The sequence below is a fragment of the Arthrobacter sorbitolis genome (assembly GCF_054510995.1).
Map to the genome: position 1 here is coordinate 1 of NZ_JBTNDM010000015.1, position 52834 is coordinate 52834.

Genomic DNA, 52834 nt, shown 5'->3' on the forward strand with positions numbered 1-52834 from the left:
AAACCAGCCACCACACAACATGCGGCAACCAGCCAATTCAACCAATCAAAAAACAATCGGTATCAACAAACTTGGCACACTATTGAGTTCTCAAACAACAGGAGCTACCGGTACCAAACACGACCAAACCATCATGTCCTCGCTCCGAAGCAACTTCATAACCCTACCGCTGCCGGTTCCGTTCTCCAAATCGGCCGGTTCCCGCATCCCCGGTCCTCTTCTCCGGGCCATGAAGGCAGGAGAGGTATCTCGGTTCTGTGGTTGTCGGCCGACCAGATGACTTCATCAGCGCGGATATAAACGATAGCACCGTGTCGGGGTGGATGCAAAGCGGCGGCGGGCCCTGCTGTCGAGGGTCCGCCGCCGCCCTGCCGGCCGCGTCAGGAAGTCGCGGGCTTGAGGTAGAGCACCCCGAGCGGAGGCACGCGGACGTCGCCGTACGCCGGCTGACCGTTGTGGGCGCCCTCGCGGGCCGTGATGGGGCCCGCGTTACCGACTCCCGAACCGCCGAACTCGGCGGAGTCGGTGTTGAGGACCTCGGTCCACTCCCCCGCCCAGGGCAGGCCGACGCGGAAGCCCTCGTGCGGGCCCCCCGCGAAGTTGGCGATGCACACGATCGGGTTGCCCTGGTGGTCCCACCGGATGAAGGACAGCGTGTTGTGTGCGCCGTCGTTCTCGTCGATCCACTGGAACCCGGCGGGTTCGTTGTCCCGCGCATAGAGCGCCGGGGTCTCCCGGTACACGGCGTTGAGCGCACGGACGAGGTGCTGGACACCCTGGTGCGACGGCGTCTCGGTCAACCACCAGTCGAGACTGTGGTGCTCGGCCCACTCGGCCTCCTGCGCGAACTCCGTGCCCATGAAGATGAGCTGCTTGCCCGGGTGCGCCCACTGGAAGGCGAGATAGGCACGGACGTTCGCCAGCTGCTGCCAGCGGTCGCCGGGCATCTTGCGCAGGAGCGAGCCCTTGCCGTGCACCACCTCGTCATGGCTGATGGGGAGCATGAAGTTCTCGGTGTAGGCGTAGACCATCGAGAAGGTGGCCTTGCCGTGGTGGTGCACCCGGTTGACCGGGTCCTCCGAGATGTACTCGAGGGTGTCGTGCATCCAGCCCATGTTCCACTTGATGCCGAAGCCCAGGCCGCCGGCGCTGGTGGGCCGGGTGACGCCGTCGAAGGCCGTCGACTCCTCGGCCACCATGACGATGCCGGGTGCTCGCTTGTAGGCGGTGGCGTTGACCTCCTGCAGGAAGGAGATGGCCTCGAGGTTCTCCTGGCCGCCGAACTTGTTCGGACGCCACTGGCCCTCCTCCCGGGAGTAGTTCAGGTACAGCATCGACGCGACGGCGTCGACGCGCAGACCGTCGATGTGGAACTCCTCGAGCCAGTACAGGGCGTTCGCGACCAGGAAGTTGCGGACCTCCCGGCGACCGAAGTCGAAGATGAGGGTCCCCCAGTCACGGTGTTCGCCCAGGAACGGGTCCCCGTGCTCGTACAGCGTGCCGCCGTCGAAGTTCGCCAGCGCCCAGGCGTCCTTCGGGAAGTGGGCGGGCACCCAGTCCATGATGACGCCGATGCCGGCCTGGTGGAGCCGGTCGACGAGGTACCTGAAGTCGTCCGGCGAGCCGAAGCGCGAGGTCGGCGCGAAGTAGGACGTGACCTGGTAGCCCCACGAGCCGCCGAACGGGTGCTCGGCGACCGGCATGAGTTCCACGTGGGTGAAGCCCTGCCAGGAGACGTACTCCACCAGCTGCTCGGCGAGTTCCCGGTAGCTCAGTCCCTGGCGCCAGGAACCGAGGTGTACCTCGTAGACGCTCATGGGTCCGTTGTGGGGATCGCCGGCCGCGCGGGCCTGCATCCACTCGTCGTCCTGGAAGGCGTAGGTGGACTCGACGACCTTCGAGCCGGTGAGCGGCGGGATCTCGGTGCCGCGCGCCATGGGGTCGGCCTTCTCGCGCCATTGCCCGTCACTGCCGAGGATGTGGAACTTGTAGCAGGTGCCGGCGCCGGCGCCGGGGATGAAGATCTCCCAGATGCCCGAGCTGCCGAGGGCCCGCATGGCGTTGACGCTTCCGTCCCAGCCGTTGAAGTCGCCCATGACCTGGACGGCCCGCGCGTTGGGCGCCCATACCGCGAAGGACACGCCCTCGATGTCGCCGAGGACGGAGGAGTAGTGGCGGACGTGGGCGCCGAGCGCCGTCCAGAGGGTCTCGTGCCGGCCTTCACCGATGAGGTGCATGTCGATCTCGCCGAGCGTCGGCAGGAACCGGTAGGGGTCGTCGACGAGGATCGGATCGCCCTCGTACGCGACCTCGAGCCGGTAATCGGGGACGTGGCCCGGGTTCTCGGCCGCGAGGACGCCGACCCAGATGCCGTTGTGCTCGTGCCGCAGCTCCGTGCGGCCGGAGGCGGTCAGGACCACGACGGAGCGCGCGAGGCGGCGCAGCGTCCGGATGGTGACGACGTCGTCGTCGCTGAGGTGCGCCCCCAGCACGGCGTGGGGCTGGTGGTACGAGCCCTCCGACACCTGCTGCAGCACGGACTGCTCGACGGCGGCGGGCGTGAGGTCGGCCGCGGAGGCCGGGGTCGGGGCCTTCGTCTCCGAGGCCACCTCCTTCGCCTTGTCGGCGATGCCCGCCGTCGTGCTCTTGGCCTTGTCGGCGACCGCCTTCGCGGTCCCGGTGACGGCCTTCGCCGCCTTGCCCGCGAGGGTTTCCTTGCCTGCGCCCTTGGCGGGGCCTGCCTTCTTGGGGGGATTCATGTCAGCTGCTTTCGTTGCGTCCGTGCCGGACCGTGCGCCGAGCGCGCGGCGCACGTCCCGGGCGGGCATCTCGACCCAGTCGGGCCTGTTGCGGATCTCGTAGACGACTTCGTACAGGGCCTTGTCGAGCCAGAGGGCCCGGAACAGCGGGCCCGCGGTGTCCACGGGGGCACCGGCTTCCGCCGCGTACCCCTCGAGGAAGGCTTCCCGGGCAGCGTCGGACCACTGCTCGGTCTCGGCGGCTTCGGGCGAACCGATCGGCGCGGCTCCGCGGGACGCGGCTGCGTACTCGAGCGAGCGGACCATGCCGACGACGTCGCGCACCGGCACGTCCGGGACGCTCCGCTCCGCGGTGGGTCGGAGCGGCTCGCCTTCGAAGTCGATGACGAGCCAGGTCCCGTCCGGCGCCTGGAGCACCTGGCCGAGGTGGAGGTCGGCGTGGATGCGCTGCAGGAGAGGAATGTCCTCCAGAGCTTCGATCTCGCGGATGATGCGGTCCACCTCGGCACCCAGCGGACCGACGACGTCGCCCGCCTCGTCCCACGCCCAGCGGATGCGCTGCGCGAGGGCCTCCTTGAACTCCTTCTCCTCGGCATCGGTGGCCGTGCGGCTCCCGAAGGCCCCGTCGAGCTGGTGGTGGATGCGCGCCACGGCGCGGCCCAGGCTGCGGGCCTCGGCCGTGAAGTCGGCGGCGGTCGAGGCTGCGACCGATGCCGTGCGCCAGGCGTCGGTGCTCCCCTCGACGAAGTCCCGCAGCACGCTGACGTGACCCGTCACGTGGTGGCCGGGCTCGCCGTCCGCTTCCTGCCACGTCCCCGTCACCCAGCCGAAGGTGTCGGGGGTGTCCGTGGAACCGCCGGCGGTGAGCTCGGCGCTGATCTGGACGTCGGGGCTCTCCCCGGCGGCGAGCACCCGGAAGAACTTCACGATCATCGACCCGCTGCCCGAGCCGTAGACCACCGACGTGTTGGACTGCTCACCCTGCAGCACCTTGACGGGCTGGGCCGTGCCCGGCTCCTGGTGGGCGGGCGCCTTGACGACGACACCGGTCAGGCGTCCGTCCGTCGTCGTGGCGCGGGTCAGGATGAAGTCGACCCAGAGCCGCACGAAGTCGGCGTCGTGGGTCGCGTCGTACGCCCACCGCGCACCGAGCTCCGGGTGGTCCACCCGGCCGATGAGGCCGGCCGCCGCGTCGTCGAGCGGTGCCGAGCGGTAACTGATCGGCACGCTGACGACGTTGGTGTCGCGCCCCGACCCGACGGCCAGGAAGTGCACCTCGAAGCCGGCGGCGCCGGCCGGGTCCTCGAGGACCGTCCCGCCGACGACCTTCAGGTCGACCGGCTCCCCTTTCATGGGGAACCAGCGCTGCGACGGGAGCCATCCGGCGAGGATCTCGGGGACGAAGGGGGCCGCCGTCATCGGACCGCCTCGGGGATGGCGATGACGGGCATCGCCTCGGTGTGCGGGGAGGCCGTGTTGGAGCTCGCCGAACGGATGCGCAGCCAGAAGAAGTCGTGGCTGCCCAGCGTCAGCGTGATGCCGCCGTCCTCCTCGAAGGCGGGGAAGATCGCTCCGCCGAACAGGTCCCGGAGGCCGCGGCCCGCGAACTCGGGGAGGCGCATCCTCGCTGCGACCGGGTGCTGCGAGAGGTTGAAGATGCAGAGCACCGACTCGGCGGGCTCGCCCTCGGCGTTGCCCTCGCCGATCTCGCGGAGGAACGCCAGGACGTGCTCCGACTCGACCGGGACGTTGCGGTAGGCGCCGAGGCCGAAGGCCGGGTGGGCCTTGCGCACGGCGAGCATCTGGCGGACCCAGTGCAGCAGCGAGCTGGACGTCGCCATCTGCGCCTCGACGTTCACGTGGTTGTAGTGGTAGACGAGCGACTGCACGACCGGCAGGTAGAGCTTGCCGGGGTCCACCGGGGAGAAGCCGGCATTGCGGTCCGGGTTCCACTGCATCGGGGTCCGCGACGCGTCGCGGTCCTCGAGCCAGATGTTGTCGCCCATGCCGATCTCGTCACCGTAGTAGAGGAACGGGCTGCCGGGCAGGGAGAGCAGGAGGGCGTGGATCAGCTCGACCTCCGCCCGGGAGTTGTCGAGCAGCGGGGACAGCCGACGGCGGATGCCGACGTTGGCGCGCATGCGGGGATCCGGCGCGTACCACCCGAGCATCGCCTCCCGCTCCTCGTTGGTGACCATCTCGAGCGTCAGCTCGTCGTGGTTGCGGAGGAAGGTGCCCCACTGGGCGCCCTTGGGGATGTCCGGTGTCTCCTCCATCGTCTCGATGATGGGAGCGGCCTTCTGGTCCCTCAGGGCGTAGAAGAGCCGCGGCATGATCGGGAAGTGGAAGGACATGTGGCACTCGGGGTCGTCCTCGTCGCCGAAGTACTCCACGACCTCGTCCGGCATCTGGTTCGCCTCGGCGATGATGACCCGGCCCGGGTAGTTCTCGTCCACCATCGCGCGGAGCCGCCTGAGGAACTCGTGCGTCTTCGGCAGGTTCTCGCAGTTGGTGCCCTCCTCCTCGAAGAGGTAGGGGATGGCGTCCGCCCGGAAACCGTCGATGCCCTGGTCCAGCCAGAACCTCACGACGTCGAAGATGGCCTCCTGCACCTTGGGGTTCTCGAAGTTGAGATCCGGCTGGTGGCCGAAGAAGCGGTGCCAGAAGAACTGCCGGCGCACGGGGTCGAACGTCCAGTTCGACTCCTCCGTGTCCACGAAGATGATGCGCGCGTCCTCGTACTTCTCGTCGGTGTCGCTCCAGACGTAGAAGTCGCCGTAGGGGCCCTCGGGGTCCCGACGCGACTCCTGGAACCAGTGGTGCTGGTCCGAGGTGTGGTTCATCGGCAGGTCGATGATGACCCGGACGCCGCGGGCGTGGGCTTCAGCGACGAGCCGCTTGAAGTCCCCCAGGGAGCCGAACTCGTCGAGGACGTCGTAGTAGTCCGAGATGTCGTACCCGCCGTCGCGCAGCGGGGACTTGAAGAACGGTGGCAGCCACAGGCAGTCGACGCCGAGCCACTGGAGGTAGTCCATCTTCTCGATGAGCCCCGAGAGGTCACCGGAGCCGTCCCCGTTCGCGTCGGCGAACCCTCGGACCAGCGCCTCGTAGAAGACCGCCTTGCGGTACCAGTGGGGGTCGTGGGCCAGTCCAGGCGCGTTGAGCTGGAAGGGGTTGGGCACTAGTGCTGCCTCCTGATTGAGAGAATGTGGGCGGGTTCCACGTGGGGATCGAGCCGGACGTAGTTGTGCTCGCCCCAGGTGAAGGTCTGGCCCGTGACGAGGTCGTCCACGAGGAATGTACCGTTCTCGTCGAGGTCGGCGGCGCCGACCCCGAGCCGGGCCAGATCCAGCGACACGGTGCTCTCGCGGGTACTATGCGGGTCGACGTTGACGACGACGATGATGGTGTCCTTGCCCTCGGCCGTCTGCTTGTGCTTGGCGAAGACGACCGTGGACGAGTCGGTGCTGCCGTGGATGCTGAGGTTCTCGAGGTCACCGAGCGCGGGGTGGGTCCGTCGGATCCCGTTGAGCCTGGTGATGAAGGGCGCGAGCGAGCGCCCCTCCGCCTCGGCGGCGGCGTAGTCGCGGGGCCGGTACTGGAACTTCTCGTTGTCGATGTACTCCTCGGCACCGGGGCGGGCGACGTGCTCGAACAGCTCGTAGCCCGAGTACACGCCCCACAGCGGGCTGGCCATGGAGGCGAGCACGGCGCGGATCTTGAAGGCCGCCGGGCCGCCGTACTGCAGGTACTCGGTGAGGATGTCCGGGGTGTTCACGAAGAAGTTGGGCCGGAAGTACGCCGGGGAGACCGAACTGATCTCGGTGAAGTACTCCTCGAGTTCGGTCTTCGTGTTGCGCCACGTGAAATAGGAGTAGGACTGCTGGAACCCGGCACGGCCGAGGGCGTGCATCATCGGCGGGCGCGTGAACGCCTCCGCGAGGAAGACGACGTCGGGGTGCTTCCTGTTCACCCGTGCGATCAGCCACTCCCAGAACTGCACCGGCTTGGTGTGCGGGTTGTCCACGCGGAAGATCTTCACGCCGTGCTGGACCCACATGAGGACGATCCGCAGGATCTCCTTCGCCAGACCCGCGGGATCGTTGTCGAAGTTGATCGGGTAGATGTCCTGGTACTTCTTCGGCGGGTTCTCCGCGTAGGCGATGGATCCGTCCACGCGCGTGGTGAACCACTCGGGGTGCGTCTTCACCCAGGGGTGGTCCGGTGCGGCCTGCAGTGCGAGGTCGAGGGCGACCTCGAGGCCGAGCTCCCGGGCCCGCGCCACGAACGCGTCGAAGTCCTCGAACGTGCCGAGGTCCGGGTGGATGGCGTCGTGGCCCCCGTCGGCGGAGCCGATGGCCCAGGGCGAGCCGGGATCCGCGGGGCCGGCCGTCAGGGTGTTGTTCGGCCCCTTGCGGTGGGTGTGGCCGATCGGATGGATGGGCGGCAGGTACACGACGTCGAAGTTCATGGCCGCGACGGCGTCGAGCCGCTTCGTGGCCTCGCGGAACGTGCCTGAGGTCCATTCCGCCGTCTCGGGGTCGTACGAGGCGCCCTCGGACCGGGGGAAGAACTCGTACCAGGCGGCCCGGCCGGCCAGTTCGCGCTCGACGTCGATGGGGTAGGCCCGGGAGGCGGTCACGAGGGAGCGGATGGGCCGGCGGGCGATGGCTTCGTGGATCTCGGGCGACAGCCCCGCGGCCAGGCGCGTCTCGACGTTCTGGGTCGTGTCGGCCAGCACGGCCGCGGCACGGCGGAACAGTGCGGCGTCCTTGGCGGCCCGCTCACCGGCGGCGCGGGTGAAGAGCGCGGCACCCTCGGCGAGCATCAGCTCGACGTCGACCCCGGCGGCGATCTTGATGGTCGCGTCATGCTCCCAGGTCCCGAAGACGTCGGACCATCCTTCGATGGTGAACGTGTGCAGGCCCTTGGCGCGGGGCGTCAGGGTGCCGGCCCAGCGGTCGAGACCGGATCCGACCGGCGTCATGCGGACGCGCTGCACCTCCTTGCCGCGGGGGTCGTAGAGGACGGCCGAGACGCCGAGCTGGTCGTGGCCCTCCCTGAAGACGGTCGCCCCGATGGCGATGTCCGAGCCGGGGATCCCCTTGGCAGGAAAACGGCCGTCCTCGACGACGGGGCTGACCGCCGTGATCGGGATGCGGCCGAAGCGCAGTCCTTCGGGATACGGGGCATTTCGGTTCTGCTCGGTAGGAGTGGTCACCCGTACGACGTTAGCGAGTAATGGCCCGAATTGCTAAGGCGGCTTGGCGTAACGTCAAGGCCTTTCCTGTAATACGCAAGCGTTTACGCAGCCGCCTCCCTCCGGCGCGGACAAGTGCGCTACCGTTTCCGGGGTGAAGGCCATCCGTAGATTTACCGTCCGAACCGTCCTCCCCGAGAACATCGCCCCGCTGGGCAAGCTCGCGAGCAATCTGCGCTGGTCGTGGCACCTGCCGACCTCGCGCCTGTTCGAGGAGATCGATCGCGCAGCGTGGGAGGAGAGCGGGCACGATCCGGTGTCCTTCCTGGGCTCCGTGACGCGCGAGAAGCTGCAGCAGCTCGCCGCCGACGAGAAGCTGGTGCAGCGCATCCAGGAGCTCGGTGCGGACCTCGAGAGCTACCTGTCGGAACCACGCTGGTACCAGGGCCTCGGCGAGGACGCTCCCCGGAGCATCGCCTACTTCTCCCCCGAGTACGGCATCAGCGCCGTCCTCCCCCAGTACTCCGGCGGCCTGGGCATCCTGGCCGGCGACCACCTGAAATCCGCGTCGGACCTCGGCGTCCCCCTCATCGGCGTCGGCCTGCTCTACCAGGCCGGCTACTTCAAGCAGTCCCTCTCCCGCGACGCCTGGCAGCAGGAGACCTACCCCGTCCTCGACCCCGACGGCCTGCCGCTGACCCTCCTCCGTGAGGACGACGGCTCCGCCGCGAAGGTGGTGCTGCCCCTGCCCAACGGCCGGCAGCTGTCGGCGCACATCTGGCGCGCCGACGTCGGCCGCGTCCCCCTCCTGCTCCTGGACTCGAACGTCGCGGAGAACGACGACGCGGCACGCAACGTCACCGACCGCCTCTACGGCGGCGGCGGCGACCAGCGCCTCCAGCAGGAGCTGCTCCTGGGCATGGGCGGCGTCAAGGCCCTGCGCATCTTCCAGCGCCTCACCGGCACGCCCGCCCCCGAGGTCTTCCACACCAACGAGGGCCACGCGGGCTTCCTCGGCATCGAGCGCATCCGCGAACTCATGGATCCGTCCAACGAGTCGCCGATGAGCTGGGAGGAGGCGCTCACCGCCGGGCGCGCGTCCACGGTGTTCACCACCCACACCCCCGTGCCGGCCGGCATCGACCGTTTCGAGCGCTTCCAGATCGAGCACTTCTTCCACGCAGGCCTCGCCCCGGCCGTCCCCACGGACCGCGTCCTCGCCCTCGGGGCGGAGAACTACGCGGACGGCGACCCGACGAAGTTCAACATGGCGGTCATGGGACTGCGCCTCGCCCAGCGTGCCAACGGCGTCGCGAAGCTGCACGGCGAGGTCTCCCGTGGCATGTTCTCGGGGCTCTGGCCGGGATTCGACACCCGCGAGGTGCCCATCACGTCGGTGACCAACGGCGTGCACGTCCCGAGCTGGGTGGACCCGCAGATCGCGGACTTCGCCCTCCGCCACTTCGGCGCCGAGTCCGTCCTCGACCCCCAGTGGGCGAAGGTCTACGACGTCCCGGACACCGACATCTGGGCGCTGCGCCGCAGCCTCCGCTCGAACCTGGTCGACGACGTCCGCCAGCGCCTGCGCTCCTCCTGGAAGAAGCGCGGGGCCGCCGACGCCGAGCTCGCGTGGACCGACTCCGTGCTGGACCCGGACGTCCTGACCATCGGCTTCGCGCGCCGTGTGCCGACGTACAAGCGCCTCACGCTCATGCTGCGCAACCCCGCCCGCCTGAAGGCGCTGCTGCTGCACCCGGAGCACCCCATCCAGCTCGTGATCGCCGGCAAGTCCCACCCCGCCGACGAGCAGGGCAAGCGCATGATCCAGGACCTGGTCCGGTTCACGGACGATCCCGAGGTCCGCCACCGCATCGTCTTCCTGCCCAACTACGACATCGCGATGGCCCGCACGCTCTTCCCGGGCTGCGACGTCTGGCTGAACAACCCGCTCCGCCCGCTCGAGGCCTGCGGGACGTCCGGCATGAAGGCTGCCATCAACGGCGGCCTGAACCTGTCCGTCCTCGACGGCTGGTGGGACGAGATGTACGACGGCGACAACGGCTGGGCGATCCCGACCGCGAACAACGGCGCCTCGGCCGACGAGCGCGACGACATCGAGGCCGCGGCCCTGTACGACCTCCTCGAGACCCAGGTGGGGCCCCGCTTCTACTCGCTGGTACCCGCCGAGGGTGCGGGAGCGGCAGGGCCGTCCGAGCCCTCGCGCGACGGCGTGCCGCACCAGTGGATCGCGATGATCAAGCACACGATGGCGACCCTCGGGCCCGCCGTGTCCGCGGAGCGCATGCTGCAGGACTACGTCGAGAAGCTCTACCGTCCCGCCTGGCGCGCCGGGCAGGAGGCCGCCGCGGACTCCTTCGCCCTCGCGAAGCGGACCGCCGCCTGGCGCTCCCGCGTCCAGGGCAGCTGGCCGGCCGTCCAGGTGGAACACGTGGACTCGACGGGCGTCTCCGAGGACCCGCAGATCGGCGACTCGCTGACGGTCAACGCGTACGTGTCGCTCGGCGGCCTGGATCCCGACGACGTCGCCGTCGAGGTGGCCTACGGGCGCGCCCTCGAGAGCGACGAGCTGAGCGAGGTCACCGTCGAGGACCTCGACGTCGCCGAGAACCTCGGCAGCGGGCGCTACCTGTTCACGGGCGGCATCCGGATCGACCACTCGGGGTCCTTCGGCTACACCGTGCGGGTGCTCCCGAAGCACGCCACCTTGGCCACGAAGGCCGAGCTGGGGCTCATCGTCAACGCGTAGGCATCCGCCCCGGTCCGACCGGGTACGACGAAGCCCGGGACCGCGAGGTCCCGGGCTTCGTCGTTCCCGGCTCGTCGTCGTTCCCGGTTTCGACCGGCCTCAGGGCGCGTCGCCGCAGGACACGCCGCGGATGGGGGACATCGGCCGGAGCACGCGGGAACGACGGCGACCCGGGCCGGTGCCCGCGGCCCGCGGGCAGGGACGGCGCCGAGTCAGCAGCGGTAGATGCGCACCGAGTCGGCGGCCACCGTGTCGGCGTCGCCGGAGCGCAGGCGCGTCGCCTCGAGCGGGCCGCGGACGGCGGAGTCGAACGTGGGACTGAACCAGCGCGGCTGCTCCCCCTGGACCCCCTCGCCCTGCAGGATCCATGCGGAGGGCAGGTGGATGCGGGTGTCCCCGAGCGAGCCGTTGATCACGACGAGCCCGTTGATGGTGCCGCCCGTCGACCCGAGGAGCAGCTGCACGGCCCGGGTGTGCGGATCGTGCCACTCCTGCACCGTCATGGGCAGTCCCGCGGCGTTGAACCACAGCAGCGTCGACTGGTCGCCGCGGGAGGGGAACGTGGAGGGCTGCCGGGCGAGGAAGTCCCTGCGGATGGACAGCAGCGTGCGCGTCGCCCCGAGCATGCGGCGCGATGCGGCGTCGTCGGGCCAGTGCACCCAGGTGAGCTCGTTGTCCTGGCAGTAGGCGTTGTTGTTGCCGTTCTGCGTCCGGCCGAGTTCGTCCCCGGCCAGGATCATCGGGACGCCCAGCGAGATGACCAGCGACGCCATGATGTTGCGGGCGCTGCGTTCCCGGCGGACGAGGATGCCCTCGTCCTCGGTGCGTCCCTCGGCACCGTGGTTGTAGCTGCGGTTGTCGTTGTGACCGTCGCGGTTGCCCTCGCCGTTGGCCTCGTTGTGCTTGCGCTCGTACGCGGTGAGGTCCGCGAGCGTGAAGCCGTCATGGGCGGTCACGAGGTTGATCGAGGCCAGCGCGCTGCGGCCGGACGCCGCGAAGGTCCCCGCGGAACCGGCGAGGCATCCGGCGAGACGTGCCGGCGACGAGCCCGTCCCGCCGCGCTCGATCGCCGCGACGTCGTGCAGCCAGAAGTCCCGGACGGTGTCGCGGAAGCCGTCGTTCCAGTCGGCCCAGCCGGCAGGGAACTGCCCGGTCCGCCAGCCGTCCGGGCCCAGGTCCCACGGCTCGGCGATGAGCTTGGTCCCGTGGAGGACCTCCGACTCCTCGACGGCCACGAGGAAGGGGTGCTCGGGCGTGAAGGTGTTGTGGCCGTCGCGGGCCAGGCTGACCGCGAGGTCGAAGCGGAAGCCGTCGATCCGGCATTCCTCCACCCAGTACCGCAGCGAGTCGAGCGCGAACCCGACGACGCGCGGCTGGGAGAAGTCGAGGGTGTTGCCGCACCCGGTCGTGTCGTCGTACCGCCCGGCGTCGTCGTGCCGGTAGTGGTCGGGGTCGCCCAGTCCGCGCCAGCACAGTGCGGGGCGGTGCTGCTCGCCCTCCGCGGTGTGGTTGTAGACGACGTCGAGGATCACCTCGAGGCCGGCCTCGTGCAGGGCCCGGACCATGCCCTTGAATTCGTCGAGCACGGCGGAGGGTCCTGCTGCCCGGGCTTCGGCGGTGGCGTAGTCCGTGTGGGCCGCGAAGAACCCCAGCGTGTTGTAGCCCCAGTAGTTGCTGAGGCCCAGGGGCTCGAGGTGCGGCTCGTCGATGTGGAAGTGCACCGGGAGGAGTTCGACGGCGGTGATCCCGAGGTCCCGCAGGTGGGCGATCATCGCAGGGTGCGCGAGGCCCGCGTACGTGCCCCGGAGCTGCTCGGGTACGTCGGGGTGCAGCTTGGTGAGGCCCTTCACATGGGCCTCGTAGACGACGGTATCGCGCCACGGCGTGAGGGGCCGCTCGCTCGCACCCCAGTCGAAGGCATGCTCGAGGAACACCGAGTAGTAGGCGCGGGACGGCGCCTCGTCCGAACCGGGCTCGACGGGGATCGTCTCGATCGCCCGCGCGTACGGATCCAGGAGCAGCTGCGCCTCCCCGGCGGCGCCGGGGAGGTCGCGGCCCGTGGGCCAGAACGCGTAGAGTGCGCCGGGCGCCACCGGGCCCACCACGCCGTGGTGGACACCGTCGTCGAGCCCGACGAGCGTCTCCGAGGACCACCCGCCGTCCGGCCGGCGCCAGTGCATGTCCAGGGAGGCGATCCCCGGCGCCCAGACCGCGGCCCTGGCGTGGTCGTCCCGGCCCCACGCCCCCCTGATGGAGTGGAGTCCCAGCGGGATCTCGCGGGACGCGTCCGGGAGGGGTGCGGGGTTCGTCATGCGCCGGCTCAGGCGGAGCGCTGGCGGGACACCTCGTAGAGCGTGATTCCCACCGCCATCGAGGCATTCAGCGACTCCATGGCGGAATCGATGGGGATGGACACGATCTGGTCGCAGTTCTCGCGGACGAGCCGGGAGAGGCCCTTGCCCTCCGACCCGACGACGATGCAGATGGGGTCGCGCCCGAGGGTCAGTTCCGGCAGCGAGACGTCGCCGTCGCCGTCGAGCCCGAGGACGAAGATGCCCTTGTCCTTGAAGGACTTGAGCGCGGAATTGAGGTTGCCGACCCGTGCCACCGGCACGCGCACGGCGGCGCCCGCGCTGGTCTTCCAGGCGGAGGCCGTCACGCCGACGGCGCGGCGCTCGGGCACGATGACGCCGTGGCTGCTGAAGGCGGACGCGGAGCGGATGATGGCACCGAGGTTGCGGGGGTCCGTGATGCCGTCGAGCGCCACGAACAGCGGCGCGTTGCCGATGTGCCCGCGCCGGAAGCGCTCGATGGTCTCGTCGACGAGGTCGAGCGCGTCGGCGTACTCGTAGGGCGGGATCTGCAGCATGAGCCCCTGGTGCACCGCACCGTCCGTCATGCGGTCGAGTTCCGGCTTGCCGGTCTCCATCACGGGGATCCCGCGGTCGGCGGCCATCTTGAGGGACTCGCGGACGCGGTCGTCCATCTCGACACGGATCGCGACGTGGAGGGCCTTCGCCGGGATGCCGGCGCGCAGCGCCTCCACCACCGAGTTGCGGCCGGTGACGACCTCCTCGGCGGCCTTGCCCCGGGTGCGGCCGGTGCCGGCGCCCCGGCCCTCACGCTTGGCCGCGGAGCGCTCCGCCAGTTCCTTGCCCTTGTGCGCCTTGTGGTAGGGGCGGTCCTCCGCCTTCGGCGTGGGCCCCTTGCCCTCGAGCGACTTGCGCCCATGTCCGCCGGTGCCGACGGTGGGGCCCTTTTTCGTTTTGCGAACCGCGCCTGGACGTCCGTGACTGGCCATGGAAGTACACCTTTAGATATAGAAGAAGAATCGCCTCCAGTTTACGCGGAGGCGGGCGGGTGGACCGGCACGTGCCGACGGCGGGGTCGGTCAGTCCCCGGAGAGCGACCAGCGGGCGCCGTCCGCCGCATCCTCGAGGACGATCCCGGCGGCCGCCAGCGCGTCGCGGATGGCATCGGCGCGCGCCCAGTCGCGGGCGGTCCGGGCCTGGGTGCGTTCGGCGATCCGGTCGCCGACCAGCGCATCGAGCGCCCGCGACGCGGCCGCATCAGGCGCGGCACCCCCGACGCCGTTCCCGGCGTCGTCGAGCCCGAGGACGCCGGTCATGGCGGCGACGGCGGCGAGGGTCGTCGCCGTGGTGGCGTCGTCGCCCGCCGCCAGCGCCGTGTTGCCGCTGCGCACGGTGGTGTGGAGCACCGCGAGGGCCTGCGGGACGTTGAGGTCGTCGTCCATCGCGTCCGCGAAGGCCGCCGGCAGGTCGACGGCACGCACGGGACCGCGGGCGGGGGCGCCGACGCGTGCCGAGGCCTTGGCGAGGAAGCCGTCGATGCGCGCCACGGCGGCGGCCGCCTCCTGCAGGGACGTCTCGCGGTAGTCGAGCACGGAGCGGTAGTGGGCCTGGCCGAGGTAGTAGCGCACCACGCGGGGGCCCGCGGCGTCGATCATCTCCTGGGGGCCGACGGTGTTGCCGATCGACTTCGACATCTTCTCGCCGCCGTACGTGACCATGCCGTTGTGCATCCAGAAGCGGGCGAACGCGTGCCCGGCGGCCTGGGACTGCGCCATCTCGTTCTCGTGGTGCGGGAAGCGCAGATCGAGGCCTCCGCCGTGGATGTCGAACTCCGTGCCGAGGTACTTCGTGACCATGCTCGAGCACTCGAGGTGCCAGCCGGGGCGGCCCGTACCCCACGGGCTGGACCAGGACGCACTCGCGGGATCGGTGTCCTTCGCGCCCTTCCACAGGGCGAAGTCCCGCGGATCCCGTTTGCCGCGCGGGTCCGCATCGGGTGCGGCCTGCATGTCGTCGATGTCCTGGCGCGTGAGGCTGCCGTAGGCGGGCCAGGACCTGACGTCGAAATAGACGTCACCGGAGCCGTCCGGCGCCGGGTAGGCGTGTCCGCGGTCCATGAGCAGCTGGATGAGGGCGTGCATCTCGGGGATGTGCCCGGTGGCGCGCGGCTCGTAGGTGGGCGGGCGGACCCCGAGGGCGGTATAGGCGCGGTCGAACTCGCGTTCGAAGCGGTAGGCGAGGGCCCACCACTGCTCCTCGGGCACTCCGGCCGGGTCCTCCGGGCCGCCGTCGCGGAACGAGTCCTGCGACTTGGCGAGGATCTTGTCGTCGATGTCCGTCACGTTCCGCACCACCGTGACACGGAGGTCCCGTGCCTCCAGCCAGCGCGTGAGCTGATCGAACGCGATCGCCGAGCGGACGTGGCCGACATGCGGCATGCCCTGCACCGTGGCGCCGCAGTAGTAGAGGCTCGCCCTGCCCGGCTCGAGGGGTTCGAAGGGGCGCACTTCGGCACGGGCTGTGTCATAGAATCGCAGGCTCACCGGTCCAGATTACCCGGCGCGTCGGATCCGCCCTCCGATCAGGCCGGCGTCCCCTGCCGGTGGGAGCGCACGACGACGGCCGTCGCGATGGCGGCGACGCCCTCTCCCCTGCCGGTCAGGCCGAGCCCGTCCGTGGTAGTGGCCGAGATGCTCACGGGCGCCTGGGCGGCGTCGGAGAGGACGGCCTCCGCCTCCGCGCGGCGGGGCCCGAACCTGGGCCGGTTGCCGATGAGCTGGACGGCGATGTTCCCGAGGTCGAACCCTGCCTCCCTGACGATCGCGGCGGCCGCGGCGAGCAGCGTGGCGCCGGAGGCACCGGCGTACTCGGGACGGTCGGTGCCGAAGTGGGTGCCGAGGTCTCCGACACCGGCGGCGGAGAACAGGGCATCGGCCGCGGCGTGCGCGACGGCGTCCCCGTCGGAATGCCCGGACAGTCCCCGCTCGCCCTCCCAGTGCAGGCCCGCGAGCCACAGCGGCGCCGGGGCGTCGGCGGGGGCGTAGGCGTGGACGTCCACGCCGATGCCCGTGCGGGGAAGGTGGGTGTGTTCGCTCAGGTACACGGCTGCTCCTGGTGCTGGTCGGGGTCGGGGGTCGGGTCAGCCGGCGGCGGAGGGGAGGCCGGCGGACTCCCGCGCGAGCACCGCCTCGGCGATCACGAGGTCCAGGGGCGTCGTGACCTTGAAGGCCAGGGCGTCGCCGTCGACGACGCGCACCGTGGCCCCTCGTGCCTCCATCAGCATCGCGTCGTCCGTCGCCGACGGATCCGCGGGACGGATCCCCGCGTGCGCCAGGCGCAGGGCTGACGCGTCGAAGCCCTGGGGCGTCTGCACGGCGCGCAGCGCCCCGCGGTCCGGCGTCGCCGTGACGACGTCGCCGTCCACCACCTTGACGGTGTCCACGACCGGCAGCACCGGGATGACCGCCGGGGCCCCTGCCGCGACGGCGGCCGCGACCCGCCGGAACACCTCGGGCGGGGTGAGGGCCCGGGCGGCGTCGTGCACGAGGACGACGGCGGCCGACGGCGGCAGGGCGTCGAGGCCGGCGCGGACGGAGGCCGTCCGGGTCGCCCCGCCGCTCACCGGGACGATGGTCGGGCTGCCGGCACGTCCGGCGGCGCGGGCGACCACGGCGGTCAGGACGTCGTCGCCCTCCGGGAGGACGACGACGACGGAGGTCGCGACCCCGGACGCGAGGACGGCGTCGAGCGAGCGTTCGAGGAGGGTGCGTCCGCCACAGAGGACACGGGCCTTGGGGATCCCCTGCCCCAGGCGCTGCCCGGACCCGGCGGCCACCACCACGACGCCGACGGGGAGGACCTGCTTCTTCTCGGACACCCCGTCACCCTATGCCAGCACCACGAGAAAGAGGGACCCGAAGGTCCCTCTTCCGCGCCGTTCCCGTCTCCTAGGAGGCGAGGACGTCGTCGAGAACGCTTGCCGCCTTCTCCTCGTCGGTCTTCTCCGCGAGTGCCAGCTCGGAGATGAGGATCTGGCGCGCTTTCGCGAGCATCCTCTTCTCCCCTGCCGACAGGCCGCGGTCGTGGTCGCGGCGCCACAGGTCCCGGACAACTTCGGCGACCTTGATGACGTCGCCGGAGGCGAGCTTCTCGAGGTTCGCCTTGTAGCGACGCGACCAGTTGGTCGGCTCTTCCGTGAATTCGGCCCGTAGGACGTCGAACACGTGCTCGAGGCCCTCCTTGCCCACCACGTCGCGAACCCCTACGAGGTCAACGTTCTCTGCTGGTACTTCTATCGTCAGATCACCCTGTGCCACCTTGAGCTTGAGATACATCTTCTCTTCGCCCTTGACGACGCGCATCTTGATCTCTTCGATCTTCGCTGCGCCGTGGTGAGGGTAAACAACTGTTTCGCCGACCTCAAAAACCATGTGGACTTTCCCCTTTCCCGGGAATCAGTTTATCACGGTAACGACACGCCGACGCCGCGTTTTCGCAGGTCAGGCCGCCGAAACAAGCTGAAAGAACTATGATTCGGCCCTTGACTGCAGGAGGATTCAGTGATCCGGGCCACTCGCGTCCCGTGAAACCGACACCACGATTCGACGGTGTTGCCGATAGTCTGTGGAGTAGGTCCGCACCGGATTACCCACCCGTCCCACCTGTTGAACCCCAGGAGTTTGTGCTGTGAATAGTGCACCGAAGAACCGAGTGCAGCAGACCGTTGCTGCCGGCGCCGTGCTGCTGATGCTGGGTGTCTCCGGCTGCAGCTTCACCGCTGAACAGTCCACGACGACGCAGTACGCCGCCTCGGACGGCATCGTGAAGGACCTCGGGCCGGTGCTCCTGCGCAACCTCCTCATCGTCGGCAGGGACGACGAGACGGCCGGACGCCTCGTGGGCACCGTGTTCAACACGAGCGACGAGCCGATGGAGCTCTCCATCAGCGCCGGCGGCGCCCCCACCAGCGTGACGATCGACGGCCAGGGTGAGTTCAGGTTCGAGGAGGAGTCCTCGGACGACGGCACCCTCGAGGGCCTCGAGGACATCCCGGGCTCCCTCATCGACGTCGAGTTCGAGGTCGAGGGCGAGCAGGCCGTCTTCGAGGTCCCCGTGCTCGACGGGACGCTCGAGGAGTACCGCGAGTACGTCCCGGGCGGCTACACCCCGCGCCCGAGCGAGCCCGCCGCGACCGAGGAAGCCGCCGAGGGCGAGTAACACCCTCGAACCACGACTGCCCGCCTCCGGGACTCGGAGGCGGGCAGTCGCATGTCCGGGGGACGGCGCGGGTCAGGGTTCGTACTTGTACCCGAGGCCGCGGACCGTGATGAGGTAGCGCGGGTTCGAGGGATCGGGCTCCACCTTGCCGCGGAGGCGCTTCACGTGCACGTCGAGGGTCTTGGTGTCCCCCACGTAGTCCGATCCCCAGACGCGGTCGATCAGCTGCCCGCGCGTGAGGACCCTGCCGGAGTTGCGGAGCAGCATCTCGAGCAGCTCGAACTCCTTGAGCGGCAGCGCCACCTGTTCGCCGTCGACGCTCACCACGTGGCGCTCGATGTCCATGCGCACCGGACCTGCCTGGATGGTGTTCGAGATCAGCTCCTCGGGTTCGCCCTGGCGCCGGAGCACCGCGCGGATGCGGGCCACGAGCTCACGGGACGAGTACGGCTTGGTCACGTAGTCGTCGGCACCGAGCTCGAGGCCCACCACCTTGTCGATCTCCGCGTCCTTCGCGGTCAGCATGATGACCGGCACGCTGGAGCGCTGGCGCAGCTGACGGCACACCTCGGTGCCGGAGAGTCCCGGCAGCTGGAGGTCCAGCAGCACGAGGTCCGCGCCCGAACGGTCGAACTCGGTGATGGCGTCGAGGCCGTTGTCCACGACGGACACCTCGAAGCCCTCCTTGCCGAGGAGGTAGGACAGCGGGTCGCTGAACGACTCCTCGTCCTCGACGATCATGATTCGGCTCAAGCCTTGACTCCCTGCTCGTGGACAGCGGTGCTGCCCTTCTTCGCTGATCTCCTGTCGGCGCCCTGCGTCGCCGTGCCCTCCGGGAGGGCGGGGGCGTCGTCCGACGCCACCTCCATCTCGGGCAGGCGGACCGTGAACGTGCTGCCCTGGCCGGCCTGCGACCACACGGTGACCTCGCCGCCGTGGTTCGAGACCACGTGCTTGACGATGCTGAGGCCCAGGCCCGTACCACCGGTCTGGCGGGACCGGGCGGCGTCGATCCGGTAGAACCGCTCGAAGATGCGCTCCTGCTCCTCCGGCGTGATGCCCGAGCCCTGGTCGGTGACCGAGACCTGCACGAGGCCGTCCCGCGACCGGACGCCGACGCCCACCCGCGTGCCCTCGGGCGAGTAGCGGATGGCGTTGTCGATGAGGTTGCGGAACGCCGTCATGAGGAGGTCCCGGTCACCGTACACGGGCGTGGGTGCCGAACCGCCGACGACGATGTCGATCTGCTTGCTCTCGGCCGGCAGCTTGTTGCGGTCCACGGCCTCGGAGATGACGGAGTTCAGGTCCACGGCCTTGCCGCGGCGCACCACGTCGGCGCCCTGGAGGCGGGAGAGCTCGATGATGTCCTGGACGAGGGCGGAGAGGCGGCCGGACTCCTTGTGCATGCGCTGCGCGAAGCGGCGGACGGCGACCTCGTCCTCGGCGGCGTCGTCGATGGCCTCCGCCAGGAGCGAGATCGCGCCCACCGGGGTCTTGAGCTCGTGGGAGACGTTCGCGACGAAGTCGTTGCGGATCTCCTCGCTGCGGGTGATCTCGGTGCGGTCGTCCGCCAGGATCAGGATGTACTCCGCGCCGAGGGCCGCCACGCGGACCTGGACCACGATCGTGCCCTGGCCGAGGGGACCGCGCGGGAGCTCGAGCTGCTGCTGCTCGATCACGCCGTCGCGCCGCACGCGGGCGGTGAGGTCCAGCAGTTCGGAGTGGACCACGGTGTGGCCGCGCACGAGGCCGAAGGCGTAGGCCGCGGGGCTGGCGCGCACGACGCCGTCGATCGCATCCACGATGACGTAGGCCCGGCCGATGATGGACAGCACCTCGGCGGCGCCGTCGGGCAGCGAGGGCTCGTCCTCGTAGAGGAGCCGGAGCCGCTGCGCCTCGCTCGCGCGGAACGCCGCCATGCCACTCACGCCGAGGGCCAGGCCGACCAGCCCGGCCACGAGCGTCAGGAGAAGGGGGTCCACGGGCCTAGCTTATGCGCTGGGGCCTCCGGCCCCCTCCGATCCGGTGGCAATAGCCCAGTGGTTCAACTAACGTTCACACAAAACGGAGCAACCGTTCACCGCCGGCTGGAAGGCTCGACGGGGGTACCCGTTGGACGATACAGAGTGGGAAGGACGCCTACGTGCGTAAGGTTTTTCAGGCCGAGCTACATCAGATCGGCGAGGAGCTGATCGAGATCTCGCAGCTCGTGTCCGAGGCGATCCGGAAGGCCAACAGCGCCTTCCAGGGAGCCGACACCGAGCTCGCGCAGGAGGTCATCGCCGCCGACGCGCGCATCGACTTCCTCCAGAACTCCCTCGACGAGCGGGCGATCGACATCCTCGCCCTGCAGGGTCCCGTGGCGTCGGACCTCCGCATGATCGTCGGGGCGCTGCGGATGAGCGCGTCCCTCGAGCGCATGGGAGACCTGGCCCGCCACGTGGCGCAGCTCGCCCGCCTGCGCTTCCCGGCGAACGTCATCCCCGAGGGCATCCGGGCCACCTTCGACGAGCTCGCCGCACTCGACGTGCAGATCGCGGGGAAGGTCACGGAGCTCCTCGAGACGCGCAACCTCGACCTGACCAACGAGATCAACGCCGCCAATGCGCGGGTCAACGAACTGCACGCCGGCGTCTTCAAGGCCGTCGCCTCGGAGGACTGGAACGAGAGCGCGCCGACGACGGTGGACGTCACCCTCGCCAGCCGCTACTACGAGCGCTTCGCCGACCACGGCGTCTCGGTGGCCCGCAAGGTCACCTACCTCGTCACCGGCGAATGGCACCCCAGCGCACCGCTGAACTGAGATCTTCCTGACCCGATCCCCGCAGGGACGGAACGACGGCGGCCCCTCGGGGACCGCCGTCGTTCCTTTTCGCGGAAGGGTCAGTGCTTGCCCTGGTTCGCGACCGCTTCGATCGCCGCGGCCGCCGCGTCGGCGTCGAGGTAGGTGCCACCGGCCTTGACGGGCCTGAGGTCGTCGTCCAGCTCGTACACGAGGGGGATGCCCGTGGGGATGTTCAGCGAGGCGATGTCCCTGTCACTGATGCCGTCGAGGTGCTTCACGAGGGCGCGCAGCGAGTTGCCGTGGGCCGCGATCAGGACCGTCCTGCCCGCCCTGATGTCCACCGTGATGTCGGACTCCCAGTACGGCAGAAAGCGCTCGAGGACGTCCTTCAGGCATTCGGTGCGCGGGACGTCGTCGCCGAGGTCCGCGTAGCGGGGATCGCCGGCTTGGGAGTACTCGCTGGCGTCGTCGAGCGGCGGCGGCGGGGTGTCGTAGGACCGGCGCCATTCCATGAACTGCTCCTCGCCGAACTCCGCGAGGGTCTGGGCCTTGTCCTTGCCCTGCAGTGCGCCGTAGTGGCGCTCGTTGAGGCGCCAGTCGCGCTTGACGTCGATCCAGCTGCGGTCGGCGGCCTCGAGCGCGAGGTTCGCCGTGATGATGGCGCGCTTCTGCCGGGACGTGTAGACGATGTCGGGGAGGATACCGGCCTCCGTCAGCAGGTGTCCGCCGCGGGTGGCCTCCTCGCGGCCCTTCTCCGTGAGGGGGACGTCCACCCAGCCGGTGAAGAGGTTCTTCTCGTTCCAATCGCTCTGCCCGTGGCGCAGCAGGATCAATGTGTAGGTCATGGTTCCAGTCTGCCGTATCGCACTGCCGGCGGTCATGCCACGGCGTCGTATGACAGCCGTCGTCGCCGGGGCCGGCCGAACCCCGCCGGACCCGCCGGCCGCCCGTCCTCCGCAGACCCGTGGCGGCGGCGCGGACCCGGGCGGGCGCCCCCGCGGGTACGGGCACCCGGCGCGGCGGCCCGGTGGCGGTGCCCTACCCTTGATGAGTGCCTCCGCGTCCCCGTCCCCCGAAGCCCCTGGGGACCATCACCCGCGGAACCACCAATCCCAACCGCCTCCGCCGCATGGACCGCTGGCTGGCCGGACCCCAGGGGCACCGCCTCCGCCGCGCCGCCGACCCGCTCGTCGTCGACCTCGGCTACGGCGCGGCCCCGGTCACCGCCGTCGAGCTGTTCACCCGCCTGCGCTCCGTGCGCGACGACGTCGAGGTGGTCGGGATCGAGATCGACCCCGCACGCGTGGCCGCCGCCGCGCCGCTCGCCCGCCCGGGGCTGGGCTTCCGGCAGGGCGGCTTCGAGTTGCCCCTCGACGGCCGCCGACCCGTCGTCGTCCGTGCGTTCAACGTGCTGCGGCAGTACGACGAGGGCGAGTACGCGGCCTACTGGGACGAGGTGCGGGGGCGCCTGGCACCGGGCGGCGTGTTCATCGACGGGACCTGCGACGAGATCGGGCGCCGCGCCACGTGGGCGACCGTCGATCCGCGGGGTCCGGTGTCGCTGAGCGTCTCGCTGCGCTTCGGCGCCTTCGCGCTGCCCTCCGACGTGGCGGAGCGGCTGCCGAAGGCCCTCATCCACCGGAACGTCCCCGGGGAACGCGTCCACGGCTATCTGAGGGCCCTGGACAGGGCCTGGCTCGACGCCGCTGCACTCGCCTCCTTCGGGAACTGCCAGCGCTGGATGGCGGCGTGCGCCGCGCTGAAGGCGGACGGCTGGCCGCTGCTGGACGGTCCGTCCCGGTGGCGGCTCGGCGAGGTCACCGTGGCGTGGGACGCCGTGCGCCCCGGCCCGTGACTGCTACCAGGGACCCGTGGCTGCTACCAGGGACCGTAGGGCCCGGCGTTGCCGCCGCGACCTGAGGTCTGGCTGACGGCCGGCTTCACGTCGGCGAGGTACACGCAGGCCGCGATGATGGCGACGAGCTGGAAGAGGTTGAAGCCGCCCCGGCTGCTCAGGGTGGACAGCAGGCCGACGACGACGGCGCCGCCCGTGAGGGCGAGCCAGAAGCCCTTGGTCCGCTTGAAGGCGGCTTCGAAGGCCGTGCCGGGACGCCGCACGCAGTCGATGAGGGCCCACACCTCGATACCGAGCGCGATCAGACCGAGCGCGAGGTAGAGGTAGTACTGGGTTGCGTATACGAGAGCCACGGGCTCAGCTTAGCTGGCCCGCCTCCCTGGGCGCACGAGCGCGCGCGTCGCCCGCGTCGGCCGCATCGCCCGCAGCGGCCCGGCGGAGCGCCTGGTCCAGATCCGCCCAGAGGTCCCCGGGGTTCTCGATGCCGACCGACAGGCGCACGAGCGCCTCGGGCACGGTGAGCGGTTCGGCGGGCTGGCGGCGTCGCCGCTCGATGAGCGACTCGACGCCCCCGAGGGACGTGGCCGGGAGCCACAGGCGCACGGCGGCGACGAGCGCGTCCGCCGTGGCGACGTCGTCGAGCTCGACGCTGACGATGCCGCCGAACCCTTCGAACTGCGCGGCGGCGCGCTCGTGGCCGGGATCCGACGGGAGGCCCGGGTACCGCACGCGGCGGACCGCAGGATGTTCCGCGAGGCGGTGCGCGAGGGCCAGGGCGGTGCCCTGGCTCCGCTCCATGCGGAGGGCGAGCGTGCGCAGGCCGCGCAGGGCGAGCCAGACCTCGAAGGGTCCGGCGATCGCCCCGTGCAGCGTCCGGTGCGCCAGGAGGCGCTCGCGCCGCGTGGGGTCGGAGGTCACGAGTGCGCCCAGGACGACGTCGGAATGGCCCGCCAGCCACTTGGTGACGGAGTGCAGGACGACGTCGACGCCGGCGTCCAGGGGCCGGTGCACGAGAGGCGTGTTGAAGGTGTTGTCGGCGACGACGACGGCACCGATCGCGTGGGCGGCGTCGGTCAGGACGGAGAGCTCGGCGACCTCGAGCATGGGGTTCGTGGGGCTCTCGAGCCACAGCATCACCTGACCGGCGTCGAACCGGTCGGCGAGCGCCCGGAGTTCCGCGAGGACGGCCCCGGTGTCCGCGACGTCGACGACGCGCAGCTCGAAGCGGCCCTGCGCAGCGAGATCGGCGGCCAGACCGAGCGACCCGGCGTAGGCATGGCGCGGCAGGACGACGGCTCCGCCGGTGGGTACGAGCGACAGCGCCGCCGCAGCGGCCCCGAGACCCGAGGCGAAGACGAGCGCCGGCAGGTCCGCGCCCTCCAGGGCTCCGAGCGCCTCCTCGAACGGGTCCCAGGTGGGATTGGATCCGCGGGCGTACACGCGGTCTCCCGGTGCGGGGGCGCGGGTCTCGTGGTACGTCGTCGTGAGGACGATCGGCGCGTTGACGGGGGCGTCGTGCTCGCGGGGAGGACGCCCCGCCGCGACGGTGAGGGTATCGGGGGCGAGGTCGGAGCGCACGGATGCCATCCCCCGAGCCTAGTCCCGTCACCGATCCCGCCCGCTCGTGTTACCCGGGGCGAAGGTCGCCCCCACTCGGTAGGCTGGGCCCGTGACCTCTCCCCTCCTGCACGGACTCCCCGGGCTCTTCCTCGCGCTCGAGGGCGGCGACGGCGCGGGCAAGTCCACTCAGGCGGCGCTGCTCTGCCGGGCCCTCGAGGAGGGCGGCCGCACCGTGGTCCGCACGCGGGAACCGGGCGGCACCCCGATCGGGGAGACGCTGCGCTCCCTCGTGCTCGAGCACGGGCACGGCGAGATCGATGCGCGGACCGAGGCCCTGATGTTCGCCGCCTCGCGTGCGGCGCACGTGCACCAGGTGATCCTGCCCGCGCTGCGGCGCGGCGACGTCGTGGTGTGCGACCGCTACATCGATTCCTCGGTCGCCTACCAGGGCGCCGGCCGCGGCCTCGGGGCACGGGCCGTCCTCGACGTGAACCTCTGGGCCACCGAGGGGCTCCGCCCCGACCTCACCGTGCTGCTCGACGTCGACCCCGCGGAGGGGCGCAGCCGGCGCACCGCGGGTGCCGCCCCCGAGGACCGCCTCGAATCGGAGCCCGACGGCTTCCACGCGAGCATCCGGGCCGCCTTCCTGGACCTCGCGCGCCTCGCGCCGGAACGTTACCTCGTGCTCGGCGCAGCCGGCACGCCGGAGGAGCTGCACGCCGCGATCATGGGTGCGCTGCCCCGGGTGTCCGCATGAGCGCCGTCGCGCAGGGCCTGCCGGCCACCGGCGTCTGGTCGGAACTGCGCGGCCAGGAGCAGGTGGTGGAGCAGTTGCGCCGCGCCGCGGAGTCCGGCGCGCCCACGCACGCCTGGCTCTTCACCGGACCGCCCGGCTCGGGCCGCTCGAACGCGGCCCGGGCCTTCGCCGCGGCCCTGCTCTGCGAGCGGGAGGCGCTGGGCGAGCGTGGCTGCGGCACGTGCAAGGCCTGCCGCACCGTGCTCTCCGGGACCCATGCCGACCTCACCAACGTCACCACCGAGAAGGTGACCATCAGCATCGACGAGGCCCGGGAGCTCGTCCGCAAGGCGCAGGACAAACCGTCCACGGGCCGGTGGCGCATCATCATCGTGGAGGACGCCGACCGCATGCAGGAACGCAGCACCAACGTGCTGCTCAAGGCCATCGAGGAACCGCCACCGCGCACCATCTGGCTGCTCTGCGCGCCCAGCCCGGGCGACGTCCTCGTCACCATCCGCTCCCGCTGCCGGTCCGTGGGCCTCCGGCTGCCGCCCGTGCAGGACGTCGCCGACCTGCTCGTGGCCCGGGACGGCATCGATCCCGCCACCGCGGAGGCTGCCGCGCGGGCCGCGCAGAGCCATATCGGCGTGGCGAAGCGCCTCGCGACCGACGACGGCGCCCGGGAGCGGCGCAACCAGATCGTCCGGCTCCCGCTGACGCTGCGCTCCGTGTCCGGGGCCATGCGGGCCGCCGCGGACCTCGTGAAACTCGCGGAGGCGGAGGCACAGAGCTCCTTCGAGCAGCGCGACGCCGAGGAGCGGGCGGCCCTGCTGGCCACGCTCGGCGCCCCGGAGACGGGCACCCTGCCGCCGTCCCTGCGGGCGCAGATCAAGCGCCTCGAGGAGGACCAGACGCGCCGGGCCAAGCGTTCCAAAAACGACTACTTCGACCGTGCGCTGACGGACCTCATCTCGTTCTACCGCGACGTCCTCATGCTGCAGGTCGCCACGGGGCAGGCGCTCGTGAACGAACCGCTGCGGCCCGAGCTCGAGGAGTTCGCGCGCCGCGAGAGCGCCGAGGACACCCTGCTGCGGCTCGAGGCGATCAACGAGGTCCGCACGCGGCTCGTCAGCACCAACGTGTCACCCCTCCTCGCGATCGAAGCGATGACCGTCAGCCTGCTGTCCCGGAAGGACCTCGACCGATGACCCCTGGACCGCTCTCCCCCGGCCGGGTGCCGCGCCGCCGTCCCCTGACCGCGCTCGCCGCGGTCGCCGTCGTGCTCGGCCTGTCCGGGTGCACGCTGTTCTCCCCGGACGACGCCGACGCCCCGGCCACCGGCGTGGAGACCGCAGATCCCGCGGCCGTCGGCGAGGTGGACGCGGACCTCCGTGGCTTCTACACGCAGGAGGTGCTGTGGGAGGACTGCGAGGGCTCGTTCTCCTGCGCGACGATCGAGGTGCCGCTGGACTACAGCGACCCAGGCCGCAGCAGCATCGACATCGCCGCCATCCGCTCCGACGCCACGGGAGAGGCGCAGGGCACCATCCTCGTGAACCCGGGCGGGCCGGGCGGCTCCGGCGTCAACATCGTGAAGGACTCCCTCGACTACGTCACGAGCGAGCGGCTGCGCGAGGACTACGACATCCTCGGCTTCGACCCCCGCGGCGTCAACCGGTCGAGCGCGGTGGAGTGCTACACGGACGCCGAGCAGGACGAGGCACGGCAGGAGGCCTACCCCGCCGACGCCCCCGAGGACGAGCTCCTGGCGCTCATGATCGCCGACGCCCAGGAGTACGCGGACCTGTGCGCCGAGCGCAGCGGCGAGCTGCTCGGGTTCGTGGACACCGAGTCGGCGGCGCGCGACATGGACATCCTGCGCGCGCTCGTGAGTGACGAGAAGCTGAACTACCTCGGTTTCTCCTACGGGACACAGCTCGGCGCCACCTACGCGGACCTCTTCCCCGAGCGGGTGGGGCGTCTCGTGCTCGACGGCGCGATCGACCCGTCGCTGAGCAACGAGAACATCACGCTCGGGCAGGCGGGCGGGTTCGAGCGGGCGGTCCGCGCCTACGTGGCGGCCTGCCAGCAGGGCTCCGAGTGCCCGTACACGGGGAGCGTGGACGACGGCGTGCGCCAGATCCAGGACCTGTTCGCCGCCGTCGAGCGGGAACCCCTGACGGCCGAGGACGGCCGACTCGTGCCGGTCTCCACGTTCGTGCAGGGCTTCATCCTGCCGCTCTACGACAACGGCAACTGGCCCACGCTCACGCAGGCGGTCACCGCGGCCCTGGCCGGCGACCCGAACAGCATCCTCTACCTCGCGGATCTCTCCGCCGAACGCCGGCCGGACGGCACCTACGCCACGAACGCGACGGCGGCCTTCCTCGCCGTGAACTGCCTCGACTACCCCACGACGAGCGACCCGGCGCAGATGCGCGCCGACGAGCAGGAACTCGTCGCGGCGTCGCCCACCTTCGGGCGGTTCCTCGCGTACGGCGGCATCACGTGCGCGCCGTGGAAGTACCCGCCGGTCCTCGGCCCTGCTCCCCTCCGCGCCGCGGGAGCGGACCCGATCGTCGTGATCGGCACCACGGGGGACCCGGCGACGCCCTACGAGTGGTCCACGGCCCTGGCGGAACAGCTCGAGTCCGGCGTGCACGTGACCTGGCAGGGCGAAGGACACACGGCGTACGGACGGTCCAACGACTGCATCCTGGACCTGGTCGACTCCTACTTCATCGACGGGACGGTCCCGGCGGACGACACGCGCTGCTGAGCGCCGCCCGTCCCTGCGGACAGCCACCGGGGCAGGTGGCACATGGAGGGCAGGACGGCGTCGGCCCCGGCGAGCCGCAGATCGGCCTCCGAGTGCGCGCCCGTCAGGACGCCGACGACCGCCCCGGCTCCCGCCCGTTGCCCCGCGACGACGTCCGACGTCGTGTCGCCGGCCACCAGGACCGAGCGCACGTCCTCGATGTCGAGGGCGAGGACAGCGGTCAGGATGATGTCCGGGTAGGGGCGGCCGCGGCCCGCGTCGGAGGGGCAGAGGCTGAGGTCCGCGAGGCCCATCCACCCGAGGGACTCCAGGATCATGTTCTGGGTGTGGCGGCCGAAGCCGGTGGCGAGGCAGATCTTCAGCCCGAGCTCGCGCAGCGCCAGGATCGCCTCCTCGGCGCCCGGGATCGGCTGCACCCCGTGCCGGGCGAGCAGGTTGTCGTACGCCGTCTCGAAGGTGCGGTTCACGTCCACGGCGGTGGCGACGTCGTCGAAGAGGCGCCGGAAGACGAGCTCCTTGGAGGTGCCCATCGTCCGGCGCGCGTAGGCGGTCATGGCGTCAAAGGCGTGGGTGCCCTCGTGGACGTCGTGCGAGGCGAGCGCCCGTCCGAAGGCCTCCTCCTGCAGGGCGCCCTCGTCGACGGTGGTCCCCGCCATGTCGATCACGGCGAGCGAGAATGTGCGGTCGTGCGCCACGCGGCGTCCCCCTTCGAAGCCGGACCCGCTCCGATGCGGGTTCCGGGTGCCCTCAGGGTTCCGCATCCTCCTGACAGGTCCGCGTCCACGAGGCGGCAGGCGGGTGAACCGGACACGAATTCCCGCCCGATCCCGCCATTTTGACCGCGGGCCGGACACTCCTATAAAGTTGTCGCTTGTGGATCGGCCCCGGGTACAGCCCGGAACCGGGAAGCATTGCCTCCTTAGCTCAGTCGGTAGAGCGTCTCACTCGTAATGAGAAGGTCGCCAGTTCGACTCTGGCAGGAGGCTCCACGTAAGCCCCGGACGGTCCGCCTCCGGGGCTTTTCCGTGCGCCCGACCCGCGTCGCCGATGAGGATCAGGAGGCCAACTGCCGATCCCCGGGCACGGCTGCCGAGTCGGTGCCGCCGTCGGGCCGGTTGATCTCGGCCCACACGTCGTCCAGGGAGAGACCGACGACGACGGCGATCGCCGCGATGGTCGGAAAGGCCGGGGTCGCGACGCGGCCCGACTCGATCTTCCGGAGGGTCTCCGGCGAGACACCCGCATCCAGCGCGGTCTCGAGCATCGGCCGCCGTCCCCTGGCTCGACGCAGGAGGAGCCCGAGGCGCTGTCCGCGCTCGACCTCGGCGGGAGTGAGGGGCAATCTGACCATGAGCCAGAGTCTAGTCCCCGGGATACTATTACCGGGATAGTTATTGGACCCCACGAGAGCAGGCACCGCATGATCGAGATCCTGAGCCCCGCCGAAGTGGGCCGAGCGCGAGACACGGGCGCCCTCGTCGCCGACATCCTGCACACGCTCAAGAGCCGCACGTCCGTGGGCACCAACCTGCTGGACATCGACCGGTGGGCCCGGGCGATGATCCTCGAGGCCGGCGCCCAGTCCTGCTACGTCGACTATGCCCCGTCCTTCGGTCGCGGTCCGTTCGGGCACTACATCTGCACCTCCGTCAACGACGCCGTGCTCCACGGCCTGCCGTTCGACTACGCCCTCGCGGACGGTGACCTGCTGTCCCTCGACCTCGCTATCTCGCTCGGCGGGGTGGTCACGGATTCGGCGGTCAGCTTCATCGTGGGGGGCTCCGCGGACCCGGCGAGCGTCGCGATGATCGCCGCGACGGAACGCGCGCTGGCCGCAGGCATCGCCGCCGCCCGCCCTGGTGCCCGCATCGGCGACCTCTCCGCCGCGATCGGCACGGTCCTCAGCGGGGCGGGATACCCGATCAACACGGACTTCGGCGGCCACGGCGTCGGGTCGACCATGCACCAGGACCCCCACATCCCGAACACCCGACGGGCAGGCCGCGGATACGAGCTGCGCCCCGGACTGCTGCTGGCGCTGGAGCCGTGGGTCATGGCGGACACCGCCCGGCTGGTCACCGATGCCGACGGCTGGACGCTCCGCAGTGCCACGGGCTGCCGGACGGCGCACAGCGAGCACACCATCGCGATCACCGGCGACGGAGCCGAGATCCTCACGCTGCCCAGCAGCTGAGGGAACCGTGTCCGGGCAGGCGGAGGAGCCCGACCACGGTTCCGCCGTTGGGCCCGGAGTGCGCCGGCCCACGCCGCCTGCGGGCACGCCCACGACGGGAAGAGCCGCCCGGCGCACTGCCGGGCGGCTCTTCCGTGTCGATTCCTGCGCGGCCACGGCGGGTCACACCGTCGCGCACCGGCCCCGCCTGCTCCTCCGGGGAGAGGCGGCGGCCGGGCGGGGATCAGGCGAAGTCGGCCGTGGCGGGATCGGCGCCGATACGGCCGGCCGCTCCCTTGTCGAGGCCGTTGATGGCTTCGATGTCCTCGTCCTCGAGCTTCACGTCGAGCGACTCCCAGTTCTCGATGATGCGCGACTCGGTGACGGACTTGGGGATGACCACGTTGCCGAGCGCGAGGTGCCACGCGAGGACCACCTGGGCTGGCGTCGCGTTCCGCTTCTGCGCGATGTCCTGCAGCACGGCGTCGTCGAGCAGTCCCTTGCCGGAGCCGATGGGCGACCACGACTCGTGCAGGATGCCCTTCTCCGCCTCGAAGGCGCGCAGTTCGGCCTGGTTCAGGTACGGGTGGGTCTCCACCTGGTTGATGACCGGGACCACGCCGGTCGCGTCGATGATCTCGTCGAGCGCCTCGATGGTGAAGTTCGAGACGCCGATGCTCTTCACGCGCCCCTGCTTCTGCAGTTCGATGAGGGCCTTCCACGTGTCGACGTACTTGCCCTGCTTGGGCTGCAGCCAGTGGATCAGGTACAGGTCGAGCGTCTCGAGGCCGAGGCGCGCCATGGACTCGTCGAACGCCTTCAGGGTGCTCTCGTAGCCCTGGTCCGCGTTCCACAGCTTCGTGGTGATGAACATCTCGTCGTGGCTCAGGCCCGACGACGCGATCGCCCGGCCGACGCCCGCCTCGTTCCCGTAGATCTTCGCGGTGTCGATGTGGCGGTAGCCGGCCTTGAAGGCCTTGCCCACGACATCCTCGGCGACATTGTCCTCGACCTGCCACACGCCGTACCCGAGCTGGGGGATCGTGAGGCCGTCATTGAACGTAAGGTTTGGTGATGTAGTCATATAGGCGGGAACGAACGGACCTGTCCATTTATTTCTGTTTCCACCGACAACTATCAGCCTGCGAGGTATTTGCTCCCGGAGCGGACCACGCGGACCTGCCTGCGATGACGGAGGTGCGGGATGGGTGCTGCCGACGATCCGATGCGGATCACTCTCCACGACGATGCCTACCGCTATGCCTTCCGCCGCTCGCGGTCCGCGCGACTCGCCGCGGAAGCGGCGCTCGAGGCCGTCGAGGCCGTCGAGGGCTCGGAATCCGGGCGTGCGGAAGGTGCCTCGACGACGGATGCCCGCGGGAGACCGGACGACGGCGAGCCGACGCGCCTCCTCCTGGTCGCCGCGGCGCGGGCGGTCCTCGAACGGTACCTTCCGCCGTCCCTGCCCCCGCGGGTCCGGACCGGCAGCGACCTGCACGCCGCCCTCTCCGCTCTCGCCCCCGGTGAGCGCGAGTTCCTCCTCCTGCACCACTGGGACGGCCTCGTGGTGGGAGCCGCCGCACGTGCGTCGGGCCAGGACCCCGGCGGGCTGCCCGCCATCGAAGCCGCCTGCGCCCGTCGGGTGGCCGCGCCGGGGTCCGCGATCGATCTCGCCGCCGTCCTCGCGGCCGCCGACCCCGCCCGTGCCGTGTCCGAGGAGGACCTCGGACGCAGCCGTGATGCGCTCTCGCCCGGGGCGCCGTCCGACGCCGCCCTGCCGGCGGAGACACCCTCCCCCGCGCCTGACGCGCCACGGGAGGAGGAGCCCCTCGACCTGTCCGTCGACGGGACCGGATCCCGGCGCCGGAGGATCCGGACGACGGTCGGCGCAGCCTGCCTGCTGCTGATCGTGGTGGCTCTCGTCTCGGCACTCGTCCCCCGCCGGGCGGCCGGACCCGCGGAGGAGACGGCACGCCTCTACGACCTCGCGGAGGTCGTGGCGATCGTGGCCGCCTCCAGTGTGCGGCCGACCGTGATCGACGGCGAGGTGCGGATGCTGAGGGGGGCCCGGGTGGTGCAGTTCCTGAAGGGCGAGGAGACGGGCCGCGTCATCACGGTCGACGTCACCGGCCGGAGCACGCTCGAGCGCACGTACGGCCGCAGCTTCTTCCCACCGAACCAGCTCATGTTCCTCGTCCGGGGCGAGCACGGCATCCTCGCCCCGCTGGCGGGCGAGGATTCGGTGCTGACCCTCGTGAACCGCCGGGTGCCGGAGGTCGCGACGGTCACCGGGGATCCCGCTCCCCTGCCGGACGGGCTCCGCGAAGCCATCCGTGCCATGCCCGCAGGGGAGATCCCGCTCGAGACGAGCGGTGAACCGCCCGGTGCGCTGGACCCCGCGGCCGTCGTCGGCGTCCGCCCGCCGGAGGGCCGGGACCCACAGGACATGCCGGGCACCCTGCTCGGCACGTTCCGGGTGCACGCCGAGGACGGGCGGGCGTGCGTGCTCTTCTCGTTCAACGGTCGCGCGATCCTGCTGCGCTGGCCGGGGGGCTTCACCGCCCATGAGCGGAGGCAGCCGGGCTCCTCCACGGACGGCGATCCCGCCACCGGGCGCCGCATCCTCACGGTCCTGAACGAACGCGGCTACCCCTATGTGGACGACAACCGCTCGACGCCGTTCATCCGGGGCGTGCCCACGGGTCAGCGCGGCGAGTGCCGCGGGCAGGAGCTCGAGGTCTGGGACATCGCCGTGGAGCCGGGGAGCACACTCCTCATCTACTGAGGCACCTGGTGAGGATCCACCGAGGCACCTGGTGCGGCATCTACCGGGGCGGCTGCCCGGCGTCCGGCATGGCCCGTTCGGCCTCCTCGACGTCCTCCGTCACCAGCTGGGCACGGCGCCGCACGTTGTCGAGGCCCGACGACGCGACCCCCCACCGTTCGCCGTCGAGCCTGGTCATCGCGGCGGCCTCCGCCGTCGTCGCGAGTGTGTTGCCCGCGCGGGACAGCGCCCGGTGCACCTGCAGGAGCGCCCCGGGGATGTCGAGTCCGGTGCTCGGTGAGGAGGCCTGGGCCCGCACGCAGACCGCCCGGACCCGCGGGAGCATCGCGCTGAGCTCGTTGGCGATGCCCACGAGCTCGTTGTAGACGTCGTCGTCCTCGATGCCCTCGAGGATCTGGTGGTAGCGGTCGAGTCCGCGACGGAAACGGTCGTGCGCGCGCCGCCACACCCCCGTGCCCAGCTCGGCGTCGTCCTTCCGCCCCTGCCGCGCCGCGGCGAAGAAGGCCACGGATCCCCTACAGGTACTGGCCGGGACCGTGGGTGTCCGCAGGGGACGCCTGGGCACGCCGTGCGGGCGGAGTGCGCCTGGGCTCGCCGTCCTCGCCGACCACCACCCCCGGTGCGATCACCGTGCCCGGCGGCAGTTCACGGAGCTGGAGCCGTGCCGCGAGCTGCTGGTTCGCCATCTGCTGCGCGGCGAGTGCTGTCTGGATGCCGTGGAAGAGGCCCTCGAGCCAGCCCACGAGCTGCGCCTGCGCCACGCGCAGCTCGGCGTCGGTGGGCACGGAGTCGCGGTCGAACGGCAGGTTGATGCGGTGCAGCTCCTCGACCAGCTCCGGCGCGAGTCCGTCCTCGAGCTCCTGGACCGAACGCTCGTGGATGGAGGCGAGGCGGGTGCGCCCGGCGTCGTCGAGCGGAGCGGAGCGCACCTCCTCCAGCAGCTGCTTGAGCATGGTCCCGATCCGCATGACCTTCGCCGGCTCGTCCACGAGATCCGCGAGGGTCGCAGGACTGCCGGCCTGCGCGGCAGGCACGTCGGTCCCACCTGCCTGCGTGGTGTCCGGGACGGCGGGAGCAGGAACCACGGGACCGGCCGGCTGCTGTTCAGTCATGACGCAATGCTCCCACAACCGCCGGAGGCCGGGCGCGTCAGATCCAGCCCTGCTCCCAGGCCCTGGCGGCTGCCTCGTGGCGCGACGGCGCATCGAGCTTCGCCATCGCGGAGGACACGTAGTTCCGCACCGTCCCCGGCGCGAGGTGCAGTTCGCGGGCGATCGCCTGCACGCTCGCTCCCTGGCGACCGTGGCGCAGGACGTCGAGCTCCCGCGCGGTCAGCGGACACGACTCGCCGGTCAGGGCGCTCGCGGCGATGTCCGGATCCACGTACCGCCGGCCCGCCGCGACGTCGCGGATGACGTTCGCGAGCTTGTCCGCGGGAGTCGACTTCGGGACGAATCCGGACACCCTGCTGGCGAGGGCGCGCCGCAGCACGCCGGGCCGGGCATGCCGCGTGACGATCACGACGCGCGTCGCGACCGTCCTGAGGATCTCCTCCGCGGCGTAGATGCCGTCGGTCGGCGGCATCTCGAGGTCCAGCACGCACACGTCCGGCGCGTGTTCCTGCGCGAGCCGCACCGCGTCCGTCCCGTTGTCGGTACTCGCCACGACGTCGAGGTCGGGTTCGAGTCCCAGCAGCGCCACCAGGGCACCGCGGATCAGGTGCTCGTCATCGGCGAGGACGACGCGGATCATCGCTGGTCCAGCCGTGCGCCGGCCGCGGGGGCAGGAGCATCGACGGGCCGGTCACCGACGGCGGCCGCAGCGCCGGCAATGCCCGCTCCGGCTGCCGCGGCGGTCGACACCGTCGCGGTGGCGGTCAGCACGAAGCGCCCGTCCTCGAGTCCTGCATCGACCGATCCTCCGACGGCCTCGAACCGCTGCCGCAGGCCGTCGATCCCTGAGCCCTCCGCCCGCGGTCCGGCACCGCCTCCGCCGTCCGTCACGCCCTCCGTCACCCCGTCTCCCGTGGCGGCGCCGTTCATCACGCCGTCGTTCGTCACGGAGAGGACCGCCCCCGGTCCGGACCGCGCGAGGCGGAACGCCACGCAGGTGGCCTCGCTGTGGCGCAGGATGTTCGTGGTCGCCTCGCGGATGACGAGCCCGAACAGGGTGCGTTCCTCCGGCGGCAGGCCGCCGGCGTCCACCTCCACGGAGGCCTCGATACCCGCGGCCCGGAGTACCTCCGCCGCATTGGCGGCCTCGGCGGCGAGGGACACCGTCCGGTAGCCGTGCACGAGGGCGCGGGTCTCCTCCAGCGCCGTGCGCGCGAGCTGCTGGGCCTCGCGGATCTGGGCGCGGGCCGCCTCCGGATCGGCGTCGAGCAGGCGGCCCGCGAGTTCCGTCTTGAGGGCGATCACCTGGAGGTGGTGTCCCTGGATGTCGTGCAGGTCCGCGGCGAAGCGCAGCCGCTCCCTGGCGACGGCGAGTTCGCCCGAGGTGCGGCGGCTGTCGTCGAGGCGCAGCACGATCTCCCACCACCAGATGCTGCCGACGAACAGCAGGGGCGTCATCAGCGCCCACACACCGACGGAGACGAGGCCGCCCTCATCGACGGCGGTGCCGCCGACCTCGGTGCCGAGGAGCAGCCCGAGCAGTCCGTGGAGCACGAGGGCGGCGAGCGCCACGGCGAGTACCCACCAGCGTGCCCGGCGTGCGACGACGACGGCGATGGCGTTGGCCGCGAACCAGAGCGGCATGGCGGCGACCCAGAGGGTGTGGGGCTGGAGGAGCCCGAGGAACCACAGGCCGGCGGCCGGCAGGAGGAGCCACACCGTGTACTTCCGCGCCGGCAGTCCGCCGCCGAGTCCGCGGCGGAAGAACCAGCAGTACCGGACGAGGGCCGCGACCGCCACGGCGGCGAGGACGATGATGGTGACGTCGAGGAGCTGCAGCCCGTAGTCGCCGCCGGAGAGCAGGAACAGCGTGTCCACGGCGCCGATGAAGACGATGTAGAAGACGATCGACCCGATGGTGTACCGCCAGGTGGCACGGACGCCGCGGCCCGTCTCGGACGGACCTGCCGCGGCAGGGGCCGGGTGGTGCGGAGTCGCGGCATCCGGGTCGGTGCTGCGTCGAGCGGGGAAGAGCGCCATGCCGTCCATCGTAGGACCATGACATTTGTCATGGTCCCGGTGTGCGGACGGGCAGGGCAGGAGGTGACGTGCGGGCACTGACGCCGCACGGGACGGCTCGGAAGGATGGGCCCATGACCACCTCACCCAGCACCCCGCCGCTCTCCGTTCCGGACCGTCGAGCGCCTGCAGGACCCGCGGACACCGTGGCCGTGTCCGCCGAAGGCCTGCGCTGCTCCTACGGTTCCTACGAGGCCGTCCGCGGCATCGACCTGTCCATCCGCAACGGCGAGTTCTTCGCCCTGCTCGGCACCAACGGGGCCGGCAAGACCACCACCATGGAGGCCCTGGAAGGCCACCGCGCCGCCACCTCCGGCACCCTGACCGTCCTCGGCGGGAACCCCTATCGCGACAAGGCCTCGATCCGGCCGCGACTCGGCATCATGCTGCAGGAGGCGGGCTTCGCCGACGACCTCACCGTGGCGGAGACCTGCCGGCTCTGGCTGCGGCTGTCGACGGCCGACGCACGCGACAGGACGCGCGAGGAGATCATCGCGACCGGCCTCGACGTTTTGGACCTCACGGCGAAGGCCTCGACGCGCGTCAAGATGCTCTCCGGTGGGCAGCGCAGGCGCCTCGATCTCCTGCTCGCCACCGCGAACGAGCCGGACCTCCTGTTCCTCGACGAACCGACCACCGGCCTCGATCCGGAATCGCGGGAGCGGACGTGGGAGCTCGTCCGCGGCCTGAACGACGCCGGCACCACGGTGGTCCTGACCACCCACTACCTCGAGGAGGCGGAGAGCTACGCGGACCGGCTCGCGATCATGCACGACGGCGAGATCGCCGTCGAGGGCACCCTCGCGGAAGTCCTGCGGCGCGAACCGTCGACCATCTCCTTCGAGGTGGAGGCGTCCGTCGACGTCCTCCACCTCCAGGGCCTCGGGCTGTCCCCCGACTTCGTGCCCACCCCGTCCAGGACGGAGGTGAGGATACCGTCGCTCGACCTGCAGCGGGACCTCTGGAAGGTCCTGTCCTGGGCCGATGCGCACCGTGTCCCGCTGGACCGGCTGTCCGCCTCGGAGGCGTCCCTCGCCGCCGTCTTCCGCCGGGTCAGCGTCAGCGATGCAGCCTAGCCCCGAGCCCCGATCAGGAGAAGAACCATGACCACCCTCACGCGCACCCCGCCCCCCTCCGCCGCCAGCCGCATCAGCGCCATCGCGCTCATGGAACTGCGCATCATCTTCCGCAACAAGACGGTGCTGACCGGCGCCGTCCTCATGCCCGTCGCCATGGCCGCCTACATGTTCTACATCGGCGCCGACCAGATGGACGGCCCGTCCGGCACGGCCGTGCTGGCCGGGCTGACCCTCATGATCGTGGCCCTCCTGGGGGTCTACCTGACCGCGACGACGACGCTCGCGACACGGCGGCAGGAGCTGTTCCTCAAGCGCCTGCGCAGCGGTGAGTCCTCCGACACCGTCATCTGGCTCGGCATGCTCACGCCCATCGTCGCGCTCGTCGCGGCGCAGCTCGTCGTCATCACCGGAGGACTCGGGCTGGCCGGCGTGGACGTCCCGACGCGGCCGCTGCTCGTGGTCGGCGCGTCGCTCGGCTTCCTGGCCCTGTGCGCCACCACCGGCATGCTCACCAGCATCTACACGCCCTCCGCCGCCGCCGCGCAGATCACCACGCTCCCGTTCCTCGTCGCCGTGATCGGCTCGTTCTTCTGGACCGCGTTCGACGACGGCTTCGAGCTGGTCTCCCGGCTCACGCCGGGCGGCGCGCTGCAGGACCTCCTCATGGCGGGCTGGGGGGTCGAGGCCGCCGACGCGTCGGTGGCGGGCGCCGCCGTCGTGCTCCTCGCCTGGATCGTGCTGCCCTACCTCGTCGCCGCGAAACGCTTCCGGTGGGAGAAGCGCTGACATCCCGGGACGACGAAGCCGGCACCCCCCTCTCGGGGAGTGCCGGCTTCATGGGACGCAGCTCAGCAGCAGCGGCCCTCCGGGTTGGCGTCCTGGCGGTCGGTCTTGTCCCGCCAGAACTCACGCTCCGTCATCGGGAGTCCGCCGGCGTGGGTGCGCTCGTGGTGGTCGAGGTACGCCTGGTAGGCGTTCTCGCCCATGACCCCCTTGAAGAGCCATGCCAGTTCACGGGCGGTGTCCCGCGCGCGGGAGAACACCTGCGGCACGGTCATCAGTGACCCGTCCGCGCCGGCCGCTTGCCCGGCTCCAGGGCCGCCCACTGCGTCTCCAGCTCCTTCTCCGCCGGGGACGCGATGAGGCCGGCGGGTGCGAAGATGCGTGAGGCCACCGGGGCGTCCTCGTTCTCCTTGCCGCCGCCGTGCCGGTAGGCGCGGATCGTCGCGAGGATCGCCGTCGCGATGACGATGATCGACAGCACCACGAAGATGATCGACAGCGTGCCCTGGATGAAGGTGTTGCGCACCACCGCTTCCATGGCGGCGACGGTCTTGGCCGTGCCGAAGCTCTCCTCGCCGGCCGCCAGCGCATTCCTGAACGCGGTGTGCTGCGCCCAGTAACCGATGGCCGGGACGGGCGAGAAGATCTTCAGGAACGACGCCGTGATCGTGACGACGGACGCGAAGGCGAGCGGGACCGCCGGGATCCACAGGAACCGGAAGAGGCCCTTCTTGGCGCAGATCGCCATGCACACCGCGAGCGCGATGGCCGCGAGCAGCTGGTTGGCGATACCGAACAGCGGGAAGAGGGTGTTGATGCCGCCGAGGGGATCGGTGACACCCATGATGAGGATCGCCCCCCAGCCGGCGACCATGATGGCGGTGCAGATCCACGCCCCGGCGCGCCAGGAGGTGTCGCGGAAGCGGGGCACGAAGTTCCCGATGCTGTCCTGCAGCATGAACCGGGCGACCCGCGTGCCGGCGTCGACGGCGGTGAGGATGAACAGCGCCTCGAACATGATGGCGAAGTGGTACCAGAAGGCCATCATGCCCGCGCCGCCGAAGACACCCTGCATGATCTGGGCGATACCGACGGCGAGGGTCGGAGCACCACCGGTCCGGGAGACGATCGATTCCTCGCCGACGTTCGAGGCCATCGTGCTCAGCGCCTCCTGCGTGAGGTTCACACCGGTGAGGCCGAGGCCGTTGACGAAGGTCACCGCGCCCTCGATGGTGCCGCCGGTCGCCGCCGCGGAGGAGTTCATCGCGAAGTAGATCCCGCGGTCGATCGAGAGCGCTGCGACGAGCGCCATGATGGCCACGAAGGACTCCATGAGCATGCCGCCGTAGCCGATGAAGCGGGTCTGGCGTTCCTTCTCGATCATCTTCGGCGTGGTGCCCGAGGAGATCAGGGCGTGGAACCCGGAGAGGGCACCGCAGGCGATGGTGACGAAGAGGAACGGGAACAGCGTGCCGGCGACGACGGGGCCGGTGCCGGAGGTCGCGTAGGGCGTGATGGCGGGGACGCTGATCTCCGGGCGGGTGATGACGATCGCGACGGCGAGCATGATGATCGTGCCGATCTTCATGAACGTGGACAGGTAGTCGCGGGGTGCCAGCAGGAGCCAGACGGGCAGCACGGCGGCGATGAAGCCGTAGATGATGATGCCCCAGGCGATCGTGATGCGGTCGAGGGTGAAGATCTCGACGCCCCACGCGGTCTCGGAGATCCAGCCGCCGCCGACGATGGCGAGGAGCAGCAGCGCGAAGCCGATGAGGGACACCTCGGTGACCTTGCCGGGCCGCAGGTAGCGCAGGTAGACGCCCATGAAGAGTGCGATCGGGATGGTCATGGAGACGGAGAAGACGCCCCAGGGGCTCTCGCCGAGCGCGTTGACGACCACGAGCGCGAGGATGGCCACGATGATGATCATGATGGCCAGGGTGGCGATGAGGGCCGCGGTCCCGCCGATGACACCGAGCTCCTCGCGCGCCATCTGGCCGAGGGAACGGCCGCCACGGCGCATCGAGAAGAACATGACGAGGTAGTCCTGGACGGCGCCCGCGAAGATGACGCCGATGATGATCCAGAGCGTGCCGGGGAGGTAGCCCATCTGTGCTGCGAGGACGGGGCCCACGAGGGGACCGGCGCCGGCGATGGCGGCGAAGTGGTGGCCGTAGAGGACGCGGCGGTCGGTGGCGGCGTAGTCCTTGCCGTCGGCCTTGTACTCGGCGGGGGTCGCGCGCCGGTCGTCGGGCTTAAGCAGGTTGCGCTCGATGAACTTCGAGTAGAACCGGTAGGCGATGAGGTAGGTGCAGACGGCCGCGAAGACGAACCAGATGGCGTTGACGGTCTCGCCGCGGACGATGGCGAGCATGACCCAGGCGATCCCGCCCAGGAGTGCGATGCCCACCCAGAGGGCGATCTTCGCCGGGGTCCACCGGCGGTCTTCTGCTTCGGCCTGCTGCGGGTCGACGGCGACCGGCGGCAGGTCCGGATCCGTCGCCAGCACGTCGGCGTGCCGGTGGGATCCGTTCTGCTTCTTACTCATGATGCTCCTCGGGTGCGGAAGTGTGATGCACACGAAGGTAGCAACCTAGTGAGGCCGGCGTCACACCACAAGCAGCCCGAGGGTGCCGTTGCGCCGAACGCACCCGCGGGTGCGGCGAGCGGCCCTGCGCGGTGCCGGGACGGGAGTAGGGTTGATCGGTGGCATTCCGCCATCCGATGCCAGCGGCGCCGTCGATCCCTCCGACCGGAAGCCGGCAGTCCGTGCCCCTCCTCCGCGACCTCGTGCACATGGCCCCCTCGGCCGCCGACCATCACCCTGCCCTCCGCTGCGCCCTCGGCGTGGGTGTCCCCCTGTTCGTCGTCCTGCTGCTCGGCCGGCTGGACCTCGCCGTGTTCGCGACCTTCGGCGCCTTCGCCGGCATCTACGGGCGGAACGAACCTCACCGTCCGCGCCTCGCCACGCAGCTGCGCGGCGGAGGGCTCATGCTCGCGGTCATCCTCGCCGCGGCGCTGACCGCGCGCGCCGACGTCGGCCCCTGGGGACTGATCCTGCTGACCAGCGCCGTCGCCGGGCTCGGCACCTTCCTGGCGGGCCTGTTCCGCCTCCGGCCGGGTGGATCCCTGTTCCACATCTTCGCCTTCGCCGCGATCGCCTCCGTGCCGGGCCAGCCACCGCTGGGGCAGGCACTCATGACGGCGGTCGCCACGGTGGCCTTCGCCCTGCTCCTCGGGCAGGCGGGCGCCCTCTGGCCCGGCCACCGCACGCCCTGGCGCCGGACACGCGCCGACCTGCCGACCGCCCGGCACGTCGCGGCCCTGGGGCGTGAGGCCGCCCTGTACGTGGTGGCGGCCCTGCTCGCGGGGAGCGCGGCCACGCTGCTCGGGATCGGCCACACCTACTGGGCGATGGTCGCGGCGACCGTCCCGCTGGTCGGCCAGACGGCGCGCGCCCGCGTGACCCGGGGCTTCCAGCGCCTCCTCGGCACGTCCGCGGGACTCGTCCTGACCGCGCTGATCCTGCTTCCTGGACTGCCGGCCTGGCAGCTCGTCCTCGTGATCGCCGTCGCCCAGTTCGCCGCCGAGATGTTCATCCTCCGCCAGTACGCGCTCGCGCAGGCCTTCGTCACGCCCCTCGCCCTCGTCTCCACCGAACTGGCGCATCCCACCGCCCCGGCGGGCCTCCTGGTGGACCGGGCCGTCGAGACCGGCATCGGCGCGACGGTGGGGATCGCGCTGGTCCTGGCACTGCACCTGTGGCAGCGCACGGCGCAGGCGGGGACCCGCGCCGCCTAGCCCGTCACCAGCAGGATCTTGCCGGTGTGCTCGCCGGAGTCGAAATAGGCATGGGCCGCCGCCACCTCGGCGAGCGGGAAGGTCCGGCCGACGAAGGGCCTCACGGCCCCCGTGGCGACGAGCGGCCAGACGTTGTCGCGGACCGCCGCCAGGATGGCCGCCTTCTCCGCGACGGGCCGTGACCTCAGCGTGGTCCCGGCCACGCTCGCCCGCTTGCCCATCAGCATCCCGAGGTCGAGTTCCGCCGTCGCGCCCCCCTGCAGTCCGATGACGACGAGCCGCCCGCCGATGGCGAGGGATTCGACGTTCCGTGCGAGATACTTCGCCCCGACGACGTCGAGGATGACGTCCGCGCCCCGGCCGCCCGTGGCTGCCCGGACCTCCTCGACGAAATCCTGCTGGCGGTAGTCGATGAGGGTGCGGACGCCGAGGGAGCGTGCGACGTCGAGCTTCGCGGCCGATCCAGCGGTCACGAGGGGCACCGCGCCCAGGGCGAGGCCCACCTGCACGGCCATCACACCGATACCCCCGGACGCCCCGTGGATCAGGACGTGCTCCCCCTCCGCCAGTCCCGCCTGCAGCACGAGGTTCGACCACACGGTCGCGGCCGTCTCGGGGAGGCCAGCGGCGTCGACGAGGTCGACCCCATCGGGCGCTGCGACCACCTGCCCGGCAGGTACTGCCACCCTCTCCGCGTAACCGCCGCCCGCCAGCAGGGCGACGACGGCGTCCCCCACCGCGAAGGAGGAGTCCCCCGCGTCGGCGATGCGGCCCGAGACCTCGAGGCCGGGCAGCGGGGACGCACCCCGGGGAGGCGGATAGAGTCCTCGGCGCTGCTGCACGTCGGCGCGGTTCAGACCGGCGGCGACGACGTCAATGAGCACCTCGCCCGGGCCGGGCACCGGATCGGGGACGTCCTGCACGGAGAGCACGTCCGGCCCGCCGGCACCCTCGATCACCACTGCGCGCATGCCGTCCTCCAGTCCCCGGGTATTTGGGCGCCGTCCGCCCTTCGTGAAAGACTAGCCGCGGGAAGGTTGTCCGAGCGGCCGATGGAGCTGGTCTTGAAAACCAGTGGGCGGTCACCCCGTCTCAAGGGTTCGAATCCCTTACCTTCCGCTCCCAGGGGAGGCCCCGCGACGCGGGGCCTCCCCTTCCCGCATCCGCCCGTGCCTGCCCGCCGCGGCGAGTGCGGTACTGTCCCGAGGAGCAACAGCCGCGCCGCGCTCGCCGCGGCCGACGACGGGGTCTCAATGGGTACTGGACAACACACGAGGGCTGGGCGGCGCCGCATGACCGCGGCGACGGCCGTGATCGGCCTGCTCGCGCTCCTCCCCGGCTGCGGCGTCCTCGGTCCGCCCGCCCCGGAGCGCGACGCCGACGGCGCCGTGACCGCCGAGGCCCGGACGGACGCCTTCTCCCTCCAGGTGGGCGACTGCATCGATGACCCCGGCATGGGGAGCGTCTCCGACATCACCGTCCTGCCGTGCGACGGGCTGCACGTCTTCGAGACCTTCGCCCGGACGGAGATGCCCGACGGCGACTACCCCGGGGTGCCCGCCGCCAACACCGCGGCGAGCGAGTTCTGCGCGCGGGAGTTCACCACCTACATCGGGCTCGAGTACGACGCCTCCGTCCTGGAACTGCTCTACTTCTACCCGGTCGAGGAGAGCTGGAACACGGCGGACGACCGCGAGATCGTGTGCTTCGTCGCGGAGAAGGATGAGGAACCGGTGACCGGAACGCTCAGAAACGCCCGCAGATAGAGCAGGACGTCCACGGATCACGACCAGAGGCCCCGGATCTTCCGGGGCCTCTGGTGTTTTGGTAACCCACTGTTAACGATGTTCTGGTTGGCTACTCCCGGGGATGGAATGTCACCGATGTCACATACGGTGCTCATGCCAACGCGCCCACCCATCGACGGGTCGGCGGGCTTCACTCGCGGCTGCTTCGCAGCCATCGTCAAGGAGAATTCGAACGAATGATTAATTCGTCATGGAGGGGAGCGCTCGGTGCGGCGCTGTCGGTAGGGCTGATCGCCTCACCGATGATCGCACTGCCAGCCGTCGCGGTGGAGACACCACCGGCGACGGCGTCCGTCGCAGGAGACGGCATCATCATCAACGAGGCGTTCATCTCGGGCGGCTCGGCAGGAACGCCGTTCACCAACAAGTACGTGGAGCTCTACAACCCGAGCGATGCGCCGGTCAGCCTGGACGGCTGGTCCCTGCAGTACCGCGCACCGGGATCCACCGCCGCGCCGGGTGCGACAGCGCTCCGCGGCACCATCCCGGCCAAGGGCTACTTCCTCATCCAGGGTGGCACCAATGGCACCGCGGGGTCCGCGCTGCCCGCCCCTGACCTCACGACGGGCTTCAACCCCGGCGCCCCCGGCGGCGTCCTCGTGCTCGCCAACCAGGCCACGAGCGTCGGCGCACTGCCGGCGGGCAGTATCGTCGGCACGCCCGGCGTCGTCGACGCCCTGGGCTACGGTACGGCCACCGCCTTCGAGGGCACCGTCGCCACGACACCCGGTGCGGGGAGCACGAGGTCCACCAACCGCACGGGCTTCAGCGACACCGACGTCAACGGCGCCGACTTCACCCTGCAGGACACGACGCCGATGAACAGCGCGGCGACCCCCGGCGGCTCCACCCCGACCCCCACCCCCACGCCCACGCCGGTCCCCCCGACGCCGGGCACCGTCACGGCCATCCGCGACATCCAGGGCACGGGGACCGCCACCCCGCTCTCCGGCCAGACCGTGACGACGCGCGGCAAGGTCACCGCCGCCTACCCCTCGGGCGGGTTCGCCGGCTTCTACCTGCAGACCCCGGGCAGCTCGGCAGCCGCCGATCAGGCCGCCTCGGACGCGATCTTCGTCTACTCCCCCGCGACCGTCGGCTCGGTCGCCGTGGGCGACCACGTCGAGGTGACCGGTACCGCCGGTGAGTTCTTCAACCTGACGCAGCTCACCGTCGCTGCCGGTGGCACCACCAGGATCACCGAGGCGGCCGAGGAACCCAAGGCATCGGCCATCGCGCTTCCGGCCACCGAGGCCGCGCGCGAAGCAGTCGAGGGCATGCTCTTCCAGCCCTCCGGCGCCTACACGGTCGCCGACAACTACACCCTCAACCAGTACGGCGAGGTCACCCTGGCCTCCGGTACCGAGCGCCTCCTCCAGCCCACGGACGTCGCACGCCCGGGCACCCCGGAGAACGCAGCGGTCGTCGCCGACAACGCGGCCCGGAGCATCCGGCTCGACGACGGCGCCTCGACCAACTTCTTCACGCAGGCCAACCGCGGCAAGGTACTCCCGTACCTGACCCGGTTCCAGCCCGTCCGCGTGGGGTACAGCGCCGCCTTCACCTCCCCGGTGGTCCTCGACTACCGCAACAGCGCCTGGAAGTTCCAGCCGCTCGCCGAGCTCGACGGCGCGAACCCGGCAGGTGTGCAGCCGGTGCAGTTCGCCGGCGAGCGCCCCGCCGCACCGCAGCCGGTGGGCGGCAACCTGAAGATCGGCTCGTTCAACGTGCTGAACTACTTCCCCACCACGGGTGAGGACCAGACCGGCTGCAGGTACTTCACGGACCGCGCGGGCAACCCGATCACCGTCGACGGCGGCTGCAACTCGCGCGGCGCCGCGGACAAGGTCAACTTCGAGCGACAGGAAGCGAAGATCGTCGCCGCGATCAACGGCCTCGGCGCCGACGTCGTGACGCTCATGGAGGTCGAGAACTCCGTGCGCTTCGGCAAGGATCGCGATGCCGCGCTCGCCACCCTCGTCGAGGCGCTCAACGAGAAGGCTCCCGGCACGTGGGACTACGTCCGCTCCCCGGCAGCCGTCCCCGCCCCCGCGGACGAGGACTTCATCCGCACCGCCCTCATCTACAAGAAGGCCGTGGCGGAGCCCGTGGGCGAGTCGGTCATCCTCAATGACAACGTCGCCTTCTCGAACGCCCGCAAGCCCCTCGCGCAGGCGTTCAAGCCGGTGGGCGGCACGGAGGCGGAGACCTTCGTCGCGATCGTCAATCACTTCAAGTCCAAGGGCTCCGGCCCCAGCTCGGGCGGCAACGCCGACACGGGGGACGGCCAGGGTGCCTGGAACGCCGCGCGCGTCACGCAGGCCCAGGCCCTCGTGGCCTTCGCCGACTCCCTGAAGGCCTCGGCGAAGACGGACAAGGTCTTCCTGACCGGCGACTTCAACGCGTACACCCAGGAGGACCCCATGCACGTCCTCTACGAGGCCGGGTACGTCAACCAGGGCGAGAAGGACGACAGCTACTCCTACGTCTTCTCGGGTCTCAGCGGCTCGCTGGACCACATCCTGGCCTCGCCCGCGGCGGACGCCGCGGTCACCGGCGTGGACACGTGGAACATCAACTCGGTCGAGTCGGTCGCCCTGGAGTACAGCCGGTACAACAACAACGTCACCGACTACTACGTGGCGGACCAGTACCGCGCCAGCGACCACGACCCCGTGATCGTCGGCCTCGACCTCGCACCCGCACCCGTGGACACCACCGCGGAACTCAACCTGCTGAACATCAACGACTTCCACGGACGCATCGACGCCAACACGGTGCGCTTCGCCGGGACCGTCGAGAAGCTGCGCGCCGAGTTCGGCGACGACAAGACCGCGTTCCTCTCCGCCGGTGACAACATCGGCGCGTCGCTCTTCGCCTCCTCACTGCAGGAGGACAAGCCGACGCTCGACGTCCTCGACGCCCTGGAGCTCAAGGCCTCGGCCGTGGGCAACCACGAGTTCGACAAGGGCCTCACGGACCTGACCGGCCGCGTCTCGGATACAGCGGACTTCCCGTACCTCGGGGCGAACGTCTACACCAAGGGCACCACGGAACCCGCGCTCGACGAGTACTCCATCATCACGGTCGACGGCGTCGACGTCGCAGTGATCGGCGTCGTCACCGAGGAGACCGAGTCGCTCGTCAGCCCCGGTGGCATCGCGACCGTCGACTTCGGCGACCCCGTCGAGGCCGTCAACCGTGTCGCGAAGGAGATCGAGGACCAGGACCTCGCCGACGTCATCGTCGCCGAGTACCACGAGGGCGCCGGCGACGGCGTCGTCGAGAAGTCCACCCTCGAGCAGGAGGTCGCAGCGGGCGGCACGTTCGCCCGCATCGTCACCGGGACCACCCCCCTCGTGGACGCGATCTTCACCGGCCACACGCACAAGCAGTACGCGTGGGACGCTCCCGTCCCGGGCGCCGCAGGGAAGACACGGCCGATCCTGCAGACCGGCTCCTACGGAGAGTTCGTCGGCCAGATCACGCTGACCGTCGACAGGCCCACCGGTGACGTCCAGTCCTACACGGCCCGCAACGTCGCACGCACCACGGACGCCGACGCCGCCCTCGTCGCCGGCTTCCCGCGGGTCGCCGCGGTCAAGACCATCGTCGACGCGGCCCTCGCGCAGGCGAACGTCATCGGCAGCCAGCCTGTCGGATCGGTCACGAAGGACATCACGTCGGCCTTCATCGGCACCGTGCGCGACGACCGCGCCTCGGAGTCGACGCTGGGCAACCTCGTGGCCGACTCGCTGCGCGCCAGCCTCTCCTCCGCGGAACGCGGCGGAGCGCAGATCGGCGTCGTCAACCCGGGCGGGCTCCGCAACGAGCTCTACTACGCACCCGACGGCGTCGTGACCTTCGCCGAGGCGAACGCCGTGCTGCCGTTCGTGAACGACCTCTGGACCACCACCCTCACCGGTGCGCAGTTCAAGGCGATGCTCGAGCAGCAGTGGCAGCCGGACGGCAGCTCGCGGTCCTTCCTGGCCCTCGGCCTGTCGGACAACGTGAGCGTCACCTACGATCCCGCGCTCGCGCGGGGTTCGAGGATCACCTCCGTCTTGATCGACGGCGCGCCGCTCGACCCGGCGAAGGAATACCGCGTCGGTACCTTCAGCTTCCTGGCCCAGGGTGGCGACAACTTCACGGTCTTCCGTGAGGGCACCGACACCCGCGAGTCGGGTCTCGTGGACCGTGACGCGTGGATCGACTACATCAAGGCGAACAGCCCGCTGTCGCCGTCGTTCGACCGCCGCAGCGTGCAGGTGCAGGGCGCTCCGACCGCGGTGAAGGCCGGCGCGGCCGTCTCCTTCACGGTGTCGAAGCTGGACCTCACCTCGCTCGGCAGCCCGGCGAACACCACGCTGGCCGCGAGCTTCGTGGCCGCGAACGGCACCGTCACGCAGCTCGGGTCCTTCCCGGTCGCCGGCGGTACCGCGACGGTCGACCTCACGGTCCCGACGACCGCGAGCGGGCAGGGGCGGATCGTCCTGACGGCCTCACCGAGCGCGACCACGGTCACCCTTCCCGTGACCGTGGAGGCGGCACCCCAGCCGGAGGTTCCCGTCAAGCCCGAGAAGCCGGAGAAGCCCGTCAAGCCGGTCAAGCCCGAGAAGCCGGTCAAGCCCGTCAAGCCCGTCAAGCCGGGCAAGCAGGACTGATCCGAGCCGGCGCTTCCGGTCGACGGCGCCTGGGCGGGCTACCTGGCGGACCATGAGCGCTGTCCCCGCCGGGTGACCGCCCCGAGCGCCTGAGGCCGGGCACCAACGAGAGGAGGGGCCTCCACCACCCGGTGGGGGTCCCTCCTTCTCTGCGCTCCGGGTGCCGGGCTCGGTCCCGTCGGACTCCTACAGCCCGCCCGCGGCCCGCCCCAGGAGCGCGGTGGCGATCACGTCGGCGTCGCGCAGGGTCCTGCCGCCGGCTTCCAGCGGCGCTCCGGCCTCGGCTGCGATGGCCGTCCCCCACTGCACGGAGGCGAGCTGGAGGCCGATGACGAACATCGAGTCCTGGGCCTTCCCGGTCCTGTCGACGGCCCGGTAGGGCGGCACCGTGACGTCCAGTCCGGCGGAGGTCACCGGCACCCCGTCCTCCCCCATGCGGGTCCGCGGACGAACGCTACCGTCCTCGAGGAGGGTGCGCATGAGCGGGGACAGGCTCGTACTCACCCGGTTCGCGGGCATCATGGCCTCCACGAGGTAGCGCGCCGTGAAGGACCCGCCCTGTACCCACGGGGAGGTCGCGCGGAAGAGTCCCTCGTCCTGGTCGAAGCCGAAGCTCGGGTTCGGCCCCACGAAGCGGACGATCCCTGCCCGCACCAGCGCTGCGAGCTGCGCGATCCGCGCCGGCGGCGGCCCGCTGGCGAGGCCCTCGACGAGCGGCTCGAACCATCCGCGGAGCTCGGCGTTCCACGAGGAGTCCGAGATCCCGCCGTCCGCCACGGCCTGCTTGATGACCGACCGCCCGGCGTTCAGGGCGCCGATCGCCATCTTGAGGGGGTCGTCCTCGCCGTCCGCCGATCCGGCGGCGTCGGCGTCGAGGTAGGCGAGGACGGCCGCGGCGAAGTCCTCGCCGTCGGCGAAGCGGCGCCCGGAGAACGGGTGGGCGAGGGCTTCGACGTCGAGCCGGAGGTCCGCGGGGACCGCGCGGGCGACGGCGTCCCCGGCAGCGGCCTCCCAGTCCGGGCCGGCCTTCTCCAGTGCGGTGTCCAGCTCCTCGAGGAACGCGTCCGGTGCGGTCGTGAGCGTCAGCTGCGTGGTCCTGCAGAGCGTCGTGTAGTAGGCACGGAGCACGTCACGGTGCAGCAGCGGCCAGAGGTCGTGATCGAAGCCGGGCTGCACGCCCGACCGCCGGAACGCGAGGACCCGGGCCGGGGTGCAGAACCGCAGCTCGATGCTGCGCGGGATGTAGGAGTCGAGGGACGCCTTCGCCCGGTAGGGCACCCCCCGCCGCGATGCCGCGACGAGCCGGGGCTCGCGGCCGGAGGGCGTGTACTCGAGCCGGCCCCCGTCGGTGGGCGAGAACCGCCCGCCGCGGCCCTCGGTCAGCTGGATCATGGCGTCGAAGAAATTGAGGCCGAGCCCCCGGACCAGGACGGTCTTCCGCGCGGGGAGCCGGTCCCAGGCGACGTCGGCCGGGACGGCGGGGGGCCAGTACTGCAGCCCGTGGCGTGCTGCGACGTCCTGCAGCCTCCCCTGCTCGGGGGTGAGGGTCGCCGCGAGATGCCCCAGCGCCAGGACGACGTCGTCGGCGTGGACCCGGGAGCCGTCGTCGAGGAGGATGCGCCACCGGCCGGTGTCGAGCCGCCGCAGCCGGACAGCCTCCTTGCGGTGGTGGACGACGGCGACGCCGGGCGGGGCCTGCCGCACGACCTCCGCGAAGGTCCAGGCGAGGTACCGGCCGTAGAGCGCCCTGCTCGGGAAGTCCCTCGACGCGAGCCGCGAACACTCGGCGAGGTCGGCGTCGCCCAGTCCGGGGACCAGGCCGTCGTTCACGCGGGTCCGCCAGGTGTCGAAGGAGACGCCGCCGGGCGAGGCCGCGATGCCCGCGGCGGCGGGTCCCACCGGGACGACCGTCGGGTAGAGGCAGGGGGTGTTCATGAGGAACAGCCGCGACTGGTCGGTCTGCCAGACGTGGCCCGGTCCGGGCTCGTAGGGCTCGATCACGTGCAGGACGAGGGTGGGAGCACCGGCGCCCAGGGCGCGGTGTCCGGCGATCAACCGCTCCACCACGGAGGTGCCGCGGGGTCCGCCTCCGATGACGGCCACACGCCTTGCCTCCTGGTTCTCCACGCGTCAAGCCTATCCAACGCGGGCGCGGCCCCGTTCGCCCGGGGGATCGCCCGAGGGAGCGCTGCATAGGATGGGCTGATGACGCACCCGACGGAGACCACCGCGACCACGGACGACCCCTTCCTCTGGCTCGAGGACATCTACGCCGAGAAGGGCCTCGCGTGGGTCCGGGCCGAGAACGCACTGACCGAGGACGCCCTGGTGACGCCGGACTTCGCCGTCCGGGAGCGCGGCATCCTCGAGGTGCTCGACTCCACGGACCGTATCCCGATGGCGGGCAAGCACGGGAACCACTACTACAACTTCTGGCGCGACGCCGAGCACCGCCAGGGCATCTGGCGGCGCACCACGTGGGACAGCTACGCCACCGACACCCCGGACTGGGAACTCCTGCTCGACGTCGACGCCCTGAGCGTCGCCGAGGGGACCGAGTGGGTCTGGAGCGGGGCGCTCTTCCTCCGCCCGGCGGCGGGCGCACCGCACGACCGGGTCCTCGTGGTCCTCTCCCCCGACGGCGGCGACGCCGCGCGCTACCGCGAGTTCAGCCTCGACACCCTGTCCTTCGTCGACGGCGGCTTCGACATCCCGACCGCGAAGAGCCGCATCAGCTGGGCCGGCCCGGACGCGCTCCATGTCGGCACCGATTTCGGGCCGGGGTCGATGACGTCGAGTTCCTACCCCCGGACCGTCCGGACCCTGCAGCGCGGGAGCGGACTCGCTGCGGCCGAGCAGTACTTCGAGGTGGACGAGGACCACATGATGGCCCTCGTGCTGCACGACTCCACTCCGGGCTTCGAGCGTGACATCGCCGTCGACACCATCGATTTCTACACGCGCCGCACCTACCTCCGGCAGGACGGCTGGCGCCTGATCGAGGTGCCGGAGGACGCGAGCATCTCGCTGCACCGGGAATGGCTGATCGTCCGGCCGCGCACGGACTGGGTCGAGGCCGGGACCACCCACGCCGCCGGTTCCCTCCTCGTCATCGCGCTGGACTCCTTCCTCGCCGGTGGGCGCACGTTCTCGACCGTCTTCTCCCCCGATCCGTCCACGTCCCTGCAGTCCTGGAGCTGGACCCGGGACCACCTCCTGCTGAACCTGCTGCGCGACGTGTCCTCCGAGATCCGCATCCTCGATCCCTCGAAGGACTGGAGTGCCGACCTGCTCGATGCCTGCCCGCCGCTGCACTCGGTCGACGCCTATGCGGTCGACGACGAGGACGACGAGACAGGCAACGACTACTGGCTCATCGCCACCGGCTTCCTGACGCCGTCGACGCTCTTCCGCGGGACCATCGGCGGCGACCACACGGCCGTGAAGTCCTCGCCGTCCTACTTCGACGAGGACCGCTTCACCGTCGAGCAGCACTTCGCGATCTCGAGCGACGGCACGCGCGTGCCCTACTTCCAGCTCGCGTCGAGGGACCTGGTGCTCGACGGCGGGAACCCCACCCTCCTGTCCGGGTACGGCGGCTTCGAGCACTCGATGACACCCGCGTACAGCGGCGTGATCGGTCGCGGCTGGCTCGAACGGACCACGGAGGACGGCCGGCACGGCGTGTACGTGCTGGCGAACATCCGCGGGGGCGGCGAGTACGGGCCGCAGTGGCACCACGCAGCGCTCCATGCGAACCGGCACCGCGCCTACGAGGACTTCGCGGCCATCGCCGAGGACCTCGTCCGACGCGGCGTGACCTCGCCGGCACTCCTCGGCTGCACGGGCCGCAGCAACGGCGGCCTGCTCGTGGGCAACATGCTCACCACCTATCCGCACCTGTTCGGCGCCATCTCGTGCGGCGTGCCCCTGCTCGACATGCGCCGCTACACGAAGCTGTCGGCCGGCTACTCCTGGATCGCGGAGTACGGCGACCCGGACAAGCCCGAGGAGTGGGAGTACGTGCAGACCTTCTCGCCGTACCATCTGCTCCGCGACGACGTCGCCTACCCGAAGACGCTCATCTGGACGGCGACCAGCGACGACCGGGTGGGCCCGGTGCAGGCCCGGAAGATGGCGGCGAAGATGAAGGACCTCGACATCCCGGACGTCTGGTTCCACGAAGCGCTCGAGGGCGGGCACGCGGGTGCCGCCGACAACCGGCAGGCGGCGAGGATGCATGCGATGAGCTTCGAGTTCCTCTGGCGGGCCCTCACCGGGTCGCTCTGACACGACCGCGCGCGACCGCCCGCCCGGCCGTTCCTGGCCGGCTGCCGGGCCGGTTTTGCTCTTGCCGTCCCCTTCTGGGTAACCTTGGGAGGCTAGAGATAGCCGAGGAGACGTGCCAGAGCGGCCGAATGGGCTTCACTGCTAATGAAGTGTGGGCCTAAAGCCTACCGGGAGTTCAAATCTCCCCGTCTCCGCCGATAGAGCCCCGCAAACGCGGGGCTCTTTTCGTTAACCTTCCCAAGCGCCGGCCGGACCTTCCCAAATGGTTGAAACTGGTGCACAAA

40 protein-coding genes and 3 tRNA genes are annotated in these 52834 nt (G+C 70.8%); 18 read left to right on the forward strand and 25 right to left on the reverse strand.

All coding sequences use genetic code 11. From position 1 onward, the window contains the following. Positions 1 to 380 precede the first annotated feature (380 nt). Genes glgB through ACX80K_RS16415 form a run of 3 tightly spaced genes read right to left on the reverse strand, consistent with a single transcriptional unit; the run spans position 381 to position 7980 of the window. A complete protein-coding gene (glgB, locus tag ACX80K_RS16405; RefSeq protein WP_459272967.1) occupies positions 381 to 4178 on the reverse strand; it encodes a 1,4-alpha-glucan branching protein GlgB in 3798 nt (1265 codons plus the stop codon). Next, a complete protein-coding gene (treS, locus tag ACX80K_RS16410) occupies positions 4175 to 5941 on the reverse strand; it encodes a maltose alpha-D-glucosyltransferase (RefSeq protein WP_459272968.1) in 1767 nt (588 codons plus the stop codon). The genes glgB and treS overlap by 4 nt, the downstream gene beginning before the upstream one ends. Further along, positions 5941 to 7980 carry an alpha-1,4-glucan--maltose-1-phosphate maltosyltransferase gene (locus ACX80K_RS16415; protein WP_459272969.1) on the reverse strand — a complete coding sequence of 680 codons (2040 nt, stop codon included), beginning with the start codon at positions 7978 to 7980 and terminating at the stop codon, positions 5941 to 5943. The genes treS and ACX80K_RS16415 overlap by 1 nt, the downstream gene beginning before the upstream one ends. Before the next feature lie 133 nt (positions 7981 to 8113). Between ACX80K_RS16415 and glgP the strand changes: the two genes are divergently transcribed. After that, on the forward strand, positions 8114 to 10726 hold the full coding sequence (gene glgP / locus ACX80K_RS16420; RefSeq protein WP_459272970.1) for an alpha-glucan family phosphorylase: 2613 nt from the start codon (positions 8114 to 8116) through the stop codon (positions 10724 to 10726). A gap of 212 nt (positions 10727 to 10938) precedes the next feature. On the opposite strand, the gene glgX is transcribed toward glgP, so the two are convergent. The 6 genes from glgX to ACX80K_RS16450 form a co-directional block, all read right to left on the reverse strand. After that, the gene (glgX, locus tag ACX80K_RS16425) at positions 10939 to 13038 is read right to left on the reverse strand and encodes a glycogen debranching protein GlgX (RefSeq protein ID WP_459272971.1); all 2100 of its coding nucleotides are present in this window, start codon (positions 13036 to 13038) and stop codon (positions 10939 to 10941) included. Between the two features lie 8 nt (positions 13039 to 13046). After that, entirely contained in the window at positions 13047 to 14027 is a 981-nt protein-coding gene (gene rlmB / locus ACX80K_RS16430) for a 23S rRNA (guanosine(2251)-2'-O)-methyltransferase RlmB (RefSeq protein WP_459272972.1), read from the reverse strand. A gap of 90 nt (positions 14028 to 14117) precedes the next feature. Continuing rightward, entirely contained in the window at positions 14118 to 15581 is a 1464-nt protein-coding gene (gene cysS / locus ACX80K_RS16435; protein ID WP_459272973.1) for a cysteine--tRNA ligase, read from the reverse strand. 38 nt (positions 15582 to 15619) lie between these two features. Continuing rightward, positions 15620 to 16141, reverse strand: coding sequence for a 2-C-methyl-D-erythritol 2,4-cyclodiphosphate synthase (gene ispF, locus ACX80K_RS16440; protein WP_459272974.1), 522 nt, complete (start codon positions 16139 to 16141; stop codon positions 15620 to 15622). Positions 16142 to 16177: 36 nt separating this feature from the next. Beyond that, complete coding sequence (gene ispD, locus ACX80K_RS16445) at positions 16178 to 16915, reverse strand: 2-C-methyl-D-erythritol 4-phosphate cytidylyltransferase (RefSeq protein ID WP_459272975.1); 738 nt, start codon at positions 16913 to 16915, stop codon at positions 16178 to 16180. A 70-nt stretch (positions 16916 to 16985) separates the two neighbouring features. Next, positions 16986 to 17468, reverse strand: a complete 483-nt coding sequence (locus ACX80K_RS16450; protein ID WP_459272976.1) for a CarD family transcriptional regulator — start codon at positions 17466 to 17468, stop codon at positions 16986 to 16988. Positions 17469 to 17724: 256 nt separating this feature from the next. Between ACX80K_RS16450 and ACX80K_RS16455 the strand changes: the two genes are divergently transcribed. After that, positions 17725 to 18255 (forward strand): hypothetical protein, encoded by a 531-nt coding sequence (locus ACX80K_RS16455; protein WP_459272977.1) that lies wholly within the window; start codon positions 17725 to 17727, stop codon positions 18253 to 18255. A gap of 72 nt (positions 18256 to 18327) precedes the next feature. Here the strand turns inward: ACX80K_RS16455 and ACX80K_RS16460 are convergent, their stop codons facing one another. Together ACX80K_RS16460 and ACX80K_RS16465 are read right to left on the reverse strand one after the other, a co-directional pair. Then, entirely contained in the window at positions 18328 to 19008 is a 681-nt protein-coding gene (locus tag ACX80K_RS16460; RefSeq protein WP_459272978.1) for a response regulator, read from the reverse strand. After that, positions 19005 to 20237 (reverse strand): sensor histidine kinase, encoded by a 1233-nt coding sequence (locus ACX80K_RS16465; RefSeq protein WP_459272980.1) that lies wholly within the window; start codon positions 20235 to 20237, stop codon positions 19005 to 19007. The genes ACX80K_RS16460 and ACX80K_RS16465 overlap by 4 nt, the downstream gene beginning before the upstream one ends. A 161-nt stretch (positions 20238 to 20398) precedes the next feature. Between ACX80K_RS16465 and phoU the strand changes: the two genes are divergently transcribed. Continuing rightward, positions 20399 to 21058, forward strand: a complete 660-nt coding sequence (gene phoU, locus ACX80K_RS16470) for a phosphate signaling complex protein PhoU (RefSeq protein WP_459272981.1) — start codon at positions 20399 to 20401, stop codon at positions 21056 to 21058. An 80-nt stretch (positions 21059 to 21138) separates the two neighbouring features. On the opposite strand, the gene ACX80K_RS16475 is transcribed toward phoU, so the two are convergent. After that, positions 21139 to 21885 (reverse strand): phosphoglyceromutase, encoded by a 747-nt coding sequence (locus ACX80K_RS16475; protein ID WP_459272982.1) that lies wholly within the window; start codon positions 21883 to 21885, stop codon positions 21139 to 21141. Between the two features lie 236 nt (positions 21886 to 22121). Between ACX80K_RS16475 and ACX80K_RS16480 the strand changes: the two genes are divergently transcribed. Next, a complete protein-coding gene (locus ACX80K_RS16480) occupies positions 22122 to 22895 on the forward strand; it encodes a class I SAM-dependent methyltransferase (protein ID WP_459273007.1) in 774 nt (257 codons plus the stop codon). A 23-nt stretch (positions 22896 to 22918) separates the two neighbouring features. Here the strand turns inward: ACX80K_RS16480 and ACX80K_RS16485 are convergent, their stop codons facing one another. Next, entirely contained in the window at positions 22919 to 23248 is a 330-nt protein-coding gene (locus ACX80K_RS16485) for a DUF2516 family protein (RefSeq protein WP_459272983.1), read from the reverse strand. Positions 23249 to 23252: 4 nt separating this feature from the next. Beyond that, on the reverse strand, positions 23253 to 24482 hold the full coding sequence (locus ACX80K_RS16490; protein WP_459272984.1) for a trans-sulfuration enzyme family protein: 1230 nt from the start codon (positions 24480 to 24482) through the stop codon (positions 23253 to 23255). Positions 24483 to 24564: 82 nt separating this feature from the next. Between ACX80K_RS16490 and tmk the strand changes: the two genes are divergently transcribed. Genes tmk through ACX80K_RS16505 form a run of 3 tightly spaced genes read left to right on the forward strand, consistent with a single transcriptional unit; the run spans position 24565 to position 27973 of the window. Continuing rightward, entirely contained in the window at positions 24565 to 25212 is a 648-nt protein-coding gene (tmk, locus tag ACX80K_RS16495) for a dTMP kinase (protein ID WP_459272985.1), read from the forward strand. Continuing rightward, positions 25209 to 26402, forward strand: coding sequence for a DNA polymerase III subunit delta' (locus tag ACX80K_RS16500; RefSeq protein ID WP_459272986.1), 1194 nt, complete (start codon positions 25209 to 25211; stop codon positions 26400 to 26402). The genes tmk and ACX80K_RS16500 overlap by 4 nt, the downstream gene beginning before the upstream one ends. Next, a complete protein-coding gene (locus tag ACX80K_RS16505) occupies positions 26399 to 27973 on the forward strand; it encodes an alpha/beta hydrolase (RefSeq protein WP_459272987.1) in 1575 nt (524 codons plus the stop codon). The genes ACX80K_RS16500 and ACX80K_RS16505 overlap by 4 nt, the downstream gene beginning before the upstream one ends. Here the strand turns inward: ACX80K_RS16505 and ACX80K_RS16510 are convergent. Continuing rightward, positions 27928 to 28668, reverse strand: a complete 741-nt coding sequence (locus tag ACX80K_RS16510) for an HAD family hydrolase (protein ID WP_459272988.1) — start codon at positions 28666 to 28668, stop codon at positions 27928 to 27930. The genes ACX80K_RS16505 and ACX80K_RS16510 overlap by 46 nt on opposite strands. A 218-nt stretch (positions 28669 to 28886) precedes the next feature. On the opposite strand from ACX80K_RS16510, the gene ACX80K_RS16515 reads away from it, so the two are divergent. Beyond that, positions 28887 to 28962: transfer RNA gene (locus tag ACX80K_RS16515), tRNA-Thr, on the forward strand. 65 nt (positions 28963 to 29027) lie between these two features. On the opposite strand, the gene ACX80K_RS16520 is transcribed toward ACX80K_RS16515, so the two are convergent. Next, entirely contained in the window at positions 29028 to 29324 is a 297-nt protein-coding gene (locus tag ACX80K_RS16520; RefSeq protein WP_459272989.1) for a helix-turn-helix transcriptional regulator, read from the reverse strand. Between the two features lie 69 nt (positions 29325 to 29393). Between ACX80K_RS16520 and map the strand changes: the two genes are divergently transcribed. Further along, entirely contained in the window at positions 29394 to 30167 is a 774-nt protein-coding gene (gene map / locus ACX80K_RS16525) for a type I methionyl aminopeptidase (protein WP_459272990.1), read from the forward strand. 223 nt (positions 30168 to 30390) lie between these two features. Here the strand turns inward: map and ACX80K_RS16530 are convergent, their stop codons facing one another. Continuing rightward, the gene (locus tag ACX80K_RS16530; RefSeq protein ID WP_459272991.1) at positions 30391 to 31230 is read right to left on the reverse strand and encodes an aldo/keto reductase; all 840 of its coding nucleotides are present in this window, start codon (positions 31228 to 31230) and stop codon (positions 30391 to 30393) included. A 120-nt stretch (positions 31231 to 31350) separates the two neighbouring features. Between ACX80K_RS16530 and ACX80K_RS16535 the strand changes: the two genes are divergently transcribed. After that, complete coding sequence (locus ACX80K_RS16535) at positions 31351 to 32931, forward strand: hypothetical protein (RefSeq protein WP_459272992.1); 1581 nt, start codon at positions 31351 to 31353, stop codon at positions 32929 to 32931. Positions 32932 to 32971: 40 nt separating this feature from the next. On the opposite strand, the gene ACX80K_RS16540 is transcribed toward ACX80K_RS16535, so the two are convergent. Genes ACX80K_RS16540 through ACX80K_RS16555 form a run of 4 tightly spaced genes read right to left on the reverse strand, consistent with a single transcriptional unit; the run spans position 32972 to position 36083 of the window. Then, complete coding sequence (locus tag ACX80K_RS16540) at positions 32972 to 33439, reverse strand: hypothetical protein (RefSeq protein WP_459272993.1); 468 nt, start codon at positions 33437 to 33439, stop codon at positions 32972 to 32974. A 7-nt stretch (positions 33440 to 33446) separates the two neighbouring features. After that, the gene (locus ACX80K_RS16545; protein WP_459272994.1) at positions 33447 to 34043 is read right to left on the reverse strand and encodes a bacterial proteasome activator family protein; all 597 of its coding nucleotides are present in this window, start codon (positions 34041 to 34043) and stop codon (positions 33447 to 33449) included. Between the two features lie 37 nt (positions 34044 to 34080). After that, entirely contained in the window at positions 34081 to 34683 is a 603-nt protein-coding gene (locus ACX80K_RS16550; RefSeq protein ID WP_459272995.1) for a response regulator transcription factor, read from the reverse strand. Beyond that, positions 34680 to 36083 (reverse strand): sensor histidine kinase, encoded by a 1404-nt coding sequence (locus tag ACX80K_RS16555; RefSeq protein ID WP_459272996.1) that lies wholly within the window; start codon positions 36081 to 36083, stop codon positions 34680 to 34682. Before ACX80K_RS16555 ends, ACX80K_RS16550 begins: the two co-directional genes overlap by 4 nt. 113 nt (positions 36084 to 36196) lie before the next feature. Between ACX80K_RS16555 and ACX80K_RS16560 the strand changes: the two genes are divergently transcribed. Continuing rightward, on the forward strand, positions 36197 to 37198 hold the full coding sequence (locus ACX80K_RS16560; protein ID WP_459272997.1) for an ABC transporter ATP-binding protein: 1002 nt from the start codon (positions 36197 to 36199) through the stop codon (positions 37196 to 37198). Positions 37199 to 37225: 27 nt separating this feature from the next. Further along, positions 37226 to 37987 carry a hypothetical protein gene (locus ACX80K_RS16565; protein ID WP_459272998.1) on the forward strand — a complete coding sequence of 254 codons (762 nt, stop codon included), beginning with the start codon at positions 37226 to 37228 and terminating at the stop codon, positions 37985 to 37987. A 62-nt stretch (positions 37988 to 38049) separates the two neighbouring features. Here ACX80K_RS16565 and ACX80K_RS16570 read toward each other — a convergent pair whose 3' ends face one another. Both ACX80K_RS16570 and ACX80K_RS16575 read right to left on the reverse strand, forming a co-directional pair. Next, entirely contained in the window at positions 38050 to 38259 is a 210-nt protein-coding gene (locus ACX80K_RS16570; RefSeq protein ID WP_459272999.1) for a YbdD/YjiX family protein, read from the reverse strand. Then, a complete protein-coding gene (locus ACX80K_RS16575; RefSeq protein ID WP_459273000.1) occupies positions 38259 to 40535 on the reverse strand; it encodes a carbon starvation CstA family protein in 2277 nt (758 codons plus the stop codon). Before ACX80K_RS16575 ends, ACX80K_RS16570 begins: the two co-directional genes overlap by 1 nt. Positions 40536 to 40756: 221 nt before the next feature. Between ACX80K_RS16575 and ACX80K_RS16580 the strand changes: the two genes are divergently transcribed. Next, a complete protein-coding gene (locus tag ACX80K_RS16580; RefSeq protein ID WP_459273001.1) occupies positions 40757 to 41788 on the forward strand; it encodes an FUSC family protein in 1032 nt (343 codons plus the stop codon). Here the strand turns inward: ACX80K_RS16580 and ACX80K_RS16585 are convergent. Further along, entirely contained in the window at positions 41785 to 42759 is a 975-nt protein-coding gene (locus ACX80K_RS16585) for an NAD(P)H-quinone oxidoreductase (RefSeq protein ID WP_459273002.1), read from the reverse strand. The two genes, ACX80K_RS16580 and ACX80K_RS16585, sit on opposite strands and share 4 nt — an antisense overlap. A 60-nt stretch (positions 42760 to 42819) precedes the next feature. On the opposite strand from ACX80K_RS16585, the gene ACX80K_RS16590 reads away from it, so the two are divergent. The 3 genes from ACX80K_RS16590 (at position 42820) to ACX80K_RS16600 (ending at position 48260) form a co-directional block, all read left to right on the forward strand. Continuing rightward, positions 42820 to 42907: transfer RNA gene (locus ACX80K_RS16590), tRNA-Ser, on the forward strand. Positions 42908 to 43080: 173 nt separating this feature from the next. Next, positions 43081 to 43554: a septum formation family protein gene (locus tag ACX80K_RS16595; RefSeq protein WP_459273003.1), complete on the forward strand. Its 474-nt coding sequence runs from the start codon at positions 43081 to 43083 to the stop codon at positions 43552 to 43554. A 218-nt stretch (positions 43555 to 43772) separates the two neighbouring features. After that, a complete protein-coding gene (locus tag ACX80K_RS16600; RefSeq protein WP_459273004.1) occupies positions 43773 to 48260 on the forward strand; it encodes an ExeM/NucH family extracellular endonuclease in 4488 nt (1495 codons plus the stop codon). A 186-nt stretch (positions 48261 to 48446) separates the two neighbouring features. Here ACX80K_RS16600 and ACX80K_RS16605 read toward each other — a convergent pair whose 3' ends face one another. Next, on the reverse strand, positions 48447 to 50387 hold the full coding sequence (locus ACX80K_RS16605; protein WP_459273005.1) for an FAD/NAD(P)-binding protein: 1941 nt from the start codon (positions 50385 to 50387) through the stop codon (positions 48447 to 48449). A 78-nt stretch (positions 50388 to 50465) separates the two neighbouring features. Between ACX80K_RS16605 and ACX80K_RS16610 the strand changes: the two genes are divergently transcribed. Together ACX80K_RS16610 and ACX80K_RS16615 are read left to right on the forward strand one after the other, a co-directional pair. After that, on the forward strand, positions 50466 to 52550 hold the full coding sequence (locus ACX80K_RS16610; RefSeq protein WP_459273006.1) for a prolyl oligopeptidase family serine peptidase: 2085 nt from the start codon (positions 50466 to 50468) through the stop codon (positions 52548 to 52550). Between the two features lie 106 nt (positions 52551 to 52656). Then, positions 52657 to 52744 (forward strand) — tRNA-Ser (locus ACX80K_RS16615). Positions 52745 to 52834: the final 90 nt, after the last annotated feature.

Excerpts from the sequence above, each read along its gene's own strand:
- glgB (WP_459272967.1), bottom strand. The coding sequence starts at position 4,178 with ATGACGGCGGCCCCCTTCGTCCCCGAGATCCTCGCCGGATGGCTCCCG.
- glgX (WP_459272971.1), bottom strand. The coding sequence starts at position 13,038 with ATGACGAACCCCGCACCCCTCCCGGACGCGTCCCGCGAGATCCCGCTG.
- rlmB (WP_459272972.1), bottom strand. The coding sequence starts at position 14,027 with ATGGCCAGTCACGGACGTCCAGGCGCGGTTCGCAAAACGAAAAAGGGC.
- ACX80K_RS16450 (WP_459272976.1), bottom strand. The coding sequence starts at position 17,468 with ATGGTTTTTGAGGTCGGCGAAACAGTTGTTTACCCTCACCACGGCGCA.
- ACX80K_RS16475 (WP_459272982.1), bottom strand. The coding sequence starts at position 21,885 with ATGACCTACACATTGATCCTGCTGCGCCACGGGCAGAGCGATTGGAAC.
- ACX80K_RS16490 (WP_459272984.1), bottom strand. The coding sequence starts at position 24,482 with ATGGCATCCGTGCGCTCCGACCTCGCCCCCGATACCCTCACCGTCGCG.
- ACX80K_RS16500 (WP_459272986.1), top strand. The coding sequence starts at position 25,209 with ATGAGCGCCGTCGCGCAGGGCCTGCCGGCCACCGGCGTCTGGTCGGAA.
- ACX80K_RS16505 (WP_459272987.1), top strand. The coding sequence starts at position 26,399 with ATGACCCCTGGACCGCTCTCCCCCGGCCGGGTGCCGCGCCGCCGTCCC.
- ACX80K_RS16520 (WP_459272989.1), bottom strand. The coding sequence starts at position 29,324 with ATGGTCAGATTGCCCCTCACTCCCGCCGAGGTCGAGCGCGGACAGCGC.
- map (WP_459272990.1), top strand. The coding sequence starts at position 29,394 with ATGATCGAGATCCTGAGCCCCGCCGAAGTGGGCCGAGCGCGAGACACG.
- ACX80K_RS16530 (WP_459272991.1), bottom strand. The coding sequence starts at position 31,230 with ATGACTACATCACCAAACCTTACGTTCAATGACGGCCTCACGATCCCC.
- ACX80K_RS16535 (WP_459272992.1), top strand. The coding sequence starts at position 31,351 with ATGGGTGCTGCCGACGATCCGATGCGGATCACTCTCCACGACGATGCC.
- ACX80K_RS16545 (WP_459272994.1), bottom strand. The coding sequence starts at position 34,043 with ATGACTGAACAGCAGCCGGCCGGTCCCGTGGTTCCTGCTCCCGCCGTC.
- ACX80K_RS16550 (WP_459272995.1), bottom strand. The coding sequence starts at position 34,683 with ATGATCCGCGTCGTCCTCGCCGATGACGAGCACCTGATCCGCGGTGCC.
- ACX80K_RS16555 (WP_459272996.1), bottom strand. The coding sequence starts at position 36,083 with ATGGCGCTCTTCCCCGCTCGACGCAGCACCGACCCGGATGCCGCGACT.
- ACX80K_RS16560 (WP_459272997.1), top strand. The coding sequence starts at position 36,197 with ATGACCACCTCACCCAGCACCCCGCCGCTCTCCGTTCCGGACCGTCGA.
- ACX80K_RS16565 (WP_459272998.1), top strand. The coding sequence starts at position 37,226 with ATGACCACCCTCACGCGCACCCCGCCCCCCTCCGCCGCCAGCCGCATC.
- ACX80K_RS16570 (WP_459272999.1), bottom strand. The coding sequence starts at position 38,259 with ATGACCGTGCCGCAGGTGTTCTCCCGCGCGCGGGACACCGCCCGTGAA.
- ACX80K_RS16575 (WP_459273000.1), bottom strand. The coding sequence starts at position 40,535 with ATGAGTAAGAAGCAGAACGGATCCCACCGGCACGCCGACGTGCTGGCG.
- ACX80K_RS16585 (WP_459273002.1), bottom strand. The coding sequence starts at position 42,759 with ATGCGCGCAGTGGTGATCGAGGGTGCCGGCGGGCCGGACGTGCTCTCC.
- ACX80K_RS16595 (WP_459273003.1), top strand. The coding sequence starts at position 43,081 with ATGACCGCGGCGACGGCCGTGATCGGCCTGCTCGCGCTCCTCCCCGGC.
- ACX80K_RS16600 (WP_459273004.1), top strand. The coding sequence starts at position 43,773 with ATGATTAATTCGTCATGGAGGGGAGCGCTCGGTGCGGCGCTGTCGGTA.
- ACX80K_RS16610 (WP_459273006.1), top strand. The coding sequence starts at position 50,466 with ATGACGCACCCGACGGAGACCACCGCGACCACGGACGACCCCTTCCTC.